This window comes from Paraburkholderia sp. Tr-20389 (assembly GCF_017104565.1).
Taxonomy (GTDB): domain Bacteria; phylum Pseudomonadota; class Gammaproteobacteria; order Burkholderiales; family Burkholderiaceae; genus Paraburkholderia.
This window is the reverse complement of the sequence record NZ_JAAGPD010000029.1, coordinates 1-57671: the sequence shown is the minus strand read 5'-3', so window position 1 is coordinate 57671 and position 57671 is coordinate 1. Positions and strand designations below refer to the sequence as shown.

Genomic DNA, 57671 nt, shown 5'->3' with positions numbered 1-57671 from the left:
AACCCGAATGCGCATCTGATGGCGCAACTGATCCAGCAGGACTGGGCGAACATCGGCGTGCGCGCGAAGATCGTCAGTTACGAATGGGGCGAATACAACCGGCGAGCGAAACAGGGCGGCGAGCACGACGCGATTCTGTATGGCTGGTCCGGCGATAACGGCGATCCCGACAACTGGCTCGGCACCTTGCTGGGCTGCGATGCCGTGCATGGAAGCAATGTCGCCAAATGGTGCGATCCCGCGTTCAACGGGCTGGTCGAAAAGGCGCGCGGGAGTTCGGACGTGAAAGAGCGTACCCGTCTCTATGAACAGGCACAGGTGATCTTCAAGCAGCAGGTGCCTTATACGCCCGTTGCGCACTCGATCGTTTCGCTACCGGCTTCGAAGCGCGTCAGCGGGCTGGTGTTTTCGCCGCTGGGCAGTCATCGCTTCGATGGCGTGTCGATCGAGTGAAGTGGGGAAGTTTGAAGTTTGACGGCGCGCGTGAGCGCGCCGAATGAGCCCATTAAGCCGCAATCGCGCGCCGGATGGCGTCCGCCAGTTCGGCCGCCTGGAACTTCGCGACGAAACCGTTGGCGCCTGCGTTGCGCACATGGGCTTCGTTCGCGGAGCCGGTCAACGACGAGTGAATCACGACAGGCATGTCGCGCATCCGGTTGTCGGCCCGGATCCGGCGTGTCAGCGTGAAGCCGTCCACCTCGGGCATCTCCAGATCGGTGAGCACCATCGTGACGTTATCGCGCAAGCGGGTTTTGTTTCGCTCTGCTTCGTCGGCCAGCTTGACGAGGATTTGCCACGCTTCTTCGCCCGTCTTGGCCATGATGGGTTCGGCGCCGATTTCGCCGAGCGCCTGCTGGATCAGCGTGCGAGCGAAACCGGAATCGTCGGCGGCAAGGATGCGGGTGCCGGGTGGCAACTGGAGAAGCTTGCCCGAATCTTCGGTGGGCGGCACCTGATGCGTCGGCAGCACGTCCCGCAACACCTGCTCGACATCGACCACCTGTGCCAGCCGCGAATCGCCCGTATTGCCGTCGATCCGCGCAATGCTGGTGACGAGCCCCGACCCGGCCGCCGCATCCGCCGGCAGCACCTGGTTCCAGTCCAGACGCACGATGTCGTCCACTTCCTGCACCGCGAAGCCCTGGGTGGTCCGGGCGAACTCGGTGACCAGCAGGATGTTCAGTCCGCGAGTCGCCTCGCAACCCATCAACCTCGGCAGATCGACGACGGGAATGACCTGCCCACGGATATTGACGGCGCCCATCACGCAAGGCGATGCGCCGACGATCGGCGTGATGGTCGGCATCGTCAGGATTTCGCGAACCTTGAATACGTTGATGCCGTACAGTTCGTGTGCGGTATCGCCCGGCACGCTTCCGAGCCTGAAAAGGAGCAGCTCGAACTGGTTTGAACTGGTCAGACTCGTGCGTGCGTCGGTTGAATGTTGGTCCATCATGTGGCTCTGAAATTTACGCGCTTAGCGGCGCTTGCGCGGTGCATACACGTATATCGGCCTGGGCGCGAAAAACATGAACGCAGGTGAAACCCCATATCGCATAGAACAGGAATGAACGAACGTTCGGTTCGAACGGTTCAGACGGTTCGACCCTTTCAGTTGGCCTGCGCATCATCGATGAACGGCGGTTTGCAGCATCGGATACGTAAAGAGGAAGAAGTGCGCAGCATTAAGGCCGAAATGCGCCAGCACGGACGCCTGCAATCCGCCATAGCGCCAGGCGACGCCGTAGCCGGTGCCCGCGATGGCCGCCAGAACGATCCATTGCCAGCCGCCGGGCGCATGAGCTAACCCGAACACGATCGCGCTCACGCACAGCGCAATCAGCTCTGCGTGTTTCCAGCGTGCCAGCAGGCGTGCGAGCCCGCCTTGCAGATAACCGCGAAACAGGGCTTCTTCGGTGATCGAAACGAGGAACAGGTTGTTCAGCAGCCAGAGGCCGCTGTCGGCGGGATGCTTCGGCGCCCACCCGACGACGCCGAGCAGTTGCGCGACCGTCAGGCATGCAGCCGTGGTGGCGAGCAGGCAAAGCAGGCCCACTTTCAAGGTGGTACGCGGTTCGTGCCGGACGCGCAACCACGGCACCGCAAGCAGAATCCAGAAGCCGATCAGCGGCTTGTCGAGATTGAGGTACATCGTGAACGGCACGGCATCGGGTGTGATGCGTTCGGGTCCGATCACGCGCTGATTATGAAAACCCGGCAGCCAGTGCATGCTGAGCGCGACGGCCAGCGCGATGAAAAGAACGTGTCCTGCGTAGCGGATCGGCCGTGCGCGCTCAGGCGAGATCGCGTATGCCGCAACGATGAGCAATGCGAGCGCGATGAGCGATACGGGGGCGAGTTGTCCGAGTGCCAGCGCTGCGCAGCACGCGAGTATCAGCAGTGCAGCGCCGGGCCAGCGGATCCTGGCGATCAAGGTTGCGGGCGCAGCGAGGAAAAGTGCAATCCAGGTGATGGAGAGAGTCACGTGTATTCCGGTCGGTCTTCTTTTGGTTATGCGAAGGAGCTTGCGCGGCTACGATACACGACTCGGGCAGCCCGATAGAGGATGAGGCGATGGGAGCTTGATGAAGGCGAAGAGGAGGCGCGATATATGGCTGAATGGCGCCTATGACATCAGACGAAGAGACACACCCTCAACGTGCTTCTCTTTTCCACGCTGCCGGCGTGACGCCATAAAGACGCCTGAAAACGCGCGTGAAATGAGCCTGATCGCTAAAGCCGGTCGAAACGGCGATCTGGGCGATCGTATGCGGCGACTTGATGAGCATGCGGCACGCGTGTTCGAGACGTTCCTTCAGGCGCCATTGATGAGGGGACAACCCCGTGCACTGCTTGAACGCCCGGGAAAAATGCGCAGGCGAGAGACCGATGAGCGAGGCGACGTCGTCGAGGCGAACATTCGTCGACAGATCGGTCAGCATGAAGTCCTGCGCGAGCTGCAGACGATGCGGCGCAATGGCCGTGCGCTGCGGCGCCCGTTCGAGCTTGTCGAGACGGCAAAGCCGCAGCAGCAGAGCCACGGAGAGACTGTCGCCATACAGCAGGTCGGTTTTCGTCGAGTCGTTGCATTCCAGCGCGAGCAGTCGCGCGAGCATCAGCACGCGCTCGTCGAAAAACATGACGCGGGGCTCGGCGAGCGCGCGAACGTCGACGTCTTCGCCGATCAGCGGCACCACCGTTGCATAGTCGAACAGGAACAACGCAAATGTGACGTGGCGAGTCGTATCGCTATAGGCCCAGAAGGGCATGCCCGCAGGCGTCAACGACATCGGATACATCGTGTCGAGACGCGACGATACTCGCCGCGATGCACTGACGCGTCCTTCCATCTGACCGCCGCGTTCGTCGAGCGTCACGCAGAGGCGTCCACAATCGACGCGGATATCCTGGCTGGTCGGCCCTTCGCATTGCAGGTCCACGAAGACGACCGACAGCCCTGCAAAGGTCTTCCGATGAAGTTGCCGCAATGAACTGTTGTCGAATTTCTCGACCCATGCGCCGGCCCAGTAAGGCTGCGCGGATGGCTGGATCGTCGCAGAAGCAGCGTCGGTTCGATTCGTCAGGGCCAATCAGCCTCCGCATTGATTGATTATTCTGGCGCCCATACGATGCGGTGCATCTGACTGCAAGGTGCGAAAAAATATCAGTTCTATTCAAAACAGGCAAGAACGTACAAGGCGCTAATGGGCTGCTTTCTATACCGTCTCATCAGTGTGGTGTCCGAGGTCGATGCGTGGCTTTGCCAATGTAGTGATTGAGGCATCGCGTATGCATGAATCAATGCCAGGCCTCTCATGACCGCGCCAGCGACCCTCAACGTTCAATACGCCCAAGCCCATCGACGCATGACCGAGCTGAATACCCAAAACCTTGTCGATACGTTCGAGGCCGACGCGCACGCGTGTGCCGCAGGACCTGAGCAGGACCAGGGTATTCAGGCCGTATCGCGGATATCGGAAGCGCTGGCGAGTCACGACAAGCCCGAGCGGCTGATGGAAATCCTGTTGCGTGCGGCACTGGAGAGCGCGGGCGCCGGGCAGGGCGCATTGGTTCTTCTGCGCAGCGGCGTATGGCAGCTGTCGGCGAGCGCGCAGATGATCAACGGTTCGATCGTCGTCAAACAGGAACCTGGGCCCTTCACGCGTCATCTGCTGCCTGTGTCGCTCGTGCATGCGGTGGCCCGCACACGCGAGGGCGTGGCGATGGACGATGCTCACGCATCGCCGGCCTATGCACAGGATGCCTATTTGCGCAGCAAGTGTCCGCGTTCGGTGCTGTGCCTTCCGTTGACACGCGCCAGCACGCTCGTGGGAGTGCTGTATCTGGAGAACACCGAGGTACGCGGCGCGTTCACTGCAGCAAAGCAGGCGCTGCTGAAAGTCATCGCGTCCCAGGCCGCTTTTGCGCTCGAAACTGCGCGGCTCCATGAAGAACTCGTCGAGCAGAATCAGCAACGCGCACGAACCGAAGAGCAGTTGCGCTCCGCGCTCGCCGACCTCGATCGCGCCAGCCGTCTCAATGCCATGGGTGAACTCGTGGCGTCGATCGTGCACGAAGTCGGACAGCCGCTCGCCGCCGTCGATACCTCGGCCATCGCCGCATTGCGCTGGTTGAACCGCAGTCCGCCCGACATCGACGAAGCGCGCGCGATGCTCACGCACATCGGCGTGAGTGCGGCCCGCGCGCGCGGCATCATTCACAGCATGCGTGCAAAGGCACGCAAGGCCGAGCCGCAGTTCGCGACGCTCGACCTGTGCAACGCGCTGCGCGAAGCGTCGGCGCTCGTCGCCGTCCAGCTCGACGCGTTGAAGGTATCGCTCGAACTGCGCGGCTTGAACGGCTGCATGCAAGTGCGGGGCGATCGGATCCAGTTGCAGCAGGTCGTGATCAATCTGCTGATGAACGGCGCCGAATCGATGGCGGCGCGCGACAGCGATCGGCGTCTCGTGCTTGCCTGCTCGATACAGGACGACGTGGTGTGCGTGACGGTCGACGATCTGGGCAGCGGCATTGCACCGGAGATTGCTCATCGGCTTCATGAGCCGCTGTTCACTACCAAGGAAAGCGGCATGGGCATGGGCCTCGCGATCTCGCATTCGATCGTCGATGCGCATGGCGGCAAGCTCACCCTCTCTGCACGCGAAGGCGTCGGCACGCGGGCGACTTTTACGCTGCCGCGGCTCGGATACTGAAGTCGCGGCATCGCTTCCCACATCACGAAGCTGCCACCATTATTCGCATTTCGCGAATGCCGCATTCGCCCTCACCCCCATTCAAAGCAGGCCCAGCTTGGTCCACTCTCTGGCAATCCGGCAGCGAGACGCACAACGCACGCCGGCGCGAACATGACATTGGAGACAGAGATGAAACCGAATCAGTGGGACGTGTCCTACGAATGGAAAGCCGTGACGCTGCTTGCGCTGGGCTTCGGCCTCGTAGGTCTTGACCGGTGGCTCATTGCGCCGCTTTTTCCGTCGATCATGAAAGACCTGCATCTGACTGCGCAGGACGTCGGCAACTGCATTGGCATACTCGGGCTGTCGTGGGGCGTGTTCGCCGCGCTGATGGGCGGCATCTCCGACAAGATCGGCCGCCGCAAGGTGCTGATCCCCGCGATCATCGCGTTCTCGCTGCTCTCCGGCTTCTCTGGCGTCGCGGGCGGGCTGGCGGCGCTGCTCGGGATTCGCGCGCTGATGGGCGTGGCGGAAGGTTCGTTCTGTCCGACGAGTTTCGCCGCGACGGCCGACGCTTCGCATCCGAAGCGGCGTGGTTTCAACCTGGGCTTGCAGCAAAGCGGTTTCGCGCTGTTCGGGCTGGCGCTGTCGCCCATCATCGCGACGCAACTGCTCGGCGTGATGAGCTGGCGCTGGGTGTTCGCGCTGGTGTCCATTCCAGGGCTGATCCTCGGTCTGCTGATGTACCGCGTGATTCGCGAGCCCAAACCCGAATCGATCACGCCCACGCCCGCGTCCGCACACAAGCCGCACGGCAACTGGCGTGACGTGCTGAAGAGCCGCAACATCCCCGTCGCAATGGTCGCGCTGTTCTGCGCGATGACGGGCGTATTCGTGCTCGGCGCGATGCTGCCGCTCTACCTGACCGACTATCTCTCGCTCGATACCCAGCGCATGGGCGTCGTCGTGTCGGCAATCGGCTTCGGCGGCTTCGTCGGACAGTTCGGGTTGCCGGGACTATCCGATCTCGTCGGGCGGCGCTTTGCGAGCATCGTCGGTTTCATCGGCACGGCCGTGATGCTGTACGTGTTTCGTGGCCTTGGCGCGCAGCCGTTCGCGCTGTTTGCGGTGCTGTTCGTCGCGTCGTTCTTCACGCTGGGCCTCGTGTCTCTGCTGTCCGGGCCTGTCGCGACAGAAGCGGCGCCTATCGGCATGGTGTCGACGGCTATCGGCATCGTGGTCGGCGCGGGCGAGATCTTCGGCGGCGGCATCGCGCCTGCGCTCGCGGGTTTCGTCGCGACGCACTTCGGCATTCAGAACATCCTGTGGCTGCCGATTTGCGCAGTGATCCTCGGTGTCGGCGTGAGCCTGCTCCTTGAAGAGACAGCGCCCGCCAAAGCGCGCCGCCGCGCACCGTCAGTCGACGAGTCCGCGCGTTTCCCTGCCGTCGAACAACCGGAATAAGCGCCCGAAACAAGCGCGGTGTCCGTTTGCGCCGCGCACGGCAGCCCACGTGCCGGCACGTATACACTGACGTGCTGGACACGGGGACAAGGACGCAGCATGGATCGTTTTCTGAGCATCGAAGCCTTCGTGCGGGTGGCGGAAACCAGCAGCTTCGCCGAGGCCGCACGGCAACTCGGCGTGACCAGTTCAGTCGTGACGAACCGCATCCAGCAACTGGAGAAGTTCGTCGATGCGCCGCTCTTTCATCGCAGCACGCGCCACGTGCGGCTGTCCGACGTCGGCGAAGCGTTCTACCGCGAATGCGCGGAAGTAGTCGGGCGCGTCAACGAACTGACCGACCAGATGCGCGAACTGCGCGCGACGCCCACGGGCCGGCTGCGCATCCAGATGTTGCCGGGCTTCGCGCTCGGGCATTTCGGCGCGTCGCTGGCGGAGTTCAACCGGCGCTATCCCGGCATTCAGCTCGATGTGATCGTCAACGACCGCGTGGTCGATCCCATCGAAGAAGGCTTCGATGTCGCGTTCCAGATCTTCCCGCCCATCTCCGAATCGCTGATCGAAAGGCGCCTGTTTACCGTGCGGCGGCTCTTCTGCGCCGCGCCTTCCTATTTGAGCGAGTATGGCGCGCCGCAGCATCCACGCGATTTGCTGCAGCACACCACGGCGCTCTATTCGGGTTATCCATCGCGCAACCGCTGGACGATGACGCGCGGCGACGAGGTCGTCGAGATGGAATTGCCCGGCATGATCCGCTCGAACTCCGTGCATCTGTTGCGCGACTATGCGCTGACGGGCGGCGGCGTCGTGTGCCTGCCGACGCTCGTCGCGAGCGCCGCGCTGCTCGACGGCTCGCTCGTGCCGATTCTCACCGATTACGCGCTGTCGCCTTTGAACTTCGCGGCCGTGTATCCCGCGACGCAGCGCCAGGCGCTCAAGGTGAAGGCGCTGGTCGAGTTTCTCGCCGACAGGCTCGGGCCCGAACCGTCGTGGGATGTGCCGCTCATCGAGCGCGGCTGGATCCGCTGAAGTCGCCCGTGCGCGCACCTCGACGCGCGCTTCAAAGCCTTTCCCACACTGATTCCCACGCGATTGTTCGCGAATCGCAAATGCCGTAATCGGCGCCGTGCCGGTTGTTGATGTCGTGGCTCGCTCCTAAAGTTGAATCCAACAACTTACCCGATTGGAGACAACCATGACCGACACCTCGTATCACACCTTCTTCGGTTCGCTAGACGGCTATCGCAAAGGCGAAATCGAAATCACGAGCGGCGCCGCGCGCCACTACGTCTTCTCGAACATCTTCGAAGTCGCTTCGCAATCCGCGCCCTACGACAAGGTCGTCGTCGGCAAGAACCTCGAATACGTGATCGAAGTGCTGCGCACGGAAGGGCAGTCGCGCTGGTTCGCAAGTTCACACGACGAGTTCGCGATTCTGATGGACGGCGAAACACGCATCGACTTCATCAAGCTCGATACGCCGCCGCAGAACGTCCAGGGTTCGGTCCATGCGTCGAACGCAGGCGAGCAGCCCGCAGGCCGCGCGATGGGACACGTCGTGCTGCGCCGCGGCCATCAGGCGCTGCTGCCAGCCGGCTGCGCATATCGCTTCAGCGCGCAGAAGCCGGGCGTGGCGCTCGTGCAGACGATGCTCGGCAAGCTGTCGGTGGAGAAGTGGGCGGACATCTGCCTGCACTGACACACGTTCCCGCACACATCGCCCACAACATCAGGAGACACGACATGGCTACCCTCGACACGCTCGATCATCCCGCCGGTTTCGCGGCCGACACCGTCAAGGCCAGCGCGCCCGATCCCGTCACCGGCTATAAGCGCTTCACGCTCGGCGCCTTCGAATTTCTGCGCGACGAGTATTTCGTCAAGATCAACTGGCCCGCGAAAGGCCAGACCCGCACCCACGCAGTGCCCGCCGACGCCTTCCTGCGCGCGATGATGCGCGACGTCGCATGGGGCTTCTTCTACGGCTGGGTGAATTTCGATCACGTGTTCGGCACGCGCAATCACTACGGCAAGGTGGACATTTACGCGGGTTCGTTCAACGGCATCATGAAAGAAGCGGGCGTCGACTACATGGAGACCTTCGAAACGCCGACCATCATGGCGACCTTCAAGGCGATCCTGCACGACTGGACCAATGAGGGCTTCGATCCGTTCGCGGCGCCCGAGGAAACGGGCACGGCATTCGGCCGCAAGCATGGCGACAATGATGCTGCGATCGAACGCACGCGCATTGCCACGCGCCGCATGCCGGGCCTCGAAGGCGACTCGCCGCTGCGCGACGATCTGCCCATCAACCGCGCTTTCGCCGACGTATCCCAGGACGAGCCCGAGGTGCACGTCGAGCCCGGTTTCGAAGGGCAATTGCATGCGTTCAGCCTGTTCAAGTACCTGTCGCGTTCGGATGTGACGTGGAATCCGTCTGTGACGTCGGTATGCGGCCAGAGTCTGTTCTGCCCGACCACCGAGGAATACATCCTGCCCGTCTTCCACGGCAACGATCGCGTCGAATGGTTCCTGCAGCTGTCGGATGAAATCGTCTGGGACATCGGCGACAAGAACACGGGCGCGCCGCGTGCCCGCATCACGATGCGCGCCGGCGACATCTGCGCGATGCCCGCCGATATCCGCCATCAAGGCTATTCGACCAAACGCTCGATGCTGCTCGTGTGGGAGAACGCGACGCCGAATCTGCCGAAGCGTTATGAAAGCGGCGAACTGAAGCCGTATCCCGTCGACTTCTGAACCACGGCGTGCCTCGTTTGAATCAAGGATTTCACATGCAAAACCAACTCTTTATCGACGGCCGCTTCACCGATGCAGCCGAAGGCGGCACGATCGATGTGCTCAATCCGCACGACGGCTCGCTGATCACGAAGATCGCCGCCGCCACGGCCACCGATGTCGATCTCGCTGTCGCCGCCGCGACGCGCGCGTTCCCGAAGTGGGCGGGAATGGCTGCCGCCGAACGCGGGCGTCTGCTGTTGCGTCTCGCCGATGCGATCGAAGCGAACGCAGAAGAACTCGCGCAACTCGAATCGTTCGACACGGGTCATCCGATTCGCGATTCGCGTGCGCTCGACGTGCCGCGCACGGCGGCATGCTTCCGCTATTTCGGCGGCATGGCCGACAAGCTGCAAGGCTCGGTGATTCCCGTCGAAACCGGCTTTCTCAACTACGTGCAGCGCGCGCCCATCGGCGTGGTCGGGCAGATCGTGCCGTGGAATTTTCCGCTGATGTTCACGAGCTGGAAAATGGGCCCGGCGCTCGCGGCGGGCAATACCGTCGTGCTGAAGCCTTCGGAGATCACACCGCTTTCCACGCTGCGCATCGTCGAGCTGATGGCTGAAGTGGGCTTTCCCGCCGGCGTCGTCAACATCGTGCCGGGCTACGGCCATACGGCGGGTCAGCGGCTCGCCGAACATCCGGGCGTCGGCAAGATCGCGTTCACGGGTTCGACGGCGACGGGGCGGCGCATCGTCGAGGCATCGCAGGGCAACTTGAAGCGCGTGCAGCTCGAACTGGGCGGCAAGGGCGCGAACATCGTGTTCGACGACGCCGATCTCGATGCCGCGATCAATGGCGCGGCATGGGCGATCTTCCACAATCAGGGGCAGGCGTGCATCGCCGGCTCGCGGCTGATCCTGCACGAGCGCATTGCCGACCCGTTCCTCGAACGTTTCGTCGCGCTCGCTGCGTCGATCCGCGTCGGCAATCCGCTCGATCCCGACACCGAAATGGGACCGCTCACGTCGCTGCAACATCTGGAGCGCGTGAAGGCCTATGTCGACGTGGCGCGCGAGCAGGGCGGGCGCGTGCTGACGGGCGGCGGCGCGCCGCAGGATGCATCGCTCGCGAATGGCTACTACGTGCGGCCCACGGTGGTCGAAGCGAAGACACCGCAAGATCGCATCGCGCAGGAAGAAGTGTTCGGGCCGTTCGTTACGGTGCTGCGTTTCGGCAGCGATGAAGAGGCGCTCAAGATTGCGAACGGCACCGACTACGGACTCGGCAGCGGCCTGTGGACGCGCGATCTGTCGCGCGCGCATCGCACGGCGGGGCAGATTCAAGCGGGCATGTGCTGGATCAATTGCTACAAGCGCGTGAATCCGGGTAGTCCGTTCGGCGGCGTCGGAAAGTCGGGCTATGGACGCGAAATGGGCTACGAGGCGATGCACGATTACACGGAAGCGCGTTCGGTGTGGGTCAACGTCGACGGCAACGTGCCGCCGCATTTCAAGCGTTAAGGGCGATGACGGCGATGAAAGACTTTGTCTATCAGGGCACGCCGTCGCGCGTGGTGTTCGGGTGGGGCGCGCTGTCGCAACTGTCCGCCGAAGTCGAGCGGCTCGGCGCGCGGCGTGCGCTGATCCTCTCGACACCCGAACAGCACGGTTTGGCCGACGACGTTGCGCGCGTGCTCGGCGAACGCGCGGCGGGCGTGCATGCGCAGGCGGTGATGCATGTGCCCGTCGACGTGGCCCGCGCTGCCGTCGAAGCGGCAGCGTCACTCGATGCCGACTGCTGTGTCGCCGTTGGCGGCGGCTCGACGATCGGGCTCGGCAAGGCGATTTCACTGGAGTCGTCGCTGCCTATCATCGCCGTACCGACCACATACGCCGGCTCGGAGATGACACCGATCTACGGCCTCACGGAAGGGCGCGTCAAGCGCACGGGCCGCGACCCACGCGTGCTGCCGCGCACGGTGATCTACGACCCGTCGCTCACGCTGACGTTGCCGCCGTCGATCTCGGCGGCCTCGGGCGTGAACGCGATTGCGCATGCCGTCGAAGCGCTCTATGCCGAGGACGCGAACCCCATCATCAGTTTGATGGCGGAAGAATCGATCCGCGCGCTGGGCGAAGCGTTGCCGGGCATCGTGCGCAAGCCGGACGACGCCGACACGCGCAGCCGCGCGCTGTATGGCGCGTGGCTCGCGGGCAGTTGTCTGGGCGCCGTCGGCATGGCGCTGCATCACAAGCTGTGTCATACGCTCGGCGGCACGTTCAACTTGCCGCATGCGCAGACGCACGCCGCGATGCTGCCGCATACGGCACACTACAACCACGAGGCCGCGCCCGACGCGTTGACGCGCGTCGCGCGGGCGCTCGGCGGCCAGCACGCGCGCGAGGCCGGCCCGCTGCTTTACGATTTGAACCGCGCGCTCGGCATTCCGTTGTCGCTCGCGGAGATCGGCATGCCTGAAGCGGGCCTCGACGAAGCCGCCGAGCTTGCGTGCCGCAATCCGTATGCGAACCCGCGACCGATCGAGCGCGACGCGATCCACGCGCTGCTGCAGCGCGCATGGCGGGGCGTAGTGCCCGCCTGAACACAACCAAGCAGGAAGCTGGAGGAAGACATGACGACGGACGATCGAGAGGCCGAACGAGCCTTGACTGAGCAAGTGGTGGCGAGCTTCGCGAACACGGAAGACACACGGCTGCGCACGCTGATGCAAAGCCTCGTGCGGCACATGCATGCGTTCGTGCGCGAAGTGGAACCGACGGAAGCCGAGTGGATGGCGGCGATCCGCTTTCTGACCGCGACGGGCAAGATGTGCGACGACCTCGTGCGGCAGGAGTTCATCCTGTTGTCGGATACGCTGGGTGTGTCGATGCTCGTCGATGCAATCAATCACCGGCTGGCCACGGGCGCGACCGACACAACCGTATTCGGGCCGTTCTATATCGAAGGGATGCCGGAGCGCGCTTACGGCGAGAACATGGCCTTCACGCCGGGCGCGCCCGCGCTCGTCCATGGCCGGGTCCTGACGACCACGGGCGAGCCCGTTGCGGGCGCGTTGCTCGACGTGTGGCAGACGGCCGACAACGGGATGTATTCCGGGCAGGACACGGCGCAGCCGCATGGCAATCTGCGCGGACGTTATCGCACGGACGCCGAAGGCCGCTATGCGATCACGACGATCGTGCCCGTCAGCTATCCGATTCCAACGGATGGCCCGGTCGGCAGGATGCTCGGAGCGACGGGGCGGCATCCGTGGCGTCCCGCGCATCTGCATTTCATGATCAAGGCGCCGGGCTATCGTACGCTCGTCACGCATCTGTTCGACAAGGACGATCCGTATCTGCAATCGGATGCCGTGTTCGGCGTGAAGCCTTCGCTGCTGGTCGCGTACGGCGAACGCTCCGCAGGCGACGAACTCGCTCGCCGTTTCGGCTTTGACGGCAACTATCGCGAGGCGCGCTACGACTTCGTTCTGGATGGGAGCGCCACGTCATGAGACGCTACTTCGCCGTGTTCGCAACCGACAAGCCGCAGATGCGCGAAGTGCGCGAACGCGTGCGGCCGAGTCATCGCGCGTATCTGCGCAGCGCGCCGTCGCATGGCGTGTTCGTACGGCTCGGCGGACCGACGCTCGCGCCGCATTGCGATGCGATGAACGGCACGCTGCTCGTTGTCGAGGCGGATGGCATCGGCGACGTGATGGCGTTCGTCGGTAACGATCCGTACATGCAGGCAGGGCTGTTCGAGCGGGTCGAGGTGCGCCCTTGGGACTGGAGTCTCGGCAACCCGGAGCAGCGCGTATGAACGGAGAGACGAACCGCCTGTGCAGCCTCGGCGACGTGCCCGACGGCGGCGCGCGCGTCGTGGACCGCGCGGATCGGCCCGTGATACTCGTACGGCGCGGCGACAGCGTGTGGGGCTATGTGAACCGCTGTCCGCATTTTTCCGTCCGGCTCGATTTCGAAGAAGGGCAGGTGTCGTGTTATCGCGCGCAGGTGTTGATGTGCGCGCATCACAGCGCATTGTTCCGTTTCGAGGACGGACGCTGCATCGAAGGGCCATGTGCCGGGGCGGCGCTGGATGCCGTCGATGTGCGGGTGGATGCCACGCTGTCCGTCGTCGAAGTTGGCTTGTGAGTTTTTCGCCGGATCACGCCGCAACCCATGAGGCCGCCCACCAGGCGCGAGCAGGCAGTAAGATGTCGACTCTTTCCCTCGATGAGTGCTACTTCGATGCAAGTGCTGGTTGACGCGGACGCCTGCCCAGTCGTCGTCAAGGAGATACTGTTTCGCGCCGCGCGGCGTGTCGAGGTGTGCGTGACGCTGGTCGCGAACCAGTATCTGCGGACGCCGCCTTCCCGCTTCATCAAGGCAATACAAGTGCCGTCGGGCTTCGACGCTGCCGATGACCGCATCGTCGAACTGGTTCAGGACGGCGACCTCGTGATCACGGCGGACATCCCTCTCGCCGCCGCTGCGCTCGACAAGGGCGCGCATGTGCTCGATCCGCGCGGAAGCTGGTTTAGCCGCGAGAACATCCAGGAGCGTCTCACGATGCGCGACGTGATGGATCAACTGCGCAGTTCAGGTGTTGAAACGGGCGGCCCGACGCCGTATTCCGCCAATGACGGCAAGGTGTTCGCAGGACAATTGGACCGTTTCCTCGCGCGCCGCCGCGCTGTGTAATCTCGCGTCCTTCCGTGCGATGAATTGCCACTCAACCGGCATGGTGACCTAAAGTAGCAGATGTGGATCCGCGTGACTTCACGCGCCGCAAGCATTTTGCATAGTCGGGCGTCAGTCAGGCGACATCATTCTCGTGGCGATAGATGACAGCGGGTGCATCGCTCCCCGTTGTATCGAGCCCACTTTTATACAGCGACCGATTCATTCGATGCCGCGGCAATCGAGCGGTGAATTGGCGCTGATGGCAGGTCTCCACGTCCTTGAAACCTGATGGGACGTCGCATGAGTATCGTCTGCCACATGAATCTCTGGATCGACCGATCGAGAGGAGAGTGCGATGGCGAATCAACCGGTGCCGTCCGCCGAGGCAGCAATTGAAACTCCCACTACAGGCTGGCGTGCAATCGTTCCGCCCGCACAATGGCTCGCGGGTTATCAATGGCACTGGCTTTCCGCCGATGCAATCGCCGGTGTGACACTCGCCGCCTATGGGATACCGGTGTCGCTCGCCTACGCGACGCTGGCAGGACTGCCGCCGCAATACGGCATCTACTGCTACCTGGTCGGCGGACTGTTCTACGCGTTTTTCGGATCGTCGCGCCAACTGGCTATCGGTCCGACGTCGGCGATTTCGATGCTCGTCGGTGTGACCATCGCGGACATGGCAGGCGGCGATCCCGCGAGATTCGCATCCATTGCGGCGCTGACCGCAATCCTGGTTGCCGTGATGTGCGTGCTGGCGTGGATCTTCAAACTGAGTTCACTGGTGAATTTCATCAGCGAAACGATATTGCTCGGTTTCAAGGCGGGTGCGGCGCTGACTATCGCGTTGACCCAATTGCCGAAGCTGTTCGGTGTCAAAGGCGGCGGCGAGCAGTTCTTCGAGCGCGTCACGATTCTCGTCGGACAGCTTCCCGATACACAACTCGTCGTACTCGTCTTCGGTATCGGCGCGCTCGTTCTTCTGCTATTGGGCGAGAAATTTCTTCCCGGTCGTCCCGTTGCATTGCTTGTCGTGCTGTTGTCCATCGTCCTGCTTACGGCGACGCCGCTTCGCGAGATGGGTTTCAAGGTGGTCGGCACGTTACCCGGCGGCTTGCCCGAATTCCACTTTCCGGCGCTGCGTGTACGCGATGTCGACGGCATCATTCCTTTGGCGTTCGCGTGCCTGCTGCTGTCATATGTCGAAAGCGTATCGGCCGCGCGCGCGATCGCGCAAAAGAACGGTTATGAAATCGACCCGCGTCAGGAACTGCTGGGGTTGGGCGCGGCCAATCTCGCGGCAGGCTTCTTCCAGGGCTATCCGGTGGCGGGCGGTTTGTCGCAGTCGTCGGTCAATGACAAGGCCGGTGCAAAGACACCGCTTTCGCTCGTGTTCGCTTCGATCGCAATCGGTCTGTGTCTGTTGTTCCTGACGGGACTGCTTACCAATCTGCCCAATGTGGTGCTTGCCGCGATCGTACTCGTTGCGGTCAAGGGACTCGTGGACATCCGCGAATTGCGTCATGTATGGCGCGTGAGCCGCTATGAATTCCTCGTGTCGATGCTCGCATTCGTCGCCGTGCTGGAGCTGGGCATCCTGAAGGGTGTGATAGTCGCGGTTCTCGCATCGATGCTGCTGCTCATCAGGCGCGCTGCGCATCCGCACGTAGCGATACTGGGGCGCATTCCAGGCACGCAACGCTATTCAGATGTCGAACGTCACCCGGACAACGAGGCGGTGCCAGGCGTGCTGATGTTTCGCGTGGAAGCGTCGCTGCTCTACTTCAACACCGAACATGTCCGGGCAACGGTGTGGGAGAAGATCCGATCGAGTGCGACTCCGATCAAGCTGGTGATCTGCGACTTGTCCAGTTCTCCGTTAGTCGATCTTGCCGGCGCGCGGATGTTGGCGGGACTGCAAGCGGGTCTCGCCAAACGCGGGATGCTTCTGCGGATCGTGATGGCCCATGCAGGCGCGCGCGACATCCTGCGGGCGGAAGGTCTTGAGGAGCGGGTCGGTCATCTGGGGCGGCGTGTCACGGTGAGCGACGTGGTCGATGCGTTCTTGCAAGGCGCCGACACAACGTCCCTCAGTTTGGACGAGACTGGAAAAGGACCGTTGCCGGATGCAACCAGGATGGCGTGAGCCTTCGAACGGTGACGACTGCCTGAAGTATTCATCACGCGAAGCGCGGTACAACCTGAGAGGTTAAAGCGAGGGGAACATCATGGAATTTTTGCTATTAGCGGCAATCTTCTTCACGTCGGCGGGATTTCTTATCGGCGGGGCGGCAGAGAAGACTCCGACAGCGACGGTTGCGCCGGCTCCTGCTTCGGGAGCGGAAGGCGAAACCAAGGTTCCGCAATTGCGTCTCCAGTTGCCGGGGTTGGACGCGGCGCACGTTCAGCAGGATTCCGGCTCACAGTCCCGGACCTAAGCATCAAACGATGGGTAAGTGGGAATGAGCTTGCCGCTGGCTCGTCGTTTCCGTCTTCCGCACAGTCATTCCACGCGAAGAAAAAAGAAAAAAATACGTGGCATGCGGACAAGCGTCGGAAATAGATGCCGATAATTCTGCTTGATACGCCGTTGGAAGTCCGACGTGGCGAAATTTTCAGCGGCGTACGGTAAATCCACCTATTTCTTATTTACCATTTTCAGCGGCAAATTCAAAAGCTGCCTGATAAATTCGATCCTGCCAGTCGCGGGATCGTCGTCAGCGCGCGCGTAGTGAGTCTTTACCTGATCGAGTACGACGCAACCTTCTATTGCTGAAGCCGCTCCCGGTCTCTATAAACCAACGACGTTCGAACGAGAACGTCCACGATAACGCACCGCTTACTTGTGACACGTGAGGAACGCATGGATACGTTCGAAGTCGAGTCACCGCTGCATTCCGATGAGCAGCTTTCCCATATCGCGGCGGCGTTGAATGCATTGCGGCGGGGCGACACGTCGTATCGTCTGCCTGAAAACTGGACGGGCAAGGCGGCCGAGGTTGCAAGCGAGTTCAACCTGTTGTCGTCGCAGACGCGGCACATCGGGCAGGGTCTCGGCAGGATCTCGCGACACCTGTCGGGCCACGGCGAGTTGAAGCAGGAGATTGCAATCGAGAGCGACGCATTGACGGGCGTCTGGCTCGACAGCGCATCGCACGTCAATCTTCTGTTCGAGAGCGTAACAACGGCCAACGAGTGCACGAAAACCGTCCTCGGCGCGCTGGCTTCACTTCAGAAAGGCGAAGCGGCGTCGTTGCCTGAGGACTGGACGGGCATTCACGGCAAGGTCGCGAACGTCTTCAACGACGTGGTCGAACAAAATGTGCGCATCGCGGAAGAACTTGGGCGGTTGAGCAAGGTAGTCGGCAAGGAGGGACGGCTGAAAGAACGCGCGGCGCTTCCCTACGCACGCGGATTCTGGGGCGATTCGATCGACGCAGTGAACTCTTTGATCGCCGACCTCGTGCATCCGACGAGCGAAGTCGCGCGCGTCATCGGCGCGGTTGCGCAGGGCGATCTTTCGAAGAGCATGGCGCTGGAAGCAGACGGGCGTCCGTTGCAAGGCGAGTTTTTTAGAACTGCCAAGACGATCAACACGATGGTCGAGCAACTCGGTACGTTCGCGGTCGAAGTCACGCGCGTGGCGCGCGAGGTGGGCACGGAAGGCAAACTCGGCGGTCAGGCGGATGTGCAGGGCGTGGCGGGTACATGGAAAGATCTGACCGACTCGGTCAACTCGATGGCGGGCAATCTGACGAGCCAGGTGCGCAACATTGCCGAAGTGACGATGGCTGTGGCGGCGGGCGATCTGTCGAAGAAGATCACCGTCGACGTGAAGGGCGAAATCCTCGAACTGAAGAACACGATCAACACGATGGTCGACCAGTTGCGCTCGTTTGCCTCTGAAGTGACACGCGTGGCGCGCGAAGTGGGCACGGAAGGCAAGCTCGGTGGCCAGGCGGATGTGCAGGGCGTGGCGGGCACATGGAAGGACCTGACGGATAACGTGAACTTCATGGCGGGCAATCTGACGAGTCAGGTGCGCAACATCGCCGAGGTGACGAAGGCCGTTGCAGCAGGCGATCTGTCGAAGAAGATCACCGTCGACGTGAAGGGCGAGATCCTCGAACTGAAAAACACGATCAACACAATGGTCGATCAGTTGCGCTCGTTCGCGTCCGAGGTGACGCGCGTGGCTCGCGAGGTGGGCACGGAAGGCAAGCTCGGCGGGCAGGCGGATGTGCAGGGCGTGGCCGGTACGTGGAAGGACCTCACCGATTCGGTCAACTCGATGGGCGGCAATCTGACCGCGCAGGTGCGCAATATCGCCGACGTGACGACGGCCGTTGCAGCGGGCGATCTGTCGAAGAAAATCACCGTCGACGTGAAGGGCGAAATTCTCGAACTGAAGAACACGATCAACACGATGGTGGATCAGTTGCGTTCCTTCGCGTCCGAGGTGACGCGTGTGGCGCGCGAGGTAGGCACGGAAGGCAAGCTCGGCGGCCAGGCGGATGTGCAGGGCGTCGCGGGTACGTGGAAGGATCTGACGGACTCGGTCAACTCGATGGCGGGGAACCTGACCGCACAGGTGCGCAATATCGCCGACGTGACGACTGCGGTTGCGGCGGGCGACCTGTCGAAGAAGATCACCGTCGACGTGAAAGGCGAAATCCTCGAACTGAAGAACACGATCAACACGATGGTGGATCAGCTCGGTTCCTTCGCCTCCGAAGTGACGCGCGTGGCGCGCGAGGTGGGCACGGAAGGCAAGCTCGGCGGGCAGGCGGATGTGCAGGGCGTCGCGGGTACGTGGAAGGATCTGACGGACTCGGTCAACTCGATGGGCGGTAATCTGACTGCGCAGGTGCGCAACATCGCGGAAGTCACGAAGGCCGTGGCAGCGGGCGACCTGTCGAAGAAGATCACCGTCGACGTGAAGGGCGAAATCCTCGAACTGAAGAACACGATCAACACGATGGTGGATCAGTTGCGCTCGTTCGCGTCCGAAGTGACGCGCGTGGCGCGCGAGGTAGGCACGGAAGGCAAGCTCGGCGGGCAGGCGGATGTGCAGGGCGTGGCCGGCACTTGGAAGGACCTGACGGATAACGTGAACTTCATGGCAGGCAACCTGACGAGCCAGGTGCGCAATATCGCCGACGTCACGAAGGCCGTCGCAGCAGGCGATCTGTCGAAGAAGATCACCGTCGACGTGAAAGGCGAAATCCTCGAACTGAAGAATACGATCAACACGATGGTGGATCAGCTCGGTTCCTTCGCCTCCGAAGTGACACGCGTGGCGCGCGAGGTGGGCACGGAAGGCAAGCTCGGCGGGCAGGCGGATGTGCAGGGTGTGGCCGGTACATGGAAGGATCTGACCGACAACGTGAACTTCATGGCGGGCAATCTGACGAGCCAGGTGCGCAACATCGCCGACGTCACGAAGGCCGTGGCTGCGGGCGATCTGTCGAAGAAGATCACCGTCGATGTGAAAGGCGAAATCCTCGAACTGAAGAACACCATCAACACGATGGTGGATCAGTTGCGCTCGTTCGCGTCGGAAGTGACGCGCGTGGCACGTGAAGTAGGCACGGAAGGCAAGCTCGGCGGCCAGGCGTATGTGCAGGGTGTGGCGGGCACGTGGAAGGATCTGACCGACAACGTGAACTTCATGGCGGGCAACCTGACGAGCCAGGTGCGCGGTATCGCGAAGGTGGTGACGGCCGTCGCGAACGGAGACCTCGCGCGCAAGCTGACCGTCGAGGCCAAAGGCGAAGTGGCGGCGCTCGCGGACACCATCAACAGCATGACGGAAACGCTCGCGACCTTTGCCGATCAGGTGACGACGGTTGCGCGCGAGGTCGGCGTGGAGGGCAAGCTCGGCGGTCAGGCGAAGGTGCCGGGCGCGTCGGGCACATGGAAGGGCTTGACGGAGAACGTCAACCAGCTCGCCGCGAACCTGACGACGCAAGTCCGCGCCATTGCCGAAGTGGCGACGGCGGTTACACAGGGAGACCTGACACGCTCGATTACGGTCGAGGCGCTGGGCGAAGTCGCAGCGCTGAAGGATACGATCAACGAGATGATCCGTAACCTCAAGGACACGACACAGGTCAACACAGAACAGGACTGGCTGAAGACGAACCTCGCGAAGTTCAGCCGCATGCTCCAGGGGCAGAAGGATCTCGTCGCGGTCGGGCAATTGATCCTGTCGGAACTGGCGCCCGTCGTCGGCGTGCAGCAGGCGGAATTCTTCGTACTCGATTCATCCGAACATGCCGTGTCGCTGCGCCTGATGGCGAGCTATGCATCGAGCGGTCATTCGGCGCATGGCAAACGCGTGCAGATGGGCGAAGGGCTGATCGGTCAATGCGCGGTCGAGCGCCGCAAGATCCTGCTGGAGTCGTCGCCCAGCGAGCGTGTCCGCATCGCGTCGGGTCTGATCAGCATCGTGCCGCACAACGTTCTGGTGCTGCCCGTCGTTTTCGAAGGGCAGGTCAAGGGTGTGATCGAACTCGCTTCGTCCGAGTGCTTCAACCCGACACACCTCGCGTTTCTCGATCAGCTGACGGAAAGTATCGGCATCGTCATCAACACGATCGAGGCCAACACCCGCACGGAGGATCTGCTCAAACAGTCGCAGTCTCTCGCGCGTGAATTGCAGAGCCGTCAGGAAGAACTGCAAACGACGAACGAAGAACTGCAGGAAAAAGCGCGTTTGCTGGCGCACCAGAACCAGGAAGTGGAACGCAAGAACACCGAGGTCGAGCAGGCGCGCCAGGCGCTCGAAGAAAAGGCCAAGCAGCTTGCGTTGACGTCGAAGTACAAGTCGGAGTTTCTGGCCAACATGTCTCACGAGCTTCGCACACCGCTCAACAGCCTGTTGATTCTTTCCGATCAGCTATGCAAGAACTCCGAGGGCAATCTCTCGACAAGGCAGATCGAGTTCTCGCGCACGATCCATTCGTCGGGCAATGAACTGCTGATGCTCATCAACGATATTCTCGACCTGTCGAAGATCGAGTCGGGTACGGTCGCGATGGATTTTGCGGAGCATCGTCTTGCGGATTTGACGTCGTATGTGGAGCGTACGTTCCGGCACGTCGCCGAGGCGCGCAACGTCGACTTCGTGATCGAACTCGGCACGCATCTGCCCGTATCGATTCGCACCGACATCAAGCGTCTGCAACAGATCCTGAAGAACTTGCTGTCGAATGCTTTCAAGTTCACGCATCGAGGTCACGTGACGCTGTCGGTCGACGAAGTGTCGGGCGGCTGGAGTGCGGACAATGAGAGACTGGATGGTGCGCCTGCATGCATCGCATTCTCGGTGTCGGACACGGGCATCGGCATTTCGGCAGACAAGCAACAGATCATCTTCGAGGCATTCCAGCAAGCCGATGGCAGCACGAGCCGAAAGTACGGCGGCACGGGCCTCGGCCTCGCGATCAGCCGCGAGCTGTCGAAACTGCTGGGAGGTGAAATCCGGCTCATCAGTTCGCCGAACAAGGGCAGTACGTTTACGCTCTATTTGCCGCTGTCCGCTGAAATGGGGCGCGTCGCGCGCAAGAGTGTTTCTGTGTCCGGCGACGCGGCGCCTGCAGCCGTGCTCGATGACGGTGTCAGCGAACTCGATATGCTCGCTGCCCATGAGTTCGTCGATACCGTCGTGAGCGACACGCGCGACCTGGTGAGCACACCCGAGGACGATCGCTTCGGCATCATGGACGGGGACCGCGTGCTGATGATCGTCGAAAACGATCTGGCGTTCGCGCATTTTCTTCTCGACGCGGCGCGCGAGCAGGGTTTCAAGGGACTCGTCACACCGCTCGGCGCACCGGCGTTGACGCTTGCCGAACAGTTCAAGCCCGATGTGATCACACTCGATCTGTTCCTGCCCGATATGGACGGCTGGCGTGTTCTGGGGCGCCTCAAGAACGATATGGCGACACGTCATATCCCCGTCTGCGTGATTTCGACGGACGAGTCGCGTGAACGCGCGCTCAAGGCGGGAGCATTCGCCTTTCTTACCAAGCCGATCCAGGCGCGTGAAATACTGGACGATGCGTTGCGCGTGCTGGCGCTCCATGCCAGTGCGGAGCCGCGCAAGCTGCTCGTCGCGCTGGAGGATTCACCGGAACGGAAGCAGTTCGCCGCGTTGCTTTCCGGCGAGAGAATTGCACCGGTATTCGCCGACACGCGCGAACAACTGCTGAACGCACTTGCCGACGGGCAAGTGTCCGCTGTCGTGATGGGCACGGAAATGTTCCAGGCCTCCAGCGACGAGATGAGCGCCGCACTGTCGCAGCGCGGCACTTTTGCCCCGCTGCCGATGATCGTTTTTGCACCGGGTCAGGCGGCCGTCCCGTGGACGCGCGAGATCGAATGCTTCAATCCGTTCGTCGCGCCCGACATGAGCCGGTTGCTCGACCTGTCCGTCGGATGGTTGCACTGCGACCGGAAATGGCTGCCGCAGCAGGCACGCGACATCATCGAAAGCCTGCATGGGTCCAGCGAGGATCTGGCCGGGCGCAAGGCGTTGATCGTCGATGACGACATGCGCAACATCTTCGCGCTGGCGACCGTCCTCGAAGATCATGGAATCCGGCACGTCTGGGCCGACAACGGCAGAGATGCGATCAGGCTCGTCGAAACCGACTCCGAAATCGACATCGTGCTGATGGACATCATGATGCCGGAAATGGATGGCCTCGTTACCACGAGTGCAATCCGCAAGCTGCCCGTCGGTCGCACGCTGCCCATCATCGCGGTCACTGCAAAAGCAATGAAGGGCGATCGCGAGCGTTGCATCGAGGCGGGTGCGTGGGACTATCTGTCGAAGCCGGTCAACCGCGAAGATCTTCTTGCGGTGCTGCATGCCTGGCTGCATCGGTAGGAGGACGCAATGGATCATGCAGTAGCTTCCTCGCGGCAGCCAGTCAACATTCTGGTGGTGGACGATCTGCCGCAACAGCATGTGGTGATGCGCACGATCCTCGAAGAACTCGGGGAGAACGTGATTACCGTCGCATCGGGCCGTGAAGCGTTGAAGGCCGTGCTCGAACGCGCCTTCGCCGTGATTCTGCTCGACGTGAACATGCCGGGCATGGATGGCCTCGAAACGGCGTCGCTGTTGCGAACCTATCGGCGCACGGCGAGAACGCCCATTATTTTCGTGACTGCGTATATCGACGAATCGGAGATGAAGCGGGCCTATTCGCTAGGTGCCGTCGACTATATTTCCGCACCCGTCGTGCCGGAAATCCTGCGCTCGAAGGTCAAGGTTTTCGTCGAGATGCACCGCATGCATCATGAACTGTTGTCGAGAGCGGAGGAGCGCGAAGCCATCGTTCGGGCGGAAGCGGGCAGGGCCGCCGCCGAACGGGCGCGGCAACGCGCGGATTTTCTCGCGGCCGCGAGCCATGCACTGACCCGTTCGCTCGAAATTGACGCGACCTTGCAGCGCATCGCGGAACTGGCGTGCAGCGAACTGGCCGATATTGCTTTCGTCGCCGTCAGAGGGATCGGCGAGTTCTCGACTGGGCTGACGGTGAAGTCGGCGAGACGAAACGATGGGAACGCGCCGGATTTCTCAGCCTTCCAGTCCGACGTGCTCGCACAGGCCTTTCCCGCCGTCGACCGATTCGTGCATCGTTTGCTGCATGAAGACCAGACAGATGTCGAACCCACTGTAGGCGAATGCGTCAGCGAGGCCGTTGGGGAAACAGCGTTCGTGGAGGACGTGCGGCGCATCAGTGCTTTTCCATTGTTGACGGGCAACCAGAGGGGCGTGATCGTGCTTTGCTCGTCGGAGGCGACGATGCCCGCCGAGCAGACGATCTTGTGCCAGGAGTTCGTCAGCCGCGCTTCCATTGCGCTCGAAAATGCACTGTTGTTCTCGGCAATTCGTGACGGCGACAGACGCAAGAATGAATTTCTCGCGATGCTTGCGCACGAATTGCGCAATCCGCTCGCACCGATTGCGAACGCGGCCGCCGTGATGCGCAGCGCCAGCGAGGGCGATGCGCAAGTGCTGCGCTGGGCTAGTGAAATCGTCGGTACGCAGGTCGAGCACATGGTGCGCATCGTCGAGGATCTACTGGACGTGTCGCGTATCGCGCGGGGGACCGTTGCGCTGCGTCTGACGCCTGTGCCGCTTTCCATCGTGATTGGCCGCGCGGTCGAGACCAGCCGGCCTCATCTGATACGTCGTTCGCAGACCTTGACCTGCGATGAAGAGGCCGTCGACATCATCGTCAATGGCGATGTCGTGCGGCTCGCGCAGATCGTCGCGAACCTGCTCAACAACGCATCGAAGTTCACGCCGCAAGGCGGGCATGTTTCACTCACCACGCGCTTTGCGGACGGGACCGCGACCATTACTGTGGCCGACGATGGGCAAGGTATCGACGCCGCGTTTCTGCCGCATGTCTTCGAGCTTTTTGCACAGGCGGACGGCTCGTTGCATCGTTCGCTGGGCGGACTCGGTATTGGTCTGACGCTCGTCAGGCATCTGACGGAGCTTCATGGCGGGGCCGTTCGCTGCAAAAGCGAAGGCCTGGGCAAGGGTTCGGCATTTATCGTGCAATTGCCTGGAACAGTGGCCGAGCGCACGATGCCCGCCCTCGCGCCCGTCGTCCATCTGAACCGCAAGGCGGCCATACGTGTGCTGGTCGTCGACGATCTCGTCGCATCGGCGGAGAGCCTCGAAGCGCTGCTGACGATACATGGGTACATCGTCAGATGCGCGATGGACGGCGCGACGGCGTTGCAGGCGGCCGCTGAGATGCGGCCGGATGTGATCGTGCTCGACATCGGGTTGCCGGACATGACGGGGTATGAACTGGCGAAATATCTGCGTCAGGGGCGCGCCTGTGCGGATGCTCTGATCATCGCGCTGAGCGGCTATGGTCAGGAAGACAATATCCGCCAGGCGATGGAGGCGGGCGTCGATCACTATCTGGTCAAGCCGGCGGACCTGACGGTATTGCTCGATTTGCTGAGTTCACGCGATGAGGGGCAAAGCTATGACGGGGTCGCGTCGACCTGATTGTCGAAACGACGTGCAAGCGGACGGCAGTTGAACCCGCAAGCGCGCGCGATTCGCGCTAATCGCGGCGTCAAGGCCCGAATCTGTCGTCTATCACGCGCTGTGCGGCGCTAAAGCCTGTCGCCAACGCGTCGTCCTCGGTGCCGAACGCGCGGTTTCCTTCCGCGACGAGCCGAACGGGTACGCCTATTGGCCGTCTCGGCTCCGCCGTGCAGATACTCACCACAGCGAGGTAGCCCGACGGAGGCCCGTAGGTGAAATCGCTCGATACTGCCCGCACCGGCTCGAGCTTCACGGTAACCTCGAAGTCCTTGTACGTATACGTTTTTTCCATGGATTCACTCCGCCTCGTTGCACGCTATCGCACCTTGAACCGGACGTCAGCAATAAAGTTAATGATGCTGGTCTGAAAAATCAATAGGTTCGGTGGAACTACAGCGACGAATTCACCGAGCCGATTCCAGTTTGAGGCGGCCTGGAGGTTGCCTCGTTGATTTCTTCTGCTACGACTCCTGGCTGCTTTCGGCGGACAAGATAGTAGTCGAGAACCTCCCGGGCGATGGGGCCTGCGGCTTGCGCACCCCATCCACCGTTCTCGACGACGAGCGCGAGTGCGATGACGGGATGATCTGCGGGAGCGAACGCAACGAACAACGAGTTGTCGCGCAATGCCTCGGGCAAAGCATTCCCGTGATAACGCTGATTCGGCGCGATTGAAACGACCTGAGCAGTCCCTGTCTTGGCGCCGACGCTGTAAGGCGCGTCGGCGAAGATCTTCTTTGCCAGTCCCTCGGTTGCAACGCCGACCATTGCGCTTTTGACGAAGTCGATGTCGCTTTTGCTGACATCGACTTGCCCCTCTATGGCAGGTGTTATGTGATGGACTGCATGGGAACGGGCGTTGCCGATCTCTTGCACGAAGTGGGGCGTGGTTATTGTGCCTTCATCTGCGAGTGTCGCTACCGCGTGAGCCAGTTGCAGTATCGTGAAGGAATTGTAGCCTTGTCCGATTCCCAGGCTAACTGTCTCACCGTCATACCAGCGCTGTTGAGATGGCTTTCTGAACGCATGCATTTTCCACTGCGTCGAGGGCAGCACGCCGGTTGCTTCGCCTTCGATATCTATTCCAGTTTTGCGTCCAAAACCCCATTGCGTCATGAAGTTCGCAATGACATCCACGCCGAGTTCGTGTGCAAGCATGAAGTAATAGGTGTCGTTGGACACGACGATGGACCGATACATGTCGATCCAGCCTTGCCCCGTAATAACGTCGTTCCGGAATTTGTGACCGCCGAGCATATAGAAGCCGGGATCCTGCATGCCCCAATCGCGCGTGCGCGCATGGAGTTTGAGTGCGGCGAGTGCCATAAAAGGCTTATAGGTCGAACCCGGCGCATAAGTGCCGCGAAGAGGGCGGTCAAGCAATGGCTTGTCGGGAGAGTGGCTCAGCTGATTCCAATCATCCTCGTCGATTCCGTTGACGAAGAGACTGGGATCGAAACTCGGGGAAGACACGAACGCGAGTACCTCTCCGGTTGACGGCTGGATGGCGACGAGGGCGCCGCGACGGCCGGCGAACGCGTGGAGCGCATCGATCTGGAGCCCTGCGTCCAAAGACAACACCAGGTTGTCTCCCGATGACGGCGCAGTTCGCGATAGTTCTCTGACCGGGCGTCCACCGGCGGTGATTTCGACCTGGCGGTTGCCGGTCAGACCGTGTAGTTGTGTCTCGTAGCTTTGCTCGATGCCTTCCTTGCCGATGTAATCGGTCCCACGGTAATTGCTCGCTTCGAGCCGTGGGTCGAAGTGTCCGTCTGTGTCCGAGTCGTTTGCGTCGCTGCGGCTGGCAATGCGCTCGCGGTCGCGGTCAGAAACCCTGCCAATGTATCCAAGGACGGGGGCGGTAGCATCTGACAACGGGTACCAGCGGTACATGCGTGCATGGACCTGTACGCCGGGGAAGCGGTACGCTTCGACGGAGAAGCGCGCAACCTGCTGATATGACATGTGCTGCAGGAGTGGAACGCGCTCCAGTCTGCTGCCGTTTTGTACCGCGCGATAGAACCGGCGAACGTCTTGGGGAGAGATCGGAAGTATGTCGGAGAGGCCGGCAATCGTATCCTTTAGAGGTTCCTTAAGCTTCGTCAACGAAAGTTCGAGCGTGTAGGAAGGGTAATTGCGAGCTAGAACGATCCCGTTTCTATCAGTGATGGTGCCTCGACGAGGCGGCAACGGAACGACTGAAATCCGGTTATCGTTGGCCTCAGTCAGGTAACGACGATAGTTCACCACTTGAAGGGAGATGAAGCGAGAGACGAGTCCTGCGAAACAGAGAATGACGAACAGGCAGGCGAACGCAGAACGACGATGAAATTTCTTGATTTCTGGACTTCGAAAAACAGGCATGCATTGAACGGGTTAGGGCGGTTTGGTCGTCTGAACGGGCTCGTGGTTGGAAGATTCAACCAGCGGGAATTCAGCTGAACCGTGTACTTTACGGCCAGAACGTCACCTGAATAGTCGTTCGAAGTTAAAGCGCGATTAACTGGATTTCACAAATCGGGAGCATCAGAGAACTCGATGCCCGGTTTTCTCCGATCCAGTTGACCGTTTTGACGACGCGGGTCACGCTGCCGCGTTGCGGGTGTTTTTTGCGAAATTTGATCGGGATTATTTCCGAAATTCGCTCAAACCTTCGTCAGCCGAATGGCGCGTCGAGCGTTGAAGGTATTCGAAGACGCAACGTCGATTCCAGTAGTGCCTTTCCTTCGTATGCCTTACGCGGAGTTATCGAGGAACTTTAGTTGCAACCCCTTTAATGCTTCAGGGCTCGCCTATGCATTGCCATGTTCGTTTAGTTCTTGAAAGGGCCGCCGCTCGGGTGGTGCTGCCACTCTTTCTTTTGACAGGAATGTCTTCAGTGTTTGCCGCCGACCGGGTCGTCGTTCTCGACTCGGGTGAAGCGCAACTATCCCTTATCGATGAAACATCACATCAGGTGATCGCGACCGAGCCTACGGGAAAGGAGCCCCATCACCTGATGATCACACCGGACGGCAAGTCGCTCATCGTTGCCAACTCGGTATCGAACAGCCTTTTATTTGTCGACCCTCAAAGCGGTCAGCCGCAACGAACGGTCGAAGGTATCGAGGATCCGTATCAGTTGGGGTTTTCGCCTGATCGCAAGTGGTTCGTGACGGCTGCGCTGCGGTTGGACCGCGTGGACATCTACTCGTACAACGGAAACGATGTATCGCTCGTCAAGCGGATTGCGCTCGCGAAGACACCAAGTCACCTTACGTTTTCGTCCGATAACCGGACGGTGTTCGTGACGCTGCAGGACAGCGGCGAACTTGCCGCGATCGACCTTCCAACACAGACTGTGCTCTGGAAGATGAGCGTAGGCCGCGCGCCGGCAGGACTCTGGATGACGCCTGGCGATAAATATCTGTTGGTGGGAATGACGGGAGAGGATGATGTGGCCGTTGTGGACTGGCATCATCAGCAGGTCGTGAAGCGCATCCATACGGGTCGGGGCGCACACAATTTCCGGAATCTCGACGACGGCAAACACGTGGTCGTATCGAACCGTGTGGACAGCACGATCAGCATCATCGATTACACGACGCTGACCAATGTCGGCGACATCACCGGCCTGATGCCTGGACCGGACGACATGGAACTGTCATCCGACAAGCGCTATTTGTGGGTTGGCTTCCGTTTTGCGCGGCACGTCGGGGTCATCGATATGTCCACCCGGAAGCTGATCGACACGATCGAGGTGGGGCGCTCGCCGCACGGCATTTTCTTTGCCAATCGGGCTCCCGTGTACTCACCGAACCCCGATTGACGGCACTTTCATCGATGCGGTGCTCACATTGCGTGAGCGCCGCGTAGATGGTCATTTGATAAAGCTCAGTTCCTTGCTGATTCGCTCCAGAATTGGCTTTTTCTTTTCGTTGAAAGACGTTTTGTTCTGCTGGATCAGGTTGTTGCCTTTGGTGTCGATCGAAATGATCAGCGGGCCAAACTCTTTGACGCGATTGATCCACAGCGTTTCCGGCATACCGAGGTCTTGCCATTCGGCGCCTTCGATTTCCTCGACCAGCGTAGCGGCCAGAACCGCGCACCCACCCGGAAAGATCGCGTGGACGGCCTTGTGCTCCTGACATCCGGCAGCCGTTTCCGGACCCATGCCACCCTTTCCGACGATCAGTTTGACGCCCGTCTGTTCGATGAATTCGCGCTCGAACTTCTCCATGCGCATGCTGGTGGTCGGGCCGATCGACACCATTTCGAAGCTGCCGTCGTCCTTCTTTCGAACGATCGGGCCTGCGTGAAAGATGGCGCCGCCTTCCAGATCGACGGGCAATTGTCGGCCTTGTTCGATCAGGCGACGATGCGCGACGTCCCGGCAGGTGACGAGCCGGCCCGTCAGATAAACGACGTCGCCGACGTTGAGGTCTTCGAGGTCTTCGGACTTGATGGGCGTTGTAAGGACCTTCTTCACAGCACCACTCCTTCATGGGAAAGAATTTCATACGACAGATCGGCGTTGATCTTGATCTTTCCGCGCCGATGAGCCCAGCAGCCAGTGTTGATCGCGACGCCGATCGTCGATGGGTGACGCGCTGACGATTCGATGTTGACGCCCATCACGCTGTTGTTTCCAGTGAGCCCTTGCGGGCCGATGCCCACTTCGTTGAGGCCCTGTTCGAGCAATTCCTCCATCAAGGCAGCGCGCGGGTTGTCGCTCTTCGAGTCGACGGGTCGCAGGATGGCAAGCTTGGAAAGCCGCGCGGCGGTTTCGACGGAAGTGGAAACGCCGACGCCAACGAGCAGAGGCGGGCACGCATTCACACCGCGCTCGGTGATGACGTCCATCACGAATTCGGCCACGCCCTCATAACCCTGGCCCGGCATCAGGACCTTTGCTGCGCCAGGCAGCGTGCATCCGCCACCGGCCATGTAGACGTCGATCGTGCAACTGTCTTTCTCGGGGACGATGCGCCAGTCCAGCCAGGGAATCTGCGTGCCCGTATTGGTCCCGGTGTTCTTTTCATCGAACGTTTCGACGGCGTTGTGACGCAGAGGCCCCAGCTTCGTTGCGCCCTCGGTTGCGCCGCGCAGAATTTCTTCGAGTTGGCCAAGCAGCGGAAAATGCGCGCCTGCTTCGACGAAATACTGAATGACGCCCGTGTCCTGGCAGCTTGGACGATTCAGCTTGTCGGCGGCTTCCTGATTGCCGTGCATCGAGTCGTAGACCGACTTGGCCAGCGGGTTTGTTTCCATCGTCCGCAGTTCGGACAATTTCGCTTTGACGTCCTTAGGCAAGCGTTTGCCGATATAGGCCGTGAATCTGGCCATCGTATCGGTAAGGGACTGGATACTGGTTTCCTTGTCCACGTTCACTCCTGGTACTGTGGGGTTGGGGGATGAGTTCGTTTTAGTGGTCGTGCCTGACCTGTGACATCGTCGATTGGGCATGCCCCTTTCGACTCAGCAGCAAGGTCACGACGGCCGAGACCGCGAGCGTGGCCGCAACCACATAGAGTCCGGCTGCATAGCCGCCCGTCGCGTTCTTCAACCAGCCGATCGCGAACGGCCCGACGAAGCCGCCGAGATTGCCGAGCGAATTGATCATCGCGATGCCGGCAGCCGCGCCTGCACCCGACAGAAACATGCTCGGCATGGCCCAGAGGGGCGCTTTCGCGGCACTGATGCCAACGTTCACGACAACGAGCGCAAGAATGATCAGCAGCGCGGTAGTCGCTCCGCCGGCGAAGATGAAACCGAGACATGCCAGCGCACAGGGCAGAACGACGTGCCATGTCCGCTCGCCCGTGCGGTCGGAGTGCTTTGCCCAGAGGATCATCGCGACGACTGCGGCGATACTCGGAATGCCGCTGATAAGACCCGTCTCGAATGCGGTGAAGCCGAATTGCCGGATGATGAGCGGCGCCCAAAGGCCCAGCGTGTAAAGGCCTGCGGAAGTGCCGAAGTAGATGAGTGCGAGCGCGAGAACTCGCGGATCGCGCAGTGCGCTGAGCGCGCCTGCCGTGTGTCCAGCGTGGGATTTGCGGCTATCCGACTCTTCCTTCAGCTTGGCAACGAGCCAGTCGCGCTCCTCGGCATTCAGCCAGGTCGCTTTGGACGGACGATCGGTGAGGTACTTGAGCACGGCGAAGCCGAGCAACACAGCCGGGACCGCTTCGATGATGTAAAGCATCTGCCAGTCCGCAAGCCCGAACATCGGCGGCAATTGCATGATCGCGCCCGAAAGCGGTGAGCCGATCGCGGTTGAGATCGGTGCGGCTGCCATGAACCATGCTGCTGCAACCGCACGTTGCCGGGTCGGAAACCAGAGGCTCAGATACAGGATGATGCCGGGAAAGAAGCCCGCTTCCGCAACGCCGAGAAGGAAGCGAAGCACGTAGAAACTCGTGGGGCCCACGACGAACGCGGAGATCGCCGATACGATGCCCCACGTGATCATCACGCGCGCAATCCAGATGCGTGCGCCGACGCGATGAAGAATCAGATTCGACGGCACTTCGAACAGGAAGTAGCCAATGAAGAACAGACCGCCGCCCAATCCGAATTCCGTTGGAGACAAGCCAATCGCCTTGTTCATCGTCATTGCCGCGAAGCCGACGTTGACGCGGTCGAGAAAGCTCACGAAGTAGAGCAGCATGATGAACGGAATGATCCGCCACATCAGTTTCCGGGACACCCGGGATTCGAGATCGGAATGCATGTGTCTCCTCCTTGGCGGTTGCGCAGCGTATGTTTTGAAAAACAGTGCGTCTGAACGGATCGGCTCATTGAATCTGCGCGATGCGCAGCAGGTTCGTCGTACCCGGCGTCGCGAAAGGCATGCCGGCGGAAATGACGACCGTCTGTCCTGCGACGCCCAGACCTTCGTTGCGCACCGTGTCGCAGGCAAGCTCGCTCACTTCCAGCAGATCGACCACGTCGTGACAGAGCACGGGATGCACACCCCACACGAGTGCAAGGCGACGCGCTACCGCTCGACGGGGCGTCATGCCGACGATGGGAGCGCACGGCCTTTCGCGAGCCATGCGGATCGCCGAATAGCCGGAACTGGTATAGGCAACGGTCGCCACGGCATTGAGCAGCGCGGTCACGTGACGCATCGCATAGCCGATTGCGTCGGCGCTCTGCGCGCGCGGCGCCGCGTGCGAAGCAGCGATGGCTTCGCGGTAGTACGGGTCGCTTTCCGTCTGCGCGATGATGAGGTCCATTGTCCGCACGGATTCAACGGGAAACTTGCCGCTTGCCGATTCCGCCGAGAGCATCACGGCGTCGGCGCCGTCATAGATCGCGGTCGCGACGTCCGACGCCTCTGCACGCGTGGGAACAGGTGCCGTGACCATCGACTCGAGCATTTGCGTCGCGACGATCACCGGCTTACCGGCTTTGCGGCACGCGCGAACGATTCGCTTCTGGATCGCAGGAACCTGTTCCGCCGGCATTTCGACACCGAGGTCGCCGCGCGCCACCATGATCGCGTCGGCGGCATCGACGATTGCGTCGAGGCTGGCGATTGCGGCGGGCTTTTCCAGTTTCGCGAGAATGCTCGCTTTGTCCTTGACGATCTCGCGGACCTCGAGAATGTCCTCTGCACGCTGTACGAATGACAACGCGACCCAGTCGACACCGAGCGACAGACCGAACTCAAGGTCGCGTCTGTCCTTGTCGGTCATCGCTGATAGCGGGAGCACGACGTCGGGCACGTTGACACCCTTGCGCTCGGAAAGCTTGCCGCCCACCACCACCGATGTCTGTGCGAAGTCGGCACCACAACTTTCCACTCGCAATTGAATGCGGCCGTCATCAAGCAGCAGCGTGGTGCCGTCTTTCAGCGCAGCGAAAATCTCGGGATGAGGCAGCGCGACGCGAGTGGCATCACCAGGCGTCTTGATGTCGAGGTCGAGGCGGAACGCGGCGCCTTTCTCGAGCGCAATCGGGCCGTTGGCGAATGTGCCGATGCGAAGCTTGGGTCCCTGAAGATCGAGCAGCACACCAATAGGCCGCCCTGTGTCCCTTTCGATTGCGCGAATCGTTTCCAGTCGCTGCTGATGGTCGTCGTGACTGCCGTGACTGAAGTTCAGCCGAAAGACGTCGGCACCTGCGTGGTAGAGAGCCTCGATAGTTTCGCGGCTCGTGCTCGACGGTCCCAGCGTGGCGACGATCTTTGCGTTGCGTTTGCGGCTCATCCGTAACTCTCCTGCCCGGTTCGGACTGCGCCCGATAGGGATCGGACGAAAATCAATGACGTGTGTGAGGGACGGCCGCGTGACGACCGCGTTTTCGTGAGGACGAGTTGAGCCCACCGAGCCGTGGCGCGGCTGGGTCTTCGGGTCCGTATTCAGAGGGTGGCGCGCTTGACGCGTGCGAGGCATGGCCCCGTGGCGTCGATTAGCGGCTTCAGGGCAGCTATGCGGGTCCCTGCGAGCGGTGCGCTGGAGTAGGCCCGGTGCCGATGTGTTCGTGCAGCATCTTCATGTCTCCATCCTTTGAGTTCGAGTCTGTGTGTGAGGGCACTTTACCGAACTCTGGGTGATGGAACCGGCTTGATAGTCAAGGCATCTTTAACTTGAATTCACAGTTGGATGCCTTGCGAACAGTCGCTATCCGGGGCCGATGGAAATCAGAACAGACCGGGCCGCTGCTGGCGTCGGCCGCCCTGGCCCAGCGCCAGTTTGCGGGCCTGCTCGATCTTGCGTGCGGTCTGAGTGAGTTCAGTGCTCGCCTTCATGTTCAATTCGAAGATGAACTTGCCCTTGTCGATGTCGGCGAAATCGATCATGACGATGTTGGGCATGAAGACCTTCAGCGCGATACCGTTCGCGTAGTCGGTCGACGCGACGTAGGTCGGCAGCCGCGATTCGATCGCCTCGCCGAAGCCGGCCATCCACAGTTCGGTGAGCGCGGTCGGACGGTTGTCCGGCCCCCACATGGTCGAGTTGCGCTCCCGGATGCTCCGCTTCAGGCCGGTGGTCGTCCAGTACATCATCCCCATCACCTCGGGGTCGGAGTTGAGGGCGCCGATCTGCATCAGCCCAGTCTGCTTCTCGATGTTCGACGCGATCTTGCCCAGGTCGCTGTCGCCGTTGAACGCATTCGTGCCGCCCTTGCCGACGAACTGCAGGCCGTTATAGCCGCTGTTGTACCCGGTGCCGTCCTCGAGGCGCTTGCAACCCCAGATCCCGGTCGACGACAGGTAGCCCTGGCCGCTGACTTCGTCGATGCCCGTCGGGGTGAAGAGCACGACGACGTGCTTCTTCAGCTGGTCGAGCGTCTTTTCGTTGAGGCTGCCCGTGCCCGTGTAGAGCGCGCTGCCAAGCTCCCGCACGCAGATCTCCGCGATGATGGTCCAGTTCGTGCACTTGTCGAACTTCAGGAGCAGGAATTCGCTGCCGTTGTATTTGACGAACTCCTTAGCCTGTTTCAGCATGTCCACGAGCCGCATGCCGAACCCGCCGTCCAGCGGCAGCTTGGTGGTGGTGACGTCAGCCTTCCTGCCGCCCAGGTCGAAGACAGTCTTGTCCTTCTTATCCTTCTGGTGCATCAGCTTCGGGTCGGCATGGAAGGCCTTCAGCAACACCGGCGAGGCGGACAGAGTCGAACTCTTGGTTGCCGCGATCCGCAGGTCGAACAGGCGCACGCCCGCCTGGGCCTGCTCGAAGATTTCGAGGTCCTGGGTCTGGACGTTGGCGTCGCCGCTCGTGATACCCGCGTCGTGGCTGCCGGCGAAGACGATGTCGCAGAGCCGCTTGCCGCCACCCAACTTGTAGTAAGTGATCATGGCCGTCGTACCTCCGAGAGAGAGTGTGCGTTTTCCACGCAAACCGAACGCTCATTCGCTGCGCAAGCGAACGTGCATTCCACGGTTATCCGAACGCGCATGCCACGCGCGAGCGAACGCTGCGGACGTGGCGATGCGGGTCTGAGCGTTTTACTCCGACACTTCCTTGCTGGTCAAACCATTTCGGTGTTTGCGCATCTCGCCGGCGGGCGTGAGTCGATGGGCGTCGTGAACGAGCCGAACAAAATGCCGCGAATGGTGGGAGCAAAATCGTGCACCGGAAGCGTCACCGCCAGCGGCGCGAAAGAGCAGATGGCCGTTGCACTTTTTGGAAGCAGTCGTTGAGACGGCGCTTGGTCTAGCGGCCGCTAAGGGGCGAGATCGTGCGTCCAGTTCCAGATAGACCTGTCATTCTCGATCGCAAACAGTTGTGTAGTCATCCTGCTGAACCCGATATGCAAACGACGGCAATGGCTAGCCAATACGAGCGTTCGCTGTGTATTTGGCGGCAAGTGCCGTTACGCCAGGTCCTCGATACCTGGAAACCCCTTCTCTGTCGATGCTCGAATGGCGATATCGAACCGGTTGCTCGCGCCTCCCAACGCGACGGTCGCGCGTCTTGCTGCTTCGAGAAGGGCCGTCAGTGCAGCGGTGATCGTCGACGCCATATCGAAGCGGGCTTTCGGTCCGGACAACGCCAGCGCACCAATCAGTTCGCCCGTCGCACCGAAAACCGGCACCGACACGGAGGCCGTTTCCGGATCGCGTTCGCCATGCGAGACGGCCCACAACTGTTCGCGAATTGCATTCCAGCGCGGATCGTCCTTATCCGTGAACGCCAGCAGGACTTTGCCGGAGGCGCCGCGGTCGATGGGAAATTCTTCGCCTACGCGGATCGACACACGCACGGCGCGCGCCGGCTCGACGCGGAACAGCACCAGTCGCTGGCTTCCCTGCCTCACGTACAGCGACGCGGTCTCCCCGAGGTCCCGGCTCAACTGCTGAAGGATCGGTTCGATAACCGGTCCGACCTGGAATGACCGTTGGTACAACGCCGCCAGTCGCAACGGTTCCGGCCCGATTGCATATTGCCCGTCGTTGAGCCTGCGAATGAATCCGCCATGCTCCAGTGCGATCAGCAGACGCAACACCGTGCTCTTGTAGAGATCGGTCCGGCGCGACAACTCGGCAAGCGAGAGCCGGTCGTCGTTCGGACCAAATGCACTCAGGATCGCGAATGCGCGATCGAGCACGGCCACACCGCTGGAGCCGTCGCTCGCTGTCGTCGACTCCGGTGACATCGATTCCTGCGTTTCCCTGACCACGTCTTTTTCCCATCCGATGCAGATGCAAGCGACTCTATCGTTCTATTAGGCAGAACGCAAGGCACAGGAAATCGCCCAGATTACGGGTTTACCCACCTTAAATTGGCCGAATTTCGATCCTATAGTTCTATCTAACGGAACATCATTCTTTCAGATAGAACGAATCGAAGGAGGTTATCTTGGACAATCTGTCTCGCCCCGTGGTGCTCGTCAGCGAAGTCGGCCCGCGCGATGGCCTGCAAAGCATCAAGAGCGTCATGCCCACAGCGGCCAAACTGCGCTGGATTTCCGCGCTGGCCGCCGCGGGTTTGAAAGAGATCGAAGTCGGGTCGTTCGTGCCCGCGCGGTTGTTGCCGCAAATGGCCGACATTCGGGAGGTCGTCGCTCATGCGCTGACCATTCCGGGCCTGCACGTCGCCGTTCTCGCACCGAACCTGCGCGGATCGCAGAGCGCCTTCGAAGCCGGCGTTCACAAACTCACGTTGCCCGTTTCGGTCACGAACGAGCACTCGATGGCGAATATCCGCAAGACGACCGAACAGATGATCGAAGAAGTACGCGCGATCGTTGCGTTGCGAAATGCGCAGTTTCCGGGCGTGCAGATCGAGGCCGGCGTCTCCGTTGCGTTCGGTTGCACGATCGCGGGCACGGTCAGCGATGACCAGACCATGCGCATGTGTCTGGCGATGGCCGAATGCGGCGTCGACGAAGTGGGTCTGTCCGACACCAGCGGTTATGCGAACCCGGCACAGGTCCGGCGCCTCTTCCGCCGTCTGCAGACGGAACTGGGCAGCAAGGCGGGCGGCGCGCATTTCCACAACACGCGTGGTCAGGGACTGGCGAATGTCGTCGCCGCGCTCGAAGCCGGTGTCGCGACGATCGACGCAAGCCAGGCCGGTCTCGGCGGCTGCCCTTATGCGCCGGGCGCGACCGGCAACATCGTCACTGAAGATCTGGCGTTCCTGCTCGAAGCGATGGGCTACGACACGGGCATCGATATCGACGCGCTCGTCGCCGCCCGCTCGATTCTCGCGGAAGCCTTGCCGTCTGAAGCGCTGTACGGGCACGTGCAGGACGCGGGGCTGCCAAAAGGATTCCGTTACGCCGACGGACGCGCGCCGAGCGCTCCGCAACCGGAAGGCTGTTTGCTGGGGGTGGCGCAATGAGCGAGATGCCGTCGAATCAATCGTTGCCGTACAGCGGCGTGCGCGTGATCGAGATGACGCACATGGTGATGGGACCGACGTGCGGCATGGTGCTCGCGGACCTCGGCGCGGAAGTCATCAAGGTGGAGCCGATTGCGGGCGACAGCACGCGTGCGCTGCGAGGCTCGGGGGCCGGGTTCTTCGGCACCTTCAATCGCAACAAGAAGAGCATCGCGGTCGACGTCAAGGACCCGCGTGGACTCGAAGTGGTGCACAAACTCATCGCGGGCGCCGACGTCTTTAGCGAGAACTTCAAGAGCGGCACGATGGACAAGCTCGGTCTTGGCTATGCGTCGCTGTCGAAGGTCAATCCGCGTCTTGTCTATGTCTCCCACAAGGGATTTCTGCCCGGCCCATACGACCATCGGACGGCACTCGATGAAGTGGTGCAGATGATGGGCGGCCTCGCCTATATGACGGGCCCCGAAGGGCGGCCGCTGCGTGCGGGCGCCAGCGTCAACGACATCATGGGCGGCATGTTCGGCGCCATCGGCGCGATGGCGGCACTCGCGCAGCGCGAGCGCACCGGCAAGGGTCAGGAGGTGCAGAGCGCGCTGTTCGAAAACAACGTGTTCCTCGTCGCGCAGCACATGATGCAGTACGCCGTGACGGGCAAGCCCGCCGCGCCGATGCCCAGCCGCATTTCCGCGTGGGCGGTCTACGACGTGTTCTCGGTGAAGAACGGCGAGCAGATCTTTCTGGCCGTCGTATCGGACACGCAATGGGCGTTGTTTTGCGATGCATTCGGTTTGTCCGGATTGAAATGCGACGAGCGGATCGCGACCAACAATCAGCGCGTGCAGGCCCGCGACTGGCTGCTGCCAATACTCCGCTCGCATATGGAAGCGTTCACGGCGGCGGAAATCAGCGCGATCTTCGAGCACATCGGCTTGCCCTACGCGCCGATTACCCGACCCCAGGACCTGTTCGACGATCCGCATCTGCTGGCGACAGGCGGACTCGCCGATGTGACGTTGCCGCCCGATGCGAGCGGCGCAGGTGAGGCGGTGTCGACGCGCACGGCGCTGCTGCCGCTGACGATGGACGGCGAGCGGCTGCGTCTGCGCGCCGCGCCGCCCGCACTTGGCCAGGATACGCGCGCGTTGCTGTCCGGGCTCGGCTACGCCGACGACGAACTGATGCAGCTGGTGAACGCCGGTGTCGTCCGCTGCCAGCAGTTGGACTCGGCCGATCAGTCGAGTCCTTCCGCCAACGAGCTTGCCAGCGCCTGACGCCGCCGCGCTTCCCACAGAACGTTGCGCAGCCGCGGCCGCAGCCGTATTCGCGGCCGGGCCGCATGAGAATTGTTTGGAGACGACAATGACATCCATTACTTCGGGCATGACGGCAGAGACGTCCGCCAGCCTCGAACAGCAGGCAGTCAGAAAAGCGGCATGGCGGTTCATCCCGCTGCTCGCACTGGCCTATTTCTTCAACTATCTCGACCGCACCAGTGTCGGCTTCGCGGCGCTGACGATGAACCGCGACCTCGGCCTGACCGCAACGCAGTTCGGCTGGGGCGCGGGGATCATGTTCGCCGGCTACTGCATTTGCGAAGTGCCGAGCAATCTCGCGCTGTATCGCTTCGGCGCGCGGCGCTGGCTCGCCCGCATCATGATCACGTGGGGTTTGATGGCGGCAGCGACCGCGCTCGCGGTCGGACCGACCAGCTTCTACGTGATCCGGCTGCTGCTCGGCATCGGCGAAGCGGGCTTTTTTCCCGGCGTCATCTTCTTTCTTGCGGTCTGGTTTCCTTCCAGCTATCGAACCCGCGTGCTCGCGTGGTTCACAGTATCGACGCCGTTGTCATCGCTGGTCGGCGGGCCGTTGTCGTCGTGGCTGCTTCACATGGATGGCGTACTCGGACTGGCAGGCTGGAAATGGATGTTCATTGTCGAAGGACTTCCCGCGTGCCTGCTCGGCTACCTGGTGTTGAAGTTGCTCGCCGACAAGCCCGCCGACGCGCAGTGGCTGTCGCGCGACGAGCGAGCGGCACTGCAAAGCGCATTTGACCGCGAAGGTTCGTCGGCCCAGAAAAAGAAGGATTTCCGCGCGGCACTCCGGGACGTCCGCGTGTATATCCTCGCGATGATTTCGTTCGGCTTCACGATGGGATCGTACGGCATCGGTATCTGGCTGCCGCAGATGCTCAAGGCGCACGGCATGAGCGTGACGCAAACAGGCTGGATTTCGGCGGTGCCGTATTTCTTTGCGACGATCGCCTTGCTGTGGTGGGCGAAGCGCGTCGATCGGCGCGGCGGACACGTCGCAAACCTCGCTACCGGCTTTCTCATCGGCGCGGTTGCGCTCGGTGTGTCGACTCACTTCGATCAACTGTTGCCCGCGATGGTCGGCATCACGTTGGCATTGATCGGCACGATTGCGGGGCGGACGATTTTCTATACGCTGCCTGCACGGTTCCTGTCTGGCCAGGCGGCGGCTGGCGGCCTCGCGTTGATCAATTCCATCGGCGCCCTTGGCGGCTTTGCCGGACCTTATCTCGTGGGTTATCTGAAGGACAGCTTCGGCACGTTCACTGCCGGCATGTTCGGTCTCGCTGTCGTTCTGCTGATCACGACGATGCTGACGCTCTCCCTGTTCGCATTCAATCGGGAGGCGCAATGAACGCAACATTGCGCTCGCCGATGCGCAGGCGGCTACTTCGCGCCGCCGCTGCTTCGATCGCGATTCCCACTATTGTGACCACACAGGCATTTTCCAAGGAAGAGACGGGCACCATGAAGCCGAGCAGCAACTATCTGCCAGTTCGCTCCGAGTGGCTGGCCTCCGGGACGGAAGCCGCGCTCGAACCGGACTTGCCGATCATCGACGCGCATCATCATTTCTACGATCGCCCGGGCTGGACGTATCTGCTCGATGAGTACCTTGCCGATGCGCAGTCCGGCCATAACATCACGGCGTCGGTGTTCATGCAGGGGCTCACTCATTACCGGCAGTCGGGACCCGATGCAATGCGGCCGGTCGGGGAGACTGAGTATGTGGCTGTTTCAACAGCGCCGACGCAGACGGGCAAACCGCAGGTCGCCAGAGGCATCGTGGGGTACGCGGATCTCCGGCGCGGGGCAGCGGTGCGCGACGTGCTCGAAGCGCATCTTCAGGTCGCGGAAGGCAGGTTTCGTGGAGTACGGCACCTCGTGACCTGGGACGCGGATCAGACGCTGGTCAATCCGCTTTCGGCCGTGCCCAAAGGGTTGCTGCTCGATGCCGACTACCGTGCCGGCGTTGCGCAACTCGGGCCGCTCGGACTATCGTACGACGCGTGGCTTTTCTTCCCGCAGCTTCCCGAACTGTTCGATCTCGCCAAGGCTTATCCCGACACGCCAGTCATCATCAATCACTGTGGCGGCGTGGTGCGGATCGCCAGTTATGCGGACCATCGCAAAGAGGTGTTCGAAAGCTGGTCGCGGTCCATGCGCGAATTGGCGCAGCTGCCCAATGTCTATGTGAAGGTTGGCGGACTGGGAATGCGTATCAACGGATTCGACTTCGAAAAGGGTGAGCGGCCGCCTTCGTCGATCCAGCTGGCGGACGCATGGAGGCCCTGGATGCACACATGCATTGAAGCGTTCGGCGCGAATCGCTGCATGTTCGAAAGCAATTTTCCGGTAGATAAGGGCTCTTATCCCTATAGCAACGGCTGGAATGCTTTCAAGCGGTTGACCGCGCAGGCCAGTGTGGAAGAGCGCGACGCATTGTTTCGAGGGACGGTCAGCGAAGTGTATCGGCTGGGGTCGACCATGAAGGTATCTGGCTGATCGTGAAATCAAAAAAAAGCCTCGACTTCCTGAACAAGTCGAGGCCCACAAACATCGCCACCCTGACCGACCGTTGCGGAGACAGCCCATCTCCAACGGTTGATGACGATGACCCTTGGCTTCAGATGAGTCCGCCGGCACTCCCCTGTGATAGCGCGGCAGTTTCAACGGAATTCACGCACACTTCATCGGCATTTTTCTTCGAGGCCGCGCGCTGCCGTTGTCTGCTGCGATCAACGGCCTGGCCGCAAAGGCGTTCTATGTCCGTCGCGCTCAGCGACGAAGCGACCTTCTGTGCATATTCATGATGATGTTGCGTGAGAGGGGCTGCGAGGTCCCTCGCATCCATGTACCTGAGCAGAGCGATGTGCCGGTGTCCGTGCCGGATGCTGCGGTCGTACAGCGCCAGCGCTGCCGTTGCATCACGGTCCTGGCGAACATCGGCGTTCAGTCGTCGCGTATCGGATCGTCTCATCTGAAATGGGCGCGTTGGTGGAAGAGCCTGCAAATACAGGCTCGATCGATCGGAGAAACGGCGTCGAAGCACAGTGTCTGTTCAGGCCGCGAATCTGGCAACGCCTACGTGGAGATACCACCAGGTGGGTAGTCCGCTGCGCGCATCACCCCCGCGATTGCCTCCACTACCCCCAAAGAGGGAGCCCCCTCTGGCGGATTGCAACGCATGGCCGACCGACCATACTGGAGACACGAATCGTCAATGCCTTGCAGCGGAGCAGCATCATGGGAAGCCGACATTTCCTGACCCATCAGCAGATTTTCGACCAAGCCGTCGAGCATCTTTTCGACCAGGGCCGCGCCGCACTGCTTCCGCATGGAGGCGGCGCGTATCGCGGTTATTGCGGCGGATGTCCTGTCGGCAGCTTCATCCGGCCGCGCGACTACATGACGGCGATGGAAGGGGTGCCCGTACGTTACATCGGCAAGGACTCATCGGACGCGATACCCGCCTACATGGACGTCGGCATCGCGGCGCTCAAGAAGGCGCTGCTGCGCGCCAATATCAACGTCTACGATCCGGTGACGATCGAGTTGCTCAGCTGTCTGCAGAACGTGCACGACGTGTTCGGCAAGTGGGAGTGGCGCGAGCGGCTTCATTCGATCGCGCGGCAGTTTGCGCTGTCGGCAGACCTGGTGAAGGCGGCAGCGTGATTGCCGCATGGGCTTGCATTCGACGTGATTCAAGAACTGCCGTATGAGGTGACGATCATGAACAGCCATCAGCAGACTTTGCGCCAACTCATCGAGAAATGGTTGTCGCCGACTCCGGCAACGCCCGTGCGCGTGATCCGCTTCAGCCGCACGCGCGACAGCAACCGGCGCTACGTGTGCGTGGAAGTGGCGCGTCCCGCGTGCCCGGTGGCGATCATGTTTTTCCGTCATGGCGACGGCGTGTGGCGCGTGTTTCCGCCTGACCGCGAGCGCCCGGCGATGGCCTGTCCGAAAGCCGCATGACAGGCGCAGCGTCGTCGGGATTGGCCTATGATGAATGCGTCGGCGGGGCGCTTGCCAGCCGATACAGGTATGAGGATTAAGACGTGGAGTCTGTCAATACCGTACTGCTGATCGACGATCACGCGCTGTTCCGCAAGGGCGTCGCGCAACTGATCCAGATGAACCCGGAGTTTCGCGTCGTAGGCGAGGCGTCGTCGGGGCGCGTGGGCGTCGACCTCGCGGTTCGGCTCAAGCCGGACGTCGTGCTGATCGACCTGAACATGCCGGACATGAATGGGATCGAAACGCTCGAAATGATGCGGCAGCACGGCGTCGATGCCCGCTTTCTGATGCTGACGGTGTCGGACAACGAACGCGACGTGGTCGCTGCGCTGCGCGCCGGCGCGAGCGGCTACTTGCTGAAGGACATGGAGCCGGAAGAATTGTGCCTCAACCTGCAGAAGGCGCTGCAGGGTACGGCCGTGCTCAGCGAGGCGGTGACGGGCAAGCTCTTCCATGCGCTATCGGCCGGGCAGCCGCTGCCTGCCGCCAACCAGTCGAACCTTTCCGCGCGCGAGCAGGAAGTGCTGGACTATCTCGTCGAAGGGATGTGCAACAAGGAGATTGCCCGCAAGCTCGACATCAGCGTCGGAACCGTCAAGGTGCACGTCAAACATCTGTTGCACAAGCTCGATCTGCACTCGCGGGTCGAAGCCGTCGTGTGGCATCACGAGCATCTTGCGCGCCGCAATCCGCCGGGTGCGTGAGCGTACGGGATTGCCGCGTCCTCTTCATCGTTGGCCACTGGTACTATTCGCACTACGGGAGCCGCAAGCGAGCGGCGCCCGTCATCCAATTGCCGATAGCCAAGTGTAGAGCCAAGCGATGAAGAGCGAGATAGAACCCGATCTGACCACCCAGCTGGAAGACACGGGCGACGGAAGATCGATTGAGTCGTTCCTCGGCAAGGTCGTCAAGGAGCACCGCACGAATCAGGGGCTCACGATTGCCGACCTCGCCGAGCAAAGCGGCCTGTCGCGCAGCATGGTGTCGAAGATCGAGAACGGGCAGGTATCGACCAGTCTCGATTCGATCGTGAGCCTTGCGCGCGCATTGGGCATTTCCATTTCCGCGCTGTTCAAGAACTTCGAGCATCGCGAGGGCAATGCACAGCATGTGAAGGCCGGCAAAGGCATGGAGGTGGTACGGCGCGGGACCACCAAGGGGCATACGTATCATCTGCTCGCGTACGACCAGGGGCCCGTCAAGCTGTTCGAGCCGTTCCTCATCACGATGGACGACGAAGCCGAAGTGTTCCCCACCTTCGAGCATCCCGGCACGGAGTTCATCTACATGCTGCAGGGCAAGATGGAGTATCGGCACGGCAATCGCAGCTATCTGCTGCAGCCAGGCGATGCCCTGACGTTCCAAGGTTCGGTCGCGCACGGTCCCGAGCGTTTGATCAAGCTTCCCATCCGCTTCATCACCGTGATCATGTACGGCCAGTCGCCCGAGCTGGGCACCTGAGCGCCCATGCGCCCGTCACACTGACGGGCGAACGCTGCGCACGCATCCACGCGTGCCGCAGGCATCTTTTTCCCTTCCTCTGATACGCAGCCGTTCCCTCGGAACGAAACCGCTGCGCGCCTTCGCTCTTCTTCAAACCATCCAGCCGCGCATTTGGGGTAGCCGGCAGCTATCGCTCGTGCGCTCGGAGTATGCGCCTGGCGATACCCCCCGGTGGGTAGAACGACGGATACGGAAGTTGTACGGGTGTTTCCTGACAGGAAAAAAAGTTGATTCACATTGACACTCGAATTTAGCCTGGCTACTGTTGTGCTCAATGATTCCTCTTCGAATCGACTACACCATGTCCTCCAATACGCACCGCTTCACGTTGACTCTGTCCTGTCCCGACCGTATCGGCATCGTGTCGGCTGTAAGCACGTTCCTTGCCGAGCATCGCGGGTGGATCATCGAGGCCACCCATCACGCGGACGAGGTCGAGAAGCGCTTCTTCATGCGCCACGAGATCGTGGCCGAGTCGCTGCCGTTCGGCATCGGCGGTTTTCGCGAGCGCTTCGCTCACATCGCGAAGGAGTTCGCGATGGACTGGAAGATCTCCGACAACTCGGTCAAGAAGCGCGTCGTGATACTCGTGTCGAAGCTCGAACACTGTCTCTACGATCTGCTGGCGCGCTGGAAAGCGGGCGAGCTGGACATCGAGATTCCATGTGTGATCTCGAACCACGAGACATGGCGCAGCTTCGTCGAGTGGCACGGCATTCCGTTTCATTACGTGCCCGTCACGCCCGACAACAAGGCGCAGGCCTACGACGAAGTGCAGCGCCTGTTCGAAGACGCGCGCGCCGACACGATGGTGCTCGCGCGCTACATGCAGGTGCTGTCGCCGAAGCTGTGCGCGGACTATCCCGGCCGGATCATCAACATCCATCATTCGTTCCTGCCGAGCTTCGTCGGCGCGAAGCCTTATCACCAGGCTTATAGCCGAGGCGTGAAGCTGACGGGCGCCACCTGTCACTACGTGACGGAAGAGCTCGATCAGGGGCCGATCATCGAGCAGGACGTGATCCGCGTGAGTCACTCGGACCGGCCGGACGATCTCGTGCGCCTTGGCCGCGACATCGAGAAGGCCGTGTTGGCGCGAGGCTTGCGTTATCACATCGAGGATCGCGTGCTGATCCACGGCAACAAGACCATCGTGTTGCGCTAAGCGCGCGGCCGCTTCCCCAACCGAACACGTCGCACAGCCGCCCCTAGCGGGGCTGCATAAGGAGCGTTTTATGCCTTGGCGTCTCGTCCGCTTCGCTCTCTCGAAGAAACATCCGGAACCGAGGATGTTCACGAGACACGACACTTTGCGTCGTTCATATGACGTTGTGATCATCGGCGCGGGAGGCCACGGTCTTGCGTCCGCCTACTATCTCGCGAAGGAGCACGGCATCACGAATGTCGCCGTGCTGGAGAAGGGGTATATCGGAGGAGGTAACACCGGGCGTAACACCACCATCATCCGCTCGAACTATCTGACGCCCGAAGGCGTGCAGTTCTACGACGAGTCGGTGAAGCTGTGGCAGGACCTGTCGCAGGACTTCGATCTCAATCTGTTCTATTCGACGCGCGGCCACTACACGCTCGCGCACACCGATTCGGCGATGCGCACGATGCGCTGGCGCGCCGAAGTCAACAAGCACTACGGGGTGGACTCGGAAGTCGTGGGTCCGAACGAGGTGAAAAAAGCCGCACCGATGATCGACATCTCGTGTGGCGGCGTCGCACCCATCATGGGTGCGCTGTATCACGCGCCGGGCGCGGTCGCGCGGCACGACGCCGTTGCCTGGGGTTACGGGCGCGGCGCGGACCAGCGCGGCGTCGAGATCCATCAGCAGACGGAAGTGCTCGGCATCGATGTGGTGGGCGGCAAGGTCAAGGGTGTGAAGACGTCGCGCGGCTACATCTCGACGAACAAGGTGCTGTGCGCAGTGGCGGGCTCGACGCCGCGCGTGACGGACATGGTCGGTGTGCGGACTCCCATCTTCATTCATCCGCTGCAGGCGATGGTGAGCGAGCCGCTCAAGCCGTGGCTCGATCCGATTCTCGTGTCGGGCAGCCTGCACGTGTACATCAGCCAGTCGGCGCGCGGCGAACTCGTGATGGGCGCGTCGCTCGATCCGTACGAACTGCACTCGACGCGCTCGACGCTCGATTTCGTCGAAGGCCTCACGGCGCACATGCTCGAGATGTTCCCGTTCCTGTCGCAGGCGAAGGTGATGCGTCAATGGGCCGGGATGGCCGACATGACGCCGGACTTCGCGCCGATCATGGGCAAGACGCCTGTCGAAGGCTTCTATCTCGACGCGGGCTGGGGCACGTGGGGCTTCAAGGCCACACCCGTGTGCGGCAAGACGATGTCCCACACGGTCGCGAACGACGCCACCCATCCGCTTATCGAGGGCTTCTCGCTCGACCGTTTCCGCCAGTTCTCGCTGACGGGCGAGAAGGGCGCGGCATCCGTCGGTCACTGACCTGGAGAATCACGATGAAGATCATGACCTGTCCGGTGAACGGCGCGCGCCCGGTGTCGGAATTCGCGTACTGGGGCGAGGTTCGCCCGATGCCCGACCCGGCGACGGCCAGCGACGCGCAATGGGCCGACTATGTGTTCTGCCGTAATGGCGCAGCGGCTGTGAAGCAGGAATGGTGGTGCCACACACCGAGCAACACGTGGTTCATCGCCGAGCGCGATACCGCGAAAGATCTCGTGCTGCGCACGTGGCTGTCGAACGGGGAGGCCTGAATGCGTCTGACTCCTCATCGCGGCGAATGGATCGAGCGCAACACACGCATCGACTTCTCATACGAAGGCAGGCAATACGCGGGCCTCGCGGGCGACACGATCACAAGTGCACTGTGGGCGTCGGATGTGCGCGTGCTCGGCCGCAGCTTCAAGTATCACCGTCCGCGCGGCGTGCTGTCGCTTGCCAATCACGATGTCAACGTGATGCTTCAGGACGGCCAGCGGCTGAACGTGCGCGCCGATGTGACGGCGCTGACGCCTGGCGGCAACTGGCATTCCGTGAATACGTTCGGTGGCGTCGAAGCAGATCGCGCACGGATCGTCGGCAAGCTCTCGGCGTTCCTGCCCGTCGGCTTCTACTACAAGGCGTTCTATAGCAAGCGCTGGTTCCCGCGCTGGGAACGCATGTTCCGCGCGATGACGGGCCTCGGCACCGTCGATTTCAATGCGCCGCATATCCGCACGCCGAAGCGCTACGGCTTCTGCGACGTGCTGGTGATCGGTGCGGGGCCATCGGGTCTGTCGGCGGCGCTGGCGGCGGCGCAAGCAGGTGCCGATGTCGTCGTCGTCGACGAGAATGCGCGCATCGGCGGCAGCGGCGGCTATCAGCTGGGCGGTGACGAGCAGCGCTTCGATACGAGCTGCTCGCTGGAAATGCGCGTGCTCGGGCATCCGCGTATCCGCGTGATGACGAACACGCTCGCGGCAGCGTATTACGCCGATCTGTGGGTGCCGCTGGTGGACTCGACGCGCATCACCAAGATGCGTGCGAAAGCGGTGATCGTCGCGAGCGGCGCATTCGAGCAGCCCGCCGTGTTTCGCAACAACGATCTGCCCGGCGTGATGCTGGCGTCGGCGGCGCAACGGCTCGCTTACCGCTATGCCGTCGCGCCCGGCAAGCGCGCGGTGGTGCTGGCCGCGAATGCCGACGGCTATCGCGCGGCCCTCGACATGCTCGCGCGCGGCATCGAAGTGGTGGCCGTGGTGGATCTGCGCGCATCGCATGGGAGCGGCGATCTCGAACGCGAAGTCAGGGCGAAGGGCGTCGACGTGCTGGCGTCGAGCTGCGTCGTCGAGGCCGTGGCAGGCAAAGCGGGCGGTCGGCTGACGGGCGTGCGCGTTGGTGCGTTCTCGACGCAAGGCGGCTTGCGCGATTCGACGGCGAACACGCGCCTGATCGAATGCGACACGCTGCTGATGAGCGTCGGCTGGGCACCCGCTGCGAATCTGCTGTATCAGGCGGGCACGAAGATGCAGTTCGACCACGCTGTCGAACAGTTTGTGCCTGAACAATTGCCGCCAGGCGTGTTCGCCTGCGGCCGCGTGAACGGCGTGTACACGCTCGGCCACAAGCTTCAGGACGGCGAGCGCGCCGGCATGCAGGCCGCGGCGCACTGCGGACTCGGCGACGGCAAGGCGGCAAGCACGATGCAGTCACGAATCGCGGAACGCGAATCGCCGTCGCATTCATGGCCGATCGTCGGTCACACGTCGGGCAAGAACTTCGTCGATTTCGACGAAGACCTGCAGCTGAAGGATTTCGAAAATGCCGTGCAGGAAGGCTTCGACAACATCGAACTGCTGAAGCGCTTCTCGACCAACGGCATGGGTCCGAGCCAGGGCAAGCACTCGAACATGAACGGCTTGCGCATTCTCGCGCGGCTGACGGGCAAGGAGCCGCAGCAAGTCGGCACGACCACGGCGCGGCCGTTCTTCCATCCCGTGCCGATGTCGCATCTCGCCGGACGCGGCTTCAACCCGGAACGGCGCACGCCGCTGTACGCTCAGCATCGGTTGCTCAACGCGGTGTGGATGCCGGCGGGCGTCTGGCAGCGTCCCGAGTATTACGCGGTCGCGGGCAAGGCGCGTGCGACGTGTATCGAAGAAGAAGCGCTCGCCGTGCGCAACGGCGTGGGCATCATCGATGTCGGCACGCTCGGCAAGATCGAAGTGCGCGGACCGCAGGCCGCCGAGTTTCTCGAACGCGTGTACGTGTCGAAGTACGCGGGGCTGAAAGCGGGTATGACGCGCTACGCGGTGATGTGCGACGAGTCCGGTGTCGTGATCGACGACGGCGTGATCGCCCGTCTCGCCGACGACCACTTCTATTTCACGACCACGACATCGGGCGCGGCCGCCATCTATCGCGAGTTGTCCCGCCTCAACACGATCTGGCAGCTCGACTGCGGCATCGTCAACGTGACGGGCGCGTTCGCCGCCGTGAATCTGGCCGGACCGGCGTCGCGCGCGGTGCTCAGCAAGCTCGTGGATCTCGATCTGTCGACGGCGGCGTTTCCGTACCTCGGCGTGCGCGTGACGGGCGTCGCGCTCGGTCAGAACCGCGTGCCTGCGCGTCTGATGCGAGTGGGTTTCGTCGGCGAATGGGGCTACGAAATCCATATCCCGGCCGAGTATGGCGCAGCGCTCTGGCGAGCGCTGCTCGAAACGGGCAAGGAGTATGGCGTGCGTCCGTTCGGCGTCGAAGCGCAGCGTCTGCTGCGGCTGGAGAAAGGTCACGTGATCGTGAGCCAGGACACCGACGGTCTGACGACGCCGCGCGATGCCGGCATGGCGTGGGCCGTGAAGATGGACAAGCCGTTCTTCGTCGGCAAACGCAGTTTGCAGATCATCGATCAGACGCCGGCCAAACAGTGTCTCGTCGGTTTCGCGCTCGATGCGGGCATGCGCGACAGCAGTCTGCGCGAGTGTCATCTGGTGATCGAAGGCGGCGAGATTGCGGGGCGGGTCACGAGCGTCGCGTGGAGCGCGACGCTGCAAAAGACCATCGGGCTCGCATTCGTGCGGCCCGCCCAGGCGGAGCCCGGCACCCGCATCACCTTCCGTTCGAGCGGCGGCCGCATGGTGTCCGCGACCGTCGTGCCGACACCGTTCTACGACCCTGAGAGCGAGCGTCAAAAAGACGCCGTAACGATAGAAGCTGCTGCGCCGAGGAAGGAGACAGCATGAACGCACCACTTCGAATGAGCCCGGTGTGCGATGCATGGAAAGCGCCCACCTTGCGATCGGGCGTGCGCGAAGGCATGCGCGTCGAGGAACAGGTCGATGCCGCCGACACCATGCGCGCGGCGACGCTCGGCATCGCCGACGTGTCGTTCCTGCCTCGCACGGGCTTCAAGGGCAAGGGCGCGGCGGCGTGGCTGCAGGCGCAGGACATCCCCGTGCCGGAGCAGCCGAACAGCTGGGCGCCGCTTGCAGGCGGCGGCGTGGTGCTGCGGCTCGGCATCTCCGAGTACCTGATCGAAGACGGTCTCACGCAAGGCAGCTCGGCCAGGATGGCTCACCTCGACACGCCTGTGCATGTCTATCCCGTGCTGCATCAGGACGTCGCGCTGGTGTTGTGCGGCGACGCCGTGCACGAGCTGCTGCTGCAAACCTGCAATGTCAATTTCGCCGCCCTCGATCCGGCGGCCCGGCCAGTCGTGCTGACTTCGATGGCGGGCGTCGCCGTCACCGTCATGCCGGGCGTCCGGGCGGGCAGGCCTTACTACCGGATATGGGCCGACGGCACATACGGTTTGTATCTGTGGGAGTGCCTTGCCGGCATCGCTCGCGAGCTGGGTGGCGGCCCTGTCGGAGTCGCTGCAATCACGGATATCGACTAGCCGGGAACCCGGCAGCGAGCAAGTAGTCGACGCGGGCGCGAAGGCGGGCCGGCGTTTTTCGAAACCCTGGACTTATCACGTTTAAGGACATTTACATGACCCCCGAAGACGCCCGGAAGTTTCTCAAAGACAACGAGGTGAAATACATCCTCGCGCAATTCGTCGACATTCACGGAGTCGCGAAGACGAAATCCGTGCCTGCCGCGCACCTCGACAGCATCCTCACGGCAGGCGCCGGTTTTGCCGGCTTCGCCGTGTGGGGGCTCGGTATCGATCCGCAAGGGCCCGACTTCATGGCCGTCGGCGATATCAATACCTTGCAGCTGGTGCCCTGGCAGCCGGGCTATGCGCGTGTCGTCTGCGACGGGCATGTGAAGCGCGAGCCCTGGCCGTTCGAAAGCCGCGTGACGCTGAAGAAGCAGGTCAGCCGCCTCGAAGATCGCGGCTGGATCCTGAACACGGGTCTGGAGCCGGAATTCTCGCTGCTGCGCAAGGGCGCTGATGGATCGATCGTGCCGTGCGATCACACCGATGCACTGCCGAAGCCGTGCTACGACTACAAGGGCCTGTCGCGTTCGCGCGTGTTCCTGGAGAAGCTGACCGATGCGCTGATCAAGGCGGGCATCGACGTCTATCAGATCGACCACGAAGACGCGAACGGCCAGTTCGAAATCAATTACACGTACACCGATTGCCTGAAGTCCTGCGATCACTACGTGTTCTTCAAGATGGCGGCAGCGGAGATCGCGAACGAACTGGGCCTCGTCTGTTCTTTCATGCCGAAGCCTTTCGCGAATCGTCCGGGCAACGGCATGCACATGCATATGTCGATTTCGGACGGCAAGAAAAACCTGTTCGCCGACGATCACGACGAGAACGGCCTCGGCCTGTCGAAGCTCGCGTATCACTGGACGGCGGGCATTCTCAAGCACGCGGCCGCGCTCACGGCCATCTGCGCGCCGACGGTCAATTCGTACAAGCGGCTCGTGGTCGGGCGTTCGCTGACGGGGGCGACGTGGGCGCCCGCGTATGTCAGCTACGGCGACAACAACCGCTCGTCGATGGTGCGCATTCCCGGCGGACGGATCGAGCTTCGCCTGCCGGATGCCGCGTGCAACGCGTATCTCGCGACGGCGGCCGTGATCGCGGCGGGTCTCGATGGCGTCGAGAACCGGCTGGAGCCCGGCAAGCCGTGTAACGCCAATCTCTACGAGATGACTCCTGAACAGCTCAAGGAAAACGGCATCAGCATCCTGCCGCAAAACCTGGAAGCGGCACTGTGTGCACTGGAGCGCGACGAGGTGATGCTCGAAGCGCTCGGACCGGCGGGCGGCGAATTCCTGCGTCTGAAGCACATGGAGTGGATCGAGTACATGCGCCATGTGTCGGACTGGGAACAGAAGACCTACCTCGAATTTTTCTGATCGAGAAACTGAACAGCTTTCCGCTTGAATATGAGCGCGAGGAGATAACGATGTGTGGAATTGTCGGACTACTCGTCAAGAAGCCGGCGTTGCGTGAACGGCTCGGCGAATTGATGGTGCCCATGCTGCTGGGCATGACGGAGCGCGGCCCCGACTCGGCCGGCCTTGCAGTGTTCACGGAACCCGTCGCCGACGGCGTGCGCAAGATCAGCCTTTACTCGGGTCTGACGGAAGAGGGCGCGGACTTCAACTGGCAAGGCCTGGTGCATGAACTGAACCAGCATCTCGGCGCGAAGGCGTCGGTGCAGGTCAAGGACAATCACGCCGTGCTGACCGTGGCCATCGACGCCGAGACGGTCAAGCACTGGATCCGCGAAACGCATCCGGGCCTGCACGTGCTGTCGACGGGCCGCATGATCGACCTCTACAAGGACACGGGCACGCCCGGCCAGGTCGCGGACCGCTACGCGTTCAGCGGACTGACGGGTACGCATCTGGTCGGCCATACGCGGATGGCGACGGAATCCGCCGTGACGCCCGATCGCGCGCATCCGTTCACAGCAGGCGAAGACTTTTGCCTCGTGCACAACGGCTCGCTGTCGAATCCGAATGGCGTGCGGCGCATGCTGGAGCCGCACGGCATCCGCTTCGATACCGACAACGACACGGAAGCCGCGTGCCGCTTCCTCGAATACCGGCTGCGCGAAGGCGACGACCTCGAAGTCGCACTGCAAAAGGGCTTCGAACAACTCGACGGCTTCTACACGTTCCTGATGGGCACGCCGGACAAGCTCGCGCTGATCCGCGATCCGTTCGCGTGCAAGCCGGCCGTGGTGGCCGAGACGGACGATCTCGTCGCGATCGCTTCCGAGTTCCGCTCGCTCGCGCATCTGCCCGATATCAAGCACGCGCGCGTTTTCGAACCGGCACCTGAGGAGATGTACGTATGGACAGTGTGAACTTCGACCTGACGTCCGCCTCGGTGACGGACGTGAACGGCTTCCTGCATCGCGAGGCCGCGAAAGCAGGCACGCGCCGCGTGCTGATCTCGAATCCCGACGGCGCGCACAACATCGCGGTTGGCATCGATTGTCCCATCGAAGTCGAGATCGACGGCCACGCGGGCTACTACGCCGCCGGCATGAACAAGGAAGCGAAGGTGACGATCTCGGGCAGCGCCAGCACGGGTGTGGCCGAGAACATGATGAGCGGCCGCGTGCACGTGAAAGGCTTCGCATCGAATGCAGCGGGCGCGTCGGCGCATGGCGGGCTGCTCGTCATCGAAGGCGATGCGGGCCTGCGCTGCGGCATCTCGCTCAAGGGCGCGGACATCGTCGTGAAGGGATCGGTCGGCAGCTTCTCGGCGTTCATGGCGCAGGCAGGCCGGATCGTGATCTGCGGCGATGCCGGCGATGCGCTCGGCGATTCGCTGTACGAGGCGGTGATCTATGTGCGCGGCAAGGTCAAGTCGCTTGGCGCCGATGCGCGCGAAGAGCCGATGCAGCCCGCGGATGTGGAAGCCGTCGCGCAACTGCTGCGCGCGGCGGGGCCGGCCTTCGCGGAGATCGATCCCAAGGAATTCAGACGCGTTGCATCGGCCCGCTCGCTGTATCACTGGAATGCCGACGCGAATCAGGAATATTGAACCGGGGACCCCGCCATGGAAATCAAGCCCGTACATATGAAACACATCGCCACTGAAGAGTCCTGGGGCTTCGACCGCAAGACGATCGACTATATCCAGAACGCCGCGGCACACGGACTGTATGAGATCCGTGGCCTCGGCGCGAAGCGGCGCGTGCCGCATTTCGACGACCTGCTGTTTCTCGGTGCCTCGCTGTCGCGCTATCCGCTGGAGGGATACCGCGAAAAATGCGTGACCAAGACCGTGCTCGGCACGCGCTTCGCGAAGAAGCCGATCGAGCTTGCGATTCCGATCACCGTCGCGGGCATGAGCTTCGGCGCGCTGTCGGCGAACGTGAAAGAGTCGCTCGGCCGCGCGGCCACGGAAATGGGCACCTCGACGACGACGGGCGACGGCGGCATGACGCCGGAAGAGCGTCGCTCGTCGAAGACGCTCGTGTATCAGTGCCTGCCGTCGCGCTACGGCTTCAATCCCGATGACGTGCGCAAGGCCGACGCGATCGAAGTCGTGATCGGACAGGGCGCGAAGCCGGGCGGCGGCGGCATGCTGCTGGGCCAGAAGATCTCGCCGCGGGTCGCGAAGATGCGCACGCTGCCGGAAGGCATCGATCAGCGTTCGGCATCGCGGCATCCAGACTGGACGGGCCCCGACGATCTGCAGATCAAGATTCTCGAACTCCGCGAGATGACCGACTGGCAGACGCCGATCTACGTGAAGGTCGGCGCGACGCGCACGTTCAACGACGTGAAGCTTGCGGTACATGCGGGCGCAGACGTGATCGTCGTCGATGGCATGCAGGGCGGCACGGCGGCGACGCAGACCTGTTTCATCGAGAACGTCGGCATTCCGACACTCGCCGCGCTGCGCCAGGCCGTCGATGCGCTCGAAGACCTGAACATGAAGGACCAGGTCCAGCTGATCATTTCGGGCGGCATTCGCAGCGGCGCCGACATCGCGAAGGCGCTGGCGATGGGCGCGGACGCCGTTGCGATCGGCCAGGGCGTGCTCGTGTCGCTGGGGTGCAATAGCGCGTCGTATGTCGAGAACGGTCAGCACGTGTCCGCGCTCGACGATTACGCGAACCTCGGCACCGCGCCCGGTTTCTGCCACCACTGCCATACGGGCAAGTGCCCCGTCGGCATCACGACGCAGGACGCGGTGCTGCAGGAGCGTCTGAAGCCCGATGTCGGCGCGAAGCGTCTGAAGAACTATCTGAAGACGCTGAACATGGAACTGACGACGATCGCGCGCGCGTGCGGCAAGCAGAACGTGCACCACCTGGAGCTGGAAGACCTCGTGGCGCTCACGGTCGAAGCGGCGGCGATGGCGCGTGTTCCGCTCGCCGGGACGAGCTGGATTCCCGGCCTGAACGGCGCACGATGACAGCGCAACTGATCGATGGCAGGCATCTCGCGCGGCGTCTGCGCGCGCGCTTTCGCGAGCGCGTCGCAGCACTGTCCGCGCGCGGTGTCGTGCCGGGTCTCGCCGTGGTGCTGGTCGGCGACAATCCCGCGTCCGAGCTGTATGTCGCGAACAAGGTGAAAGCCTGTGCCGACTGCGGCGTGCGCTCGTTCATGCATCGCTTTCATGCGGACTGTCGCGAGACGGAACTGCTCGACCGTATCGCCGCGCTCAACGTCGAGCGCGGCACGCACGGGATTCTCGTGCAGTTGCCGTTGCCGCCGCAGATCAATGCGCGGCGCGTGCTCGAGAGCATCGTCGTCGACAAGGACGTGGATGGCTTCCACCTGTACAACGTCGGTGCGCTGGTGGTCGGCAATTCGATCTTTCCGCCTTGCACGCCGTATGGCGTCCAGCTTCTGCTGGAAACCACGGGTATCGACGTGGCAGGCAAGAACGTCGTGGTGGTCGGCGCGAGCAATATTGTCGGCAAGCCGATGGCGCTGATGCTGCTGCAGCGGGAAGCGACCGTCACGGTGTGCCACGTGAAGACACGCGACCTCGCGCAGCATACGATCCATGCCGACATCCTGGTGGTCGCCGCCGGCAAGCCGGGGCTCATCAAGGCGGAGATGGTCAAGGAAGGCGCGATCGTGATCGATGTCGGTATCAATCGCATGGCGGATGGGCGTATCGTTGGCGATGTCGACTTCGAACCCGTGCGCGAGCGGGCGTCGTGGATCACGCCGGTGCCGGGCGGCGTCGGACCGATGACGGTCACGATGCTGATCGAGAACACACTGCGCTCCGCCGAGCGTTTCGCGGACGGGGAAGCGTTTCATCCGCCGCAGCCTTTCTGGCAGGTGCCGGCAGGCTAGGGCAAGCATCGTTGCAGGAGACCTTCGATGGCTGACGATACACGCAAGGCACTCGAAACCGCCGCGCAACTCGCGCTGGCGTTCCATGACGCGCGCGGGTCGCGTCCGACGGGTCCGGTGGCGAGCTTCGGCGAACTGCGCGCGGCATTCGGCGGCCCGACGCCTGAACAGGGCGAGCCTGCCGATGCCGTCATCGAGCGGCTCGCGGCCATCGCCCAACCCGGACTGCTGGGCACGGCGGGGCCGCGCTTCTTCGGCTGGGTCGCGGGCGGCTCGCATCCCGCGGGCGTCGCGGCGGACTGGCTCACGAGCGTCTGGGGGCAGAATGCCGCGACCTACCACGGCGCCCCCGCCGCCGCTGTCGCCGAACAGGTGGTGGCGCAATGGCTCCTCGATCTGCTGGACCTGCCGCGCGGCTGCTCCGTCGGTTTCACGACGGGCGCGACGATGAGTAACTTCGTGTGCCTTGCCGCCGCCCGCGACGCCGTGTTGCGCCGCGCGGGCTGGGACGTCGAAGCCGACGGCCTGTGCGGCGCGCCGCGCATTTCCGTCTATGTCGGCGAAGGCGCGCATGCCAGCGTGCGGGCCGCGCTGCGCTATCTCGGCATCGGGGAGCGGTCCGTCATTGAGGTCCCCGCCGACGAAGCTGGGCGCATGCAGCCATCTGCATTGCGCGAGGCGCTCGCGCAGCACGATGGACCGCTGATCGTCGTTGCTCAGGCGGGCCACATGATGACGGGCGCGTTCGATCCCGTCGGCAAGATCGCCGCGTGCGCGCACGAGCACGGCGGATGGGTGCACGTCGATGCCGCGTTCGGGCTGTGGGCGCGAGCGTGCCCCGAGCGCATGCATCTCGCGGCAGGTGTCGAGCATGCCGACTCGTGGGCGGCCGACGCCCACAAGTGGCTGCAGGCACCGTACGAAACGGGCTGCGCATTCGTGCGCGACGCCGACGCGCACCGGCGCGCGATGTCGATCCGCGCGAACTATCTGCCGCAAGCGGACGATGGCGTACGCGATCCCGCGCACTACGCGCCGGAGCTTTCCCGGCGCGCGCACGGTTTTGCGTTGTGGGCGCTGGTGCGCACCTTAGGACGCGAGGGAATCGCGGCGATGATCGCGCGGCATTGCGAGCTTGCTTGCCGCATGGCGCGCCGGCTTGCACGCGGGCCGGGCGTTGCGCTGCTCAACGAAGTCGAACTGAACCAGTTGATCGTGCGCTTCGGCTCGGCCTACGACGGCCCGCTCGCCGACGAGCTGACGTTGCGCACGGTCGAACGCATTCAGGCGCAGGGCGTCTGCGATGTGCGCGAGGCAGTCTGGCAAGGACGTACCGTGATGCGCCTGTCGGTCATTTCCTGGGCCACGACGGAGCACGATGCGGATTGCACAGCCGATGCGATCCTGGCTGTGTGGGATCAGGTGCATGGCGAGTATCTGTGTCAGGAGCGCGAGGCGATGGCACTGGCGTTTGGTTGATTTCAGCGTTGTTTCGGTAGACGGAAATGAAAAAGGGCGGCCCGCGGGCCTAATGCCGTTCAGTTAAGCGACTGAACGGCATTTTGTTTTTGGCGCAAACCGGTTGTAAACGGGACGCGGCGATGTTAACTTTCATCGCCATGCTGGTCGATGATCTGCGCCTGCTTGTTGAAT

47 protein-coding genes and 1 pseudogene (1 of these 48 running past the window's edge) are annotated in these 57671 nt (G+C 62.2%); 36 read left to right on the top strand and 12 right to left on the bottom strand.

Going from position 1 to position 57671, the window contains the following annotated elements:
* Positions 1 to 453, top strand: the 3' portion of a protein-coding gene (locus tag G3N95_RS24755) for an ABC transporter substrate-binding protein (RefSeq protein ID WP_241018887.1). It extends 1122 nt beyond the left edge of the window; only the last 453 of its 1575 coding nucleotides appear in the window; its start codon lies beyond the left edge, outside the window; the stop codon is at positions 451 to 453.
* A 52-nt stretch (positions 454 to 505) separates the two neighbouring features.
* On the opposite strand, the gene G3N95_RS24750 is transcribed toward G3N95_RS24755, so the two are convergent.
* From G3N95_RS24750 to G3N95_RS24740, 3 genes are all read right to left on the bottom strand, one after another.
* Complete coding sequence (locus G3N95_RS24750; protein ID WP_205972773.1) at positions 506 to 1453, bottom strand: chemotaxis protein; 948 nt, start codon at positions 1451 to 1453, stop codon at positions 506 to 508.
* Between the two features lie 174 nt (positions 1454 to 1627).
* Positions 1628 to 2485, bottom strand: a complete 858-nt coding sequence (locus G3N95_RS24745; RefSeq protein ID WP_205972703.1) for a CPBP family intramembrane glutamic endopeptidase — start codon at positions 2483 to 2485, stop codon at positions 1628 to 1630.
* Positions 2486 to 2654: 169 nt separating this feature from the next.
* Positions 2655 to 3590: an AraC family transcriptional regulator gene (locus tag G3N95_RS24740; protein WP_205972702.1), complete on the bottom strand. Its 936-nt coding sequence runs from the start codon at positions 3588 to 3590 to the stop codon at positions 2655 to 2657.
* A 363-nt stretch (positions 3591 to 3953) separates the two neighbouring features.
* Between G3N95_RS24740 and G3N95_RS24735 the strand changes: the two are divergent.
* The 15 genes and pseudogenes from G3N95_RS24735 to G3N95_RS24665 all read left to right on the top strand — a co-directional run.
* A pseudogene (locus tag G3N95_RS24735) lies at positions 3954 to 5213 on the top strand (ATP-binding protein); the annotation flags it as partial.
* A gap of 171 nt (positions 5214 to 5384) precedes the next feature.
* A complete protein-coding gene (locus G3N95_RS24730; RefSeq protein ID WP_205972700.1) occupies positions 5385 to 6659 on the top strand; it encodes an MFS transporter in 1275 nt (424 codons plus the stop codon).
* 99 nt (positions 6660 to 6758) lie between these two features.
* Positions 6759 to 7688: a LysR family transcriptional regulator gene (locus G3N95_RS24725; protein ID WP_205972699.1), complete on the top strand. Its 930-nt coding sequence runs from the start codon at positions 6759 to 6761 to the stop codon at positions 7686 to 7688.
* A gap of 166 nt (positions 7689 to 7854) precedes the next feature.
* Positions 7855 to 8358: a hydroxyquinol 1,2-dioxygenase gene (locus G3N95_RS24720; RefSeq protein ID WP_205972698.1), complete on the top strand. Its 504-nt coding sequence runs from the start codon at positions 7855 to 7857 to the stop codon at positions 8356 to 8358.
* Positions 8359 to 8402: 44 nt separating this feature from the next.
* A complete protein-coding gene (locus G3N95_RS24715; RefSeq protein WP_205972697.1) occupies positions 8403 to 9422 on the top strand; it encodes a hydroxyquinol 1,2-dioxygenase in 1020 nt (339 codons plus the stop codon).
* A 35-nt stretch (positions 9423 to 9457) separates the two neighbouring features.
* On the top strand, positions 9458 to 10924 hold the full coding sequence (locus G3N95_RS24710) for an aldehyde dehydrogenase family protein (protein ID WP_205972696.1): 1467 nt from the start codon (positions 9458 to 9460) through the stop codon (positions 10922 to 10924).
* A gap of 14 nt (positions 10925 to 10938) precedes the next feature.
* On the top strand, positions 10939 to 12006 hold the full coding sequence (locus G3N95_RS24705) for a maleylacetate reductase (RefSeq protein WP_205972695.1): 1068 nt from the start codon (positions 10939 to 10941) through the stop codon (positions 12004 to 12006).
* Positions 12007 to 12036: 30 nt separating this feature from the next.
* Positions 12037 to 12918, top strand: a complete 882-nt coding sequence (locus G3N95_RS24700; protein ID WP_205972694.1) for an intradiol ring-cleavage dioxygenase — start codon at positions 12037 to 12039, stop codon at positions 12916 to 12918.
* Complete coding sequence (locus tag G3N95_RS24695) at positions 12915 to 13226, top strand: YciI family protein (RefSeq protein WP_205972693.1); 312 nt, start codon at positions 12915 to 12917, stop codon at positions 13224 to 13226. The genes G3N95_RS24700 and G3N95_RS24695 overlap by 4 nt, the downstream gene beginning before the upstream one ends.
* A complete protein-coding gene (locus tag G3N95_RS24690) occupies positions 13223 to 13558 on the top strand; it encodes a Rieske 2Fe-2S domain-containing protein (RefSeq protein WP_205972692.1) in 336 nt (111 codons plus the stop codon). Before G3N95_RS24695 ends, G3N95_RS24690 begins: the two co-directional genes overlap by 4 nt.
* 96 nt (positions 13559 to 13654) lie before the next feature.
* A complete protein-coding gene (locus G3N95_RS24685) occupies positions 13655 to 14107 on the top strand; it encodes a YaiI/YqxD family protein (RefSeq protein WP_205972691.1) in 453 nt (150 codons plus the stop codon).
* Positions 14108 to 14444: 337 nt separating this feature from the next.
* Positions 14445 to 16235: a SulP family inorganic anion transporter gene (locus tag G3N95_RS24680; RefSeq protein WP_205972690.1), complete on the top strand. Its 1791-nt coding sequence runs from the start codon at positions 14445 to 14447 to the stop codon at positions 16233 to 16235.
* An 82-nt stretch (positions 16236 to 16317) separates the two neighbouring features.
* A complete protein-coding gene (locus tag G3N95_RS24675) occupies positions 16318 to 16527 on the top strand; it encodes a hypothetical protein (protein WP_205972689.1) in 210 nt (69 codons plus the stop codon).
* Between the two features lie 425 nt (positions 16528 to 16952).
* The gene (locus tag G3N95_RS24670; protein WP_205972688.1) at positions 16953 to 22985 is read left to right on the top strand and encodes a HAMP domain-containing protein; all 6033 of its coding nucleotides are present in this window, start codon (positions 16953 to 16955) and stop codon (positions 22983 to 22985) included.
* A gap of 9 nt (positions 22986 to 22994) precedes the next feature.
* Positions 22995 to 25139, top strand: a complete 2145-nt coding sequence (locus tag G3N95_RS24665) for a response regulator (RefSeq protein ID WP_205972687.1) — start codon at positions 22995 to 22997, stop codon at positions 25137 to 25139.
* Between the two features lie 70 nt (positions 25140 to 25209).
* Here G3N95_RS24665 and G3N95_RS24660 read toward each other — a convergent pair whose 3' ends face one another.
* Both G3N95_RS24660 and mrdA read right to left on the bottom strand, forming a co-directional pair.
* Positions 25210 to 25473 carry a hypothetical protein gene (locus G3N95_RS24660; RefSeq protein WP_205972686.1) on the bottom strand — a complete coding sequence of 88 codons (264 nt, stop codon included), beginning with the start codon at positions 25471 to 25473 and terminating at the stop codon, positions 25210 to 25212.
* Between the two features lie 98 nt (positions 25474 to 25571).
* On the bottom strand, positions 25572 to 27545 hold the full coding sequence (mrdA, locus tag G3N95_RS24655) for a penicillin-binding protein 2 (RefSeq protein WP_205972685.1): 1974 nt from the start codon (positions 27543 to 27545) through the stop codon (positions 25572 to 25574).
* Between the two features lie 505 nt (positions 27546 to 28050).
* Here mrdA and G3N95_RS24650 point away from each other — a divergent pair.
* The gene (locus tag G3N95_RS24650) at positions 28051 to 28989 is read left to right on the top strand and encodes a cytochrome D1 domain-containing protein (RefSeq protein WP_241018907.1); all 939 of its coding nucleotides are present in this window, start codon (positions 28051 to 28053) and stop codon (positions 28987 to 28989) included.
* Positions 28990 to 29040: 51 nt separating this feature from the next.
* Here G3N95_RS24650 and ttdB read toward each other — a convergent pair whose 3' ends face one another.
* The 6 genes from ttdB to G3N95_RS24620 all read right to left on the bottom strand — a co-directional run bounded on the left by ttdB (position 29041) and on the right by G3N95_RS24620 (position 36272).
* Positions 29041 to 29649, bottom strand: coding sequence for a L(+)-tartrate dehydratase subunit beta (gene ttdB, locus G3N95_RS24645; protein WP_205972684.1), 609 nt, complete (start codon positions 29647 to 29649; stop codon positions 29041 to 29043).
* On the bottom strand, positions 29646 to 30545 hold the full coding sequence (gene ttdA / locus G3N95_RS24640; protein ID WP_205972683.1) for a L(+)-tartrate dehydratase subunit alpha: 900 nt from the start codon (positions 30543 to 30545) through the stop codon (positions 29646 to 29648). Before ttdA ends, ttdB begins: the two co-directional genes overlap by 4 nt.
* A 40-nt stretch (positions 30546 to 30585) precedes the next feature.
* Positions 30586 to 31896 carry an MFS transporter gene (locus G3N95_RS24635; protein ID WP_205972682.1) on the bottom strand — a complete coding sequence of 437 codons (1311 nt, stop codon included), beginning with the start codon at positions 31894 to 31896 and terminating at the stop codon, positions 30586 to 30588.
* 64 nt (positions 31897 to 31960) lie between these two features.
* Positions 31961 to 33379, bottom strand: coding sequence for a pyruvate kinase (pyk, locus tag G3N95_RS24630; RefSeq protein ID WP_205972681.1), 1419 nt, complete (start codon positions 33377 to 33379; stop codon positions 31961 to 31963).
* A 434-nt stretch (positions 33380 to 33813) separates the two neighbouring features.
* Positions 33814 to 34971 carry a hypothetical protein gene (locus tag G3N95_RS24625; protein WP_205972680.1) on the bottom strand — a complete coding sequence of 386 codons (1158 nt, stop codon included), beginning with the start codon at positions 34969 to 34971 and terminating at the stop codon, positions 33814 to 33816.
* A 518-nt stretch (positions 34972 to 35489) separates the two neighbouring features.
* Entirely contained in the window at positions 35490 to 36272 is a 783-nt protein-coding gene (locus G3N95_RS24620; protein WP_205972679.1) for an IclR family transcriptional regulator, read from the bottom strand.
* Positions 36273 to 36484: 212 nt separating this feature from the next.
* Here G3N95_RS24620 and G3N95_RS24615 point away from each other — a divergent pair, with 212 nt between their 5' ends.
* The 4 genes from G3N95_RS24615 to G3N95_RS24600 all read left to right on the top strand — a co-directional run bounded on the left by G3N95_RS24615 (position 36485) and on the right by G3N95_RS24600 (position 41277).
* On the top strand, positions 36485 to 37462 hold the full coding sequence (locus G3N95_RS24615; RefSeq protein WP_205972771.1) for a hydroxymethylglutaryl-CoA lyase: 978 nt from the start codon (positions 36485 to 36487) through the stop codon (positions 37460 to 37462).
* A complete protein-coding gene (locus tag G3N95_RS24610) occupies positions 37459 to 38733 on the top strand; it encodes a CaiB/BaiF CoA-transferase family protein (RefSeq protein ID WP_205972678.1) in 1275 nt (424 codons plus the stop codon). Before G3N95_RS24615 ends, G3N95_RS24610 begins: the two co-directional genes overlap by 4 nt.
* A gap of 88 nt (positions 38734 to 38821) precedes the next feature.
* Complete coding sequence (locus G3N95_RS24605; protein ID WP_205972677.1) at positions 38822 to 40126, top strand: MFS transporter; 1305 nt, start codon at positions 38822 to 38824, stop codon at positions 40124 to 40126.
* Positions 40123 to 41277 (top strand): amidohydrolase family protein, encoded by a 1155-nt coding sequence (locus G3N95_RS24600; protein ID WP_205972676.1) that lies wholly within the window; start codon positions 40123 to 40125, stop codon positions 41275 to 41277. The genes G3N95_RS24605 and G3N95_RS24600 overlap by 4 nt, the downstream gene beginning before the upstream one ends.
* 121 nt (positions 41278 to 41398) lie before the next feature.
* On the opposite strand, the gene G3N95_RS24595 is transcribed toward G3N95_RS24600, so the two are convergent.
* Positions 41399 to 41785 (bottom strand): hypothetical protein, encoded by a 387-nt coding sequence (locus G3N95_RS24595; protein ID WP_241018886.1) that lies wholly within the window; start codon positions 41783 to 41785, stop codon positions 41399 to 41401.
* Positions 41786 to 42018: 233 nt separating this feature from the next.
* On the opposite strand from G3N95_RS24595, the gene G3N95_RS24590 reads away from it, so the two are divergent.
* The 15 genes from G3N95_RS24590 to G3N95_RS24520 all read left to right on the top strand — a co-directional run bounded on the left by G3N95_RS24590 (position 42019) and on the right by G3N95_RS24520 (position 57497).
* Positions 42019 to 42447 (top strand): hypothetical protein, encoded by a 429-nt coding sequence (locus tag G3N95_RS24590; RefSeq protein ID WP_205972675.1) that lies wholly within the window; start codon positions 42019 to 42021, stop codon positions 42445 to 42447.
* Positions 42448 to 42504: 57 nt separating this feature from the next.
* Positions 42505 to 42750: a hypothetical protein gene (locus tag G3N95_RS24585; protein ID WP_205972674.1), complete on the top strand. Its 246-nt coding sequence runs from the start codon at positions 42505 to 42507 to the stop codon at positions 42748 to 42750.
* An 83-nt stretch (positions 42751 to 42833) separates the two neighbouring features.
* Positions 42834 to 43496 carry a two-component system response regulator NarL gene (gene narL / locus G3N95_RS24580; RefSeq protein ID WP_205972673.1) on the top strand — a complete coding sequence of 221 codons (663 nt, stop codon included), beginning with the start codon at positions 42834 to 42836 and terminating at the stop codon, positions 43494 to 43496.
* A gap of 118 nt (positions 43497 to 43614) precedes the next feature.
* Positions 43615 to 44256 carry an XRE family transcriptional regulator gene (locus G3N95_RS24575; protein ID WP_205972672.1) on the top strand — a complete coding sequence of 214 codons (642 nt, stop codon included), beginning with the start codon at positions 43615 to 43617 and terminating at the stop codon, positions 44254 to 44256.
* A 343-nt stretch (positions 44257 to 44599) separates the two neighbouring features.
* Positions 44600 to 45463: a formyltetrahydrofolate deformylase gene (gene purU / locus G3N95_RS24570; protein ID WP_205972671.1), complete on the top strand. Its 864-nt coding sequence runs from the start codon at positions 44600 to 44602 to the stop codon at positions 45461 to 45463.
* A 124-nt stretch (positions 45464 to 45587) separates the two neighbouring features.
* A complete protein-coding gene (locus tag G3N95_RS24565) occupies positions 45588 to 46775 on the top strand; it encodes an FAD-dependent oxidoreductase (protein ID WP_223958322.1) in 1188 nt (395 codons plus the stop codon).
* Positions 46776 to 46789: 14 nt separating this feature from the next.
* Positions 46790 to 47047, top strand: coding sequence for a sarcosine oxidase subunit delta (locus G3N95_RS24560; RefSeq protein WP_205972670.1), 258 nt, complete (start codon positions 46790 to 46792; stop codon positions 47045 to 47047).
* Positions 47048 to 50014 carry a glycine cleavage T C-terminal barrel domain-containing protein gene (locus G3N95_RS24555; protein ID WP_205972669.1) on the top strand — a complete coding sequence of 989 codons (2967 nt, stop codon included), beginning with the start codon at positions 47048 to 47050 and terminating at the stop codon, positions 50012 to 50014.
* Complete coding sequence (locus tag G3N95_RS24550) at positions 50011 to 50670, top strand: hypothetical protein (protein WP_205972668.1); 660 nt, start codon at positions 50011 to 50013, stop codon at positions 50668 to 50670. The genes G3N95_RS24555 and G3N95_RS24550 overlap by 4 nt, the downstream gene beginning before the upstream one ends.
* Positions 50671 to 50765: 95 nt before the next feature.
* A complete protein-coding gene (glnT, locus tag G3N95_RS24545; protein WP_205972667.1) occupies positions 50766 to 52094 on the top strand; it encodes a type III glutamate--ammonia ligase in 1329 nt (442 codons plus the stop codon).
* 50 nt (positions 52095 to 52144) lie between these two features.
* A complete protein-coding gene (locus G3N95_RS24540; RefSeq protein WP_205972666.1) occupies positions 52145 to 53053 on the top strand; it encodes an amidophosphoribosyltransferase in 909 nt (302 codons plus the stop codon).
* A complete protein-coding gene (locus G3N95_RS24535; RefSeq protein WP_205972665.1) occupies positions 53041 to 53739 on the top strand; it encodes a protein glxC in 699 nt (232 codons plus the stop codon). Before G3N95_RS24540 ends, G3N95_RS24535 begins: the two co-directional genes overlap by 13 nt.
* A 15-nt stretch (positions 53740 to 53754) precedes the next feature.
* Entirely contained in the window at positions 53755 to 55122 is a 1368-nt protein-coding gene (locus G3N95_RS24530) for an FMN-binding glutamate synthase family protein (RefSeq protein ID WP_205972664.1), read from the top strand.
* Complete coding sequence (gene folD / locus G3N95_RS24525; RefSeq protein ID WP_205972663.1) at positions 55119 to 56018, top strand: bifunctional methylenetetrahydrofolate dehydrogenase/methenyltetrahydrofolate cyclohydrolase FolD; 900 nt, start codon at positions 55119 to 55121, stop codon at positions 56016 to 56018. Before G3N95_RS24530 ends, folD begins: the two co-directional genes overlap by 4 nt.
* A gap of 27 nt (positions 56019 to 56045) precedes the next feature.
* Entirely contained in the window at positions 56046 to 57497 is a 1452-nt protein-coding gene (locus G3N95_RS24520) for an aminotransferase class V-fold PLP-dependent enzyme (RefSeq protein WP_205972662.1), read from the top strand.
* The last annotated feature ends 174 nt before the right edge of the window (positions 57498 to 57671 follow it).

Bases quoted from the DNA above. Each gene is read 5' to 3' on its own strand.
- G3N95_RS24750 (WP_205972773.1), bottom strand. From the start codon at position 1,453: ATGGACCAACATTCAACCGACGCACGCACGAGTCTGACCAGTTCAAAC.
- G3N95_RS24730 (WP_205972700.1), top strand. From the start codon at position 5,385: ATGAAACCGAATCAGTGGGACGTGTCCTACGAATGGAAAGCCGTGACG.
- G3N95_RS24725 (WP_205972699.1), top strand. From the start codon at position 6,759: ATGGATCGTTTTCTGAGCATCGAAGCCTTCGTGCGGGTGGCGGAAACC.
- G3N95_RS24720 (WP_205972698.1), top strand. From the start codon at position 7,855: ATGACCGACACCTCGTATCACACCTTCTTCGGTTCGCTAGACGGCTAT.
- G3N95_RS24715 (WP_205972697.1), top strand. From the start codon at position 8,403: ATGGCTACCCTCGACACGCTCGATCATCCCGCCGGTTTCGCGGCCGAC.
- G3N95_RS24710 (WP_205972696.1), top strand. From the start codon at position 9,458: ATGCAAAACCAACTCTTTATCGACGGCCGCTTCACCGATGCAGCCGAA.
- G3N95_RS24705 (WP_205972695.1), top strand. From the start codon at position 10,939: ATGAAAGACTTTGTCTATCAGGGCACGCCGTCGCGCGTGGTGTTCGGG.
- G3N95_RS24700 (WP_205972694.1), top strand. From the start codon at position 12,037: ATGACGACGGACGATCGAGAGGCCGAACGAGCCTTGACTGAGCAAGTG.
- G3N95_RS24695 (WP_205972693.1), top strand. From the start codon at position 12,915: ATGAGACGCTACTTCGCCGTGTTCGCAACCGACAAGCCGCAGATGCGC.
- G3N95_RS24690 (WP_205972692.1), top strand. From the start codon at position 13,223: ATGAACGGAGAGACGAACCGCCTGTGCAGCCTCGGCGACGTGCCCGAC.
- G3N95_RS24685 (WP_205972691.1), top strand. From the start codon at position 13,655: ATGCAAGTGCTGGTTGACGCGGACGCCTGCCCAGTCGTCGTCAAGGAG.
- G3N95_RS24680 (WP_205972690.1), top strand. From the start codon at position 14,445: ATGGCGAATCAACCGGTGCCGTCCGCCGAGGCAGCAATTGAAACTCCC.
- G3N95_RS24675 (WP_205972689.1), top strand. From the start codon at position 16,318: ATGGAATTTTTGCTATTAGCGGCAATCTTCTTCACGTCGGCGGGATTT.
- G3N95_RS24670 (WP_205972688.1), top strand. From the start codon at position 16,953: ATGGATACGTTCGAAGTCGAGTCACCGCTGCATTCCGATGAGCAGCTT.
- G3N95_RS24665 (WP_205972687.1), top strand. From the start codon at position 22,995: ATGGATCATGCAGTAGCTTCCTCGCGGCAGCCAGTCAACATTCTGGTG.
- G3N95_RS24660 (WP_205972686.1), bottom strand. From the start codon at position 25,473: ATGGAAAAAACGTATACGTACAAGGACTTCGAGGTTACCGTGAAGCTC.
- mrdA (WP_205972685.1), bottom strand. From the start codon at position 27,545: ATGCCTGTTTTTCGAAGTCCAGAAATCAAGAAATTTCATCGTCGTTCT.
- G3N95_RS24650 (WP_241018907.1), top strand. From the start codon at position 28,051: ATGTCTTCAGTGTTTGCCGCCGACCGGGTCGTCGTTCTCGACTCGGGT.
- G3N95_RS24635 (WP_205972682.1), bottom strand. From the start codon at position 31,896: ATGCATTCCGATCTCGAATCCCGGGTGTCCCGGAAACTGATGTGGCGG.
- pyk (WP_205972681.1), bottom strand. From the start codon at position 33,379: ATGAGCCGCAAACGCAACGCAAAGATCGTCGCCACGCTGGGACCGTCG.
- G3N95_RS24625 (WP_205972680.1), bottom strand. From the start codon at position 34,971: ATGATCACTTACTACAAGTTGGGTGGCGGCAAGCGGCTCTGCGACATC.
- G3N95_RS24620 (WP_205972679.1), bottom strand. From the start codon at position 36,272: ATGTCACCGGAGTCGACGACAGCGAGCGACGGCTCCAGCGGTGTGGCC.
- G3N95_RS24610 (WP_205972678.1), top strand. From the start codon at position 37,459: ATGAGCGAGATGCCGTCGAATCAATCGTTGCCGTACAGCGGCGTGCGC.
- G3N95_RS24605 (WP_205972677.1), top strand. From the start codon at position 38,822: ATGACATCCATTACTTCGGGCATGACGGCAGAGACGTCCGCCAGCCTC.
- G3N95_RS24600 (WP_205972676.1), top strand. From the start codon at position 40,123: ATGAACGCAACATTGCGCTCGCCGATGCGCAGGCGGCTACTTCGCGCC.
- G3N95_RS24590 (WP_205972675.1), top strand. From the start codon at position 42,019: ATGGGAAGCCGACATTTCCTGACCCATCAGCAGATTTTCGACCAAGCC.
- G3N95_RS24585 (WP_205972674.1), top strand. From the start codon at position 42,505: ATGAACAGCCATCAGCAGACTTTGCGCCAACTCATCGAGAAATGGTTG.
- G3N95_RS24575 (WP_205972672.1), top strand. From the start codon at position 43,615: ATGAAGAGCGAGATAGAACCCGATCTGACCACCCAGCTGGAAGACACG.
- purU (WP_205972671.1), top strand. From the start codon at position 44,600: ATGTCCTCCAATACGCACCGCTTCACGTTGACTCTGTCCTGTCCCGAC.
- G3N95_RS24565 (WP_223958322.1), top strand. From the start codon at position 45,588: ATGTTCACGAGACACGACACTTTGCGTCGTTCATATGACGTTGTGATC.
- G3N95_RS24560 (WP_205972670.1), top strand. From the start codon at position 46,790: ATGAAGATCATGACCTGTCCGGTGAACGGCGCGCGCCCGGTGTCGGAA.
- G3N95_RS24555 (WP_205972669.1), top strand. From the start codon at position 47,048: ATGCGTCTGACTCCTCATCGCGGCGAATGGATCGAGCGCAACACACGC.
- G3N95_RS24550 (WP_205972668.1), top strand. From the start codon at position 50,011: ATGAACGCACCACTTCGAATGAGCCCGGTGTGCGATGCATGGAAAGCG.
- glnT (WP_205972667.1), top strand. From the start codon at position 50,766: ATGACCCCCGAAGACGCCCGGAAGTTTCTCAAAGACAACGAGGTGAAA.
- G3N95_RS24540 (WP_205972666.1), top strand. From the start codon at position 52,145: ATGTGTGGAATTGTCGGACTACTCGTCAAGAAGCCGGCGTTGCGTGAA.
- G3N95_RS24535 (WP_205972665.1), top strand. From the start codon at position 53,041: ATGGACAGTGTGAACTTCGACCTGACGTCCGCCTCGGTGACGGACGTG.
- G3N95_RS24530 (WP_205972664.1), top strand. From the start codon at position 53,755: ATGGAAATCAAGCCCGTACATATGAAACACATCGCCACTGAAGAGTCC.
- folD (WP_205972663.1), top strand. From the start codon at position 55,119: ATGACAGCGCAACTGATCGATGGCAGGCATCTCGCGCGGCGTCTGCGC.
- G3N95_RS24520 (WP_205972662.1), top strand. From the start codon at position 56,046: ATGGCTGACGATACACGCAAGGCACTCGAAACCGCCGCGCAACTCGCG.